Here is a 55,179-nt window from a genome sequence, read left to right on the forward strand (position 1 = left end):
TTCCCCGACGTGTCGATGGTGGTCGAGGGGCAGGCGCGAGGTATCGAAGACCAAGCCGGCACGGTCTCGGTGATCCGCGCGGAAGCCGCGGGTGATGACGCGATCGTCGCCGAGGTCGAGCGCCGTGTCGCGATGCAGCAGCTGGTCGTGACCGTCACGAGCGACAGGGGCCTCCGCGATCGCGCCGAGAGCGCCGGAGCCGCGCACATCCGTTCGGCCGGGTGGTTGCTCGATCTCTTCGCGGCCAACGGCTGACTTTCGCCCCAAGCCCCGCGCGCTGGGGTCCTGCGCGCTGTTCCTAGCGCGCCGTGGTCCTAGCGCTGGGGTCCTGGGCGCTGTGGTCCTGACGTCGTGATTCAGACGAACATCACGCGTCGGGGCGGCGGGTCGGCATAGTCGCGGCCCAGCGGACTGTGCCACGTGATGCTGCCGTCCTTCTCCTGCTGAGCGGTCCAGCGATACGGATCGGGAATGTCCGGATGCTTGAGCGTGTGGTGGCCCCGGCAGAAGTGGCCGAGGTTGTCGAGCCTGGTCTTCCCTCCCTTCGCATGATCGTGGTTGTGGTCGATTTCGCTGCGGTGCGCCGGCATGCGGCACCCCGGGAAGCGGCAGTGTCGGTCACGCGCGCGCAGGAACCGTCGCATCCCCTCGGTCGGCGTATAGGTGTCTGTCTCGACCACCATGCCTGTCGGGTCGAGGAACAGACGGGTCCAGCCGGTGTTGCGCCCCGCCAGCTCCCGGACGATGTCGGGCCTCAGGGGGCCGAGTCCGTCGAGCTCGGCAGGGCGGTCGTCGACGCCGGCGAGCGTGGTCGCCGCGACGGTCACCTGAATGCGGGCCTGGATGCCGTCGAGGGCGTCGCCGTGTGCGGTGCTCGGATCTGCGGTCAGGAGCAGATCCGAGAACAGGTCCGTCTCGGTCTGCTTCCACGTTCGGGTGTCGGCCGGGAAGTGCGTCAGTTCGGGATCTGTCGCGAACGTGTCACCATCAGCACCGTGGATCACGCCACCATCGACGAAGTCGACCGATGGGTCGTCGAGGGGAGGCTCATCGGGGTGGTCTACCTCCTCGTCGAACCACCAGGGCTGGGGCAGGATCTCGCGGGTGTCTCGAGCCCGTACGACTTCGCGCGTCATCCGGTTGAGTCGGTCGGAGATCGCGGTGGCGATCCACTCGGGGAGCACCGCGGTGAGAAGTGCCAGGCCGTCGTCGAGTGCTCTCACCGTCACACATCGTTCTTCTGCAGCGCGGCGGTGCCTCTCCACGAGCGTCTCGCCGACGAGGGCAGCCGCGACCTGGCGTGCATGGGCGCGTGTGCGTGCGGCCGTGTCGCGTTCGGCGACGACGAGCGCCGCGGCTTCGAAGAGTTCCATGACCGCGGGATCGGCCTTCCTGTTGCGGATCGCTTCGGCGACGACCGCGCAGGCCCTGGAGATCTCTCGCACATGTCCGACGCTGATCATGCCGTCGGCGAATGCGGCACGGACGGCCGGGAGATGGGTGTGAAGGGCGTGGGCATCGGCGAAGGCGAACTCCATCGAGCCTTTCGACACGTGTCCGGCAGCGGAGAACTCCGCGATCATCGAGCGATGGATCGCCTCTCGATGAAAAGGGCTCGCGGAGACATCGGCGTCGTGGATGGCGATCTGCTCCGTCAGCAGGTCTGCGGCCTCGGCTTCGAGTGCGGCGATCCGACGTCTCGTGTCGACCCACGCGTCCAAGACGCGCCGTCGTTCCTCGAGATCGAGGTCGAGATCAGTCGAGAGGGCCATGCCTCAAGATTAGAACAAAGATTCGAGTATCGTAAGGTGTGGTGGTGGTGCATGCCGAGATATCAGTGAAAGCTCTCGTCGTTCCGCCCCCGCAGCTTGTCGATGTCGCGGCGTTCTCGCTTGGTGGGGCGTCCGGCCCCGCGGTCGCGGAGTCCCAGCGCTGCCTGGGGCTCGCGCTCGGGAGTGCGATCCTCGTAGGCGAGCGCGGCCACCGGAGCCCCCACGCGCTTGACCAGCAGCTGACGGACGATGAGGATCCGATCGAATCCCGCAATGCGTATGCGCAGCTCATCTCCGATGCGAACCTGCTGCGCGGCCTTCACCTTGTCTCCGTTCACCCGTACATGCCCCGCTCGGCATGCGGTCGTCGCGGCCGACCGCGTCTTGTAGACGCGGATGGCCCAGAGCCAGCTGTCGACACGGGCGGCATCCATCAAGTGCTCCTCTTCCGCAGCGTCACGAGGGCGCCGGCAACGATCAGGCCTTGGCCGATCGTATAGGTGAGCATGACTGCAGGGCTGCTCCAGGACGGCAGCGAATCGGGGAGGAACAGGCGGAAGGCGAGGATGGTGTCGCTGGCGAGGAAGAAGGCCCCGCCGACCGCGATGAGGGGGTGACAGCGCGCTGAGAATGCCGCGGTTCCGCCGAGCACGAGCCCGTAGGCGGCGACGGCGATGAGCAGATCGCCCGTGTGTGAACCCAGGATCGTGATCATGCCCACCCACCAGGCGGCGTACACCAGCGCCCACCAGGGCATGCGCCGGACGGACAGGTGGCGCGCGAACAGCACGATGTATGCCACGTGGGCGATGCCGAAGAAGGTCAGCATCAGAGGCAGCTCCGGGCCCTGGGGGAAGAAGGTGCCGGCACCGTCGCCGAGCCAGGAGAACGACAATGCCGCGACGAGGAGGACGAGCGTGATCCGCGGGGAGAGGCGTCGCGCGGAGACCAGCACCGGAACGGCCAGCAACGGCATCAGCAGCAGCTTCGTGGGCGCAGCGAGCGGGTTGTCGATGGTCAGGAGGATGACGTGCAGGAGGGACATCACCGCGAACGGGAGAAAGGCCCACATGAGAGCGTGGCGCGGGGAGCGACGTTGCATCCCGCCATCGTAGGGTTCGCCCTGACCGGGGGCGACGGGCATCGCCGTCCCCCGCGTCGGCCCCGGCGTCATCCCGCTGTTCACGATTCGACGGCGACCTGCGTGACGCTGTCGTCGACACTGAGGTGCACGGCCGGCCAGTAGCCTTCGGGGAAGTGCTCTCCGCAGTTGTCGGTGAGGTGCAGTATGACGGTGCCGTCGGAGGCCGCCTCGATCGCCTCGATCGTGAGGTCGGAGGCGGCTTCGTCGAGCTCGCGGGGTTCAGGGGCACCCGTGCTGAAATTCGCGACGACCGCGTCGGTGGCGATCCGGTGCACGATGTCCAGTCGCTTCACCGCGTCGCGCATGCGGGGAAGGAGCGGTGCGACCTCGTCGGAGCTCGTGCCCTCCAGCATGAGCTCGACCTCGGTGCCCTCGACGGAGGTGGTGCCGACGAACCAATCGTGCGTCAGTACCGTGCCGTCGGTGAGTTCCGAACGGGCACGGGCGAACCTGCCGAGCTCGGGATCGTCGATGGTCGCGTTCTCGTCGGTCATGCCTTTCACGCTAGTGGCTTCTGGGCGATCGTCATCATGGGGTCAGATCGAGGGTGACCAGCGCGCGACCAGGTTTGAGCTCGGTCTTCTCCGTGAAGCCGGCGGAGAGGAACGTGCCCAGGGTGCCGTGGAACAGGTCGTTGGTGCGCTTCCTCTCGCCCCCGGTGTCCACGGGATACCCCTCGATCAGGCGGGCCCCGGAGCCGCGGGCATAATCCACCGCCGCGCGCAGGAGTTCGAGGTTGAGCCCGGCACCGCGGTGTTCTCGGCGCACCACGAAGCACGTCACGGCCCACACTGATTCGTCGTCGAACGGCTCGGTGCTGGCCGCCGCGATGATGCGGGTGCGGGGAACACGCGCCTGGCGGGTGCGGGGACCGATGCGGATCCAACCTGCGGCCTCGCCGTCGACGTAGGCGATGATTCCCGGCGGCGGGCCGTCGTCGATCTCGGCGCGGAACATCTCGATGCGTTGCGGAGTCGTTGTCGTGTTCCAGTCCTTGTTGCTGAGCACCGGCCAGATGCACTGACAGCTTGCTCCATCCCCGCCTCCGGTGAGCGCGTGCTGCACGTCATCCCAACGAGCGGTCGTCGCCACCTCGGTCGTGATCGTCACCATGCCGTGACGCTACGCCGGGCATCCGACACTCGCAACGCCTCGGTTCGCGGAGGGGGTGGAGATACGGCTAAGATAGGGGAGTTGCCTGCGCGAGAGCGCAGAACAACGGGCTGTGGCGCAGCTTGGTAGCGCACTTGACTGGGGGTCAAGGGGTCGCAGGTTCAAATCCTGTCAGCCCGACCGAGAAAGGCCCGGAAACTCGCAAGAGTCTCCGGGCCTTCTGCATGTCCGGGAAACGCCAAGGGCACCAAAAGGGCACGAGTTGTCCACAGGCTCTCAGGTTTGCACCGGCCCGGTGCCATTCTCTAGGTATGAGACTCGCGTCGAAGCTTGCCGTTCCCATTGCGTTGATCCTCGCGCTGTCTGCCTGCGCACCAGAGGCCACGCCGACCACGTTCGAAACGCCGCGACCGTCCGTCTCCGCGACGCCGACGCCTCTGCCGACGCCGGACATTGCGGTTCCGATCTGTCCAAGTTCGCCTGTCGAGGTCAAGATCGACTACGAGCTGACTGTCGATCCAGGCGGCGGTGTCGTGATCGACGCGACGACTAATCTCCCGGACGGGGCAGAGATGAACGCAAGCTTTTTCGTCGAGGGTGGGTACTTCGGTCAAGATGAGGGAACCGTGCAGGATGGGAAAATCTCCTTTGGGCCGTTCTCGGACAAGGGAACACCGCTCAAGGGTTCGTATGACATGTCGATCACGCTTCCGATCGCGCGAAATCAGCCCGCGGGCGTTCAAGACTGCCTCGGTGCGGCGGGCGAGATGATGAGAGGGCCGCTCGTGTCCATCGACGACATCACGGGCGACGCGTTCGCGAGCCTTGATGAGGTAGTGACGTTCGGATGAAACCCCTCCGGTTGTCCACGGGCTCTGCCAGGATGTGGGCATGCACTGGTTCATCGTCGACGAGACCAATCGCGACTACTCGGCGAATCACTTCTTCATCGTCGGCGGGCTCGTGTTCAAGCCCGATCAGATTGAGCCAGTGGACGCTGCTGTGCGGGCGATCCGTGAGAAGTACGGATACTTGCCAGGGGACAGCCTGAAGTTCGACACGCGAGCGCGCCCGGAGCAAGTCAGCATTGAGCAGTCGACAGCGGCAAAGGGGGAGCTGATCACAGCTCTCCGCGACCTAGGCGTGCGGATGATCGTTTATGTCATCCTGCACGACCTGTGCATGAACCAGACGTACGACGTTCGAATGAACTATGCCTTGAACACTCTTGCCTACGCGTACAGCGATCTCCTGCGACAGGAGGATGGGACTGGTGTGATGCTCATGGACCGAGACAACGATCGGTACGCACACCTTGAACATCTCTTCCAGAACGGGCTGCAGTTCTCTGGCGGACGGACGGTTCGGCTCGACCATCAGATCAAACTGTTTGGAATGACTAACGACAACGCTTCGCATCTCAGCAGCGCGGCCGACGTTGCGCTCGGAGCGTTTCGCTACTGCGTCAACACTGCTGGAGGCTGGGGCAGAGATGCGGTGGCGCGGGAGATGTTCCCGGTAGTGTCGAGCATCATGTGGGGAGTCGAACAGGGGGCCGTTCGACGAATCGGCGGGTACGGATTCCATTCCCGCCCCCAGCGTGTCGGCAAGCCCGATTTCCAGGTGCTATACGCGGACCTCAAGAAGGCGCTCATGACGTACGCCAACGCTTCCGACTAGCCGCCGATCTGACGCATCGGCGCGGGCGCACTCGCAGCTGAGATGTGCGCAGAGAACGCGGCGCGGTGAGCGCTGAAGTCGCGAGGCCGGACGTGAGCGTAGACCTTGTCGGTGATGGCGTAGCACGCGCGGCCCATCGCCCGGGATAGCTCGTGCATGTCCAGCGCTCGGGACTCCAGCGCCAGCGTGGCGAAGGTGTGGCGTAGCTCGTGGAAGTGCAGACCGTCGAGCCCAGCCCGCGTCGCGGCAGGCTTGAACGTGTACCGGTAGAAGCCCTTGGGGTCGAAGGTGCGGTCGTAGCTGAGCTTGTTGTGTCCGGGTACCTTGCCCGGCCATAGCCCCGCCTCCAAGTTGTCGCAGTGCGGGTGCTGGCGCAGGTAGACGCCGAGGTCGCGGAACGGCCCGTCGTTCAGAATCGGCACGTCGCGAACCGCCCGCGCCGTCTTCGGGGTGCCGAGGACATAGCCCTTGCTGGTGTGCGTCATGTTCCGACGCACCTGCACCTCGCCACGGCGCAGATCGACATTGCGGATACGCAGCGCAGCTATCTCGCCAATGCGCAGCCCGGTCAGAGCGCCGAACCGTACCAACAGATCGTACGGTGGCTGGGTCGTCAACTCAGCAGCCAGCCGGTTCACCTCCTCCACGGACAGGAAGCGCGCCGCGGCTGTGTCGGCCTTGGGCTTCGTGACCGCGATGCAGGGGTTGAACGGGATGAGTCGGTGCGCGTAGGCATAGGAGAACACCTTCCGCACCACCTTGTATGTCCCGAGGACGCTCGTCTCTGTGCGCTGCTCACCGTTCGCCTTCGGCTTGGCGCGAACCGCCGCGAGCCAATCGTCGATGCCCGCGGCCCGAAGAGTCGAGATGCGCCGGTTCCCGAACGCAGGGTGGGCGTGCACGCGTAGTGCGATCTCGTACCCGTCGAGAGTCTTCTGCTTGAGGTGAGCGCTCGCAGCGATCATCGCTTCCGCCGCCTGCCGGAATGTCTTCGACGTACCAGATAGGTGCTCAGTCGAGTTGCCGTCTGCAAGCTCGTGCTCGATCTTGGCGAGGTGGCGCTCAGCCTCACGCTTCACGTAGAAGGCCTTCTCCTTGGAGCTTCCAGATTGCGGACGCCACCTGACAACGTGGGCTATGCCTTTAGAAGTCTCCTTGGTGATGATGTGTGCCATGTCGTGCTCCTTGGTGAGGGCGAGATCAGTGGGTGGGGTTATCGGATCGGGCGGATGAGCGGTACTCGCCGGGGAGGGCGCGGGCGAGTCGCTGCGTGTAGGCGAAGGTGCCGACCTTCCAGTGCAGCTCGCGCTCGGTCTGCCAGATGAACTTGCCCCAGATGCGGATACGGCCGTGCTTGCGGCTGATCGAGCCGATGACGACAGGGCACTCATCGTCGACCACAATCACGTCGCCAGGTTGGAGTCGCTGCGCCTCGACGGGAGCCGTTGCGGGGCGCAGGTTGTAGCGCGTGCCGAGCGTCTTCCGAGAGGGGAACGGGCGGTGCACGGTGATCACCCCTCTGGAGCCTCGGGCACGGCGCGGGTAAAGGTCTTGTCAGCGCGGATGGGGCCGATGACCCACGGCGAGCGCACCTGGTACGGCGACTGCACCACGAACCGCACTAGGTCGGGTGCCTTGGGGAACGTGGAGGCCTTCTCGACGCGCACGGGAGCGGAAGGCTCATTCGTGAGGTGGTGGCGGCGGGCGAAGATCATGTCGCCCTCTGCGATGTTGCCTGTGGTGACGGTGTCGCCAGGTGTGTAGGTCTGCTTGGACATGTGGTGCTTCTCTCTGTTCATGCGGCGCGGGTGCGCTCGCGGTTGTCCTTGGTGGGGTCGATAATCTGGTGCGCCGGGACGGGTGGGCGCGACAGGATGCGGCTGACGACGGGGCTGGTCCATCGACCGCCGCGCTTGGTCGGGAAGCCCTATGCGGCGAGGACGCCCGCGATGGTGGACATGGTGTCTCCGGGGCGCGCAGCTCGTTCATCCGGGCAAGGGCGTCTTGCTCCTCGGGCACGGGGTACAGGCCACCGTCACGGGCGATGTAGCCGTAGGGTGCAGGTTCCACGGAGCGACCGCCAGCAGCAGCCTTGGCTTTCCGGCCGTCGCGCATCCTTTTCACCACCATGCTTCGGTCGAGCTGGGCGAACACGCCCGCCATCTGGCGCATGGCGGTGCGCATCGGGTCGTCGGGGTCGTCCTGCACGACCTCGCCCACATCGGCCGAGTGCACCGCGCGGTTGTGCTTCCACACCTGAGCGAGGACAGCCTCTTGCACGGTGAGGGTGCGAGCGATCCGGTCGAGCCGGGCGACGAGCAGCGCGTCGACGTCGCCATCCTGGAGCCGGGCAAGGGCGGACATCAGGCCGTCGCGCTGGGCGGCATCGAGCGTGCCAGACACGCCCTCATCGCGGAACGTGGCAGCGATGCGGATGCCCCGTGCCTTCGCGTATGCCCGGCAGGCCTGCTCCCGAACATCGAGACCGAAGCCCTCGAGTTGTCCCAAGCTGGACACGCGAAGGTACAGGACCGCGCTCACCATGCACCGCCGTCCCACAGCGCCTTGCTCGCGTACCCGCTGGAGCCGCCCGAGGTGACTTGCGGGCACAACCTGCCGTGCGCGCTGTGCGGGAACCCGATCGACTGCGACCTGCCGCACACCGACGCGTCGTCATTCGCGTACGACCACGTCAAGTCGATCAAGACGCACCCCGAGCTCGCCGACGACCCGGCGAACGGGCAACCGTCCCACAAGCGATGCAACGAGAACAAGGGCGCGAACGACGCCCGGCCCGCCCTCGGCGATCCGTCCGAGGTCTGGTGACCGATGAGAGGAGACACCATGTCGAACCGTCAGAGAAGCAAGCAGACCGCGACCGCCGCCCGTCCCACGCCGGCCGAGCAGACGGTCGAGAAGCCGGAGCAGGCCGAGGCTTCGGATGCCGAGCACACCGTTGCCAAGGGGGAGACCCTCGACGACATCGCGGAGAAGACCGGAGTCTCCGTCGCTCGCCTTAAGCGCCTCAACGCGATCAAGCGCCCCGAGCTCATCTGGTCGGGGATGAAGCTGCGTACCGCTTAGACGCCAACCCTCTACGGGGCGAAGGAGTCAATCCAGGTCTCTTGGGCTCTGAATCTCGACGGCGTGGTCAGTGCCGCCTGGCCCGCGCGACACCCTCCACGCCGTGGACTCGCCGTCCCGCGGTTCGAAGATCAGGAACCACGGGTGGTTTCCCTTTCCCTCGGTTCGAAGCGCACCACGTAGCATGCCGACTGTCCACTTCCCGGCACGCCCGTCCCGTCTCCAAGCTGACACGAGGGCGGCTATCACTGCGAGGGGCACTTGCGCCGGTTCGAATACTCGACGCTTGCGGCCAGTGCGGCTCGTCGCATACACGGCAGGCGATCGCTGCTCAGGGGTGTCCTCTGCCCACTCGTCGATGTCTCCGTCCTGCGTATCTGCCTCGTCGGGTAGCGAGTTGTTGGCCTTCTTCAGATCAGAGACCGTGGAATGCACCTCGCTCAAGGTGGTGCGTATCTGCTCGAGCAGCGCCCCTTGTCTCACTGATGCATCCTCCGAGGCCCGTGTCTGCCGCCGGAAGATGAGCACAGCGATGACGACTCCGGCGAGGGATACAAGTGCGCCGATCCAGCCGATTGCGCGAAGGGTGGAGTCGAAGAACCAGTCGCCGCCTCCGAGCGTCCACGCTACGACGGTCCCCACTATCGCGATAGCGATGATGAGAAGGGCGACTACCCAGTCTTCGAGTACAGCACCGGAATGCCTGTCCGAGGCTCCATCACTTACCGAGTCTGCGCCGGGCTGGTTCAAGGTCACCAGCCGAGCCTAACTGTCTGTACCTCGCACACTCACCTTGTCGTCGCTCGTTCGCAGCCCGAGGGGGAGGGGGTCCAAATCCCTAGCCGTGGGGGCTCCGCACCGCACCGGGGGGGGATCTGTCCCCCTCCGCCCCGGCTGTCACATGTCACACCCCCGCCCGAGGTGGTTCTCGTGGCTCTCACACCCGAGGAGAAGCGCCAGTGCGACCGCGAGCGCCAGGCCCGATATCGCGCGGAACGACGGGCGAAGCCGAAGCTCGCGGCGCTTCCGCAGACAGGCCCGGCATCCGGTGGCGCCGATGTGACACCGGGTGTGACAGGTGTCACACCCGGATCGACCTTCGTCGCGCTGTCCGAGCTCCTCGCCGAGCTCACGATCCCGACGACACAGAAGCCCCGAGTCGCCCTGCTGCTCACCCTCGCTCAGGATCTCGACGCACCCGGCGCGCTGCCGCAGCGGGCGTCGATCTCTCGACGAAGTACGACGAGCGGATCGACAAGATGCTCGCCGCCACGAAGCCGAAGGAGCGCGACGAGCTCGATGAGATGCGCCGCAAGTTCTACCAGGGGGAGACCGGTTGCATCGACGACGACCCGGAAGCGCGTGGCCGCCCCTCGCGGCGCAAGAAGGCGTAGCGCGCCGCGGCGGGTGTACGGGCACCAGTGCCCGCGTGTTTTCACCCCGCCGCGGCGCCCGCTCACCCCGCAGGCCTCCGCCGGCTATGCCGCGATCCATTTCGCCGAGTGGCTGCACCGTGAACTCGACGGCACCCGGTACTCCGAGCTTGCTCCGAAGCTGAACCCGTGGCAGCGTTGGTTCCTGATCCACGCGCTCGAGCTCAACCCCGATGGCTCGTACCGATTCAAGACGGTACTGCTGCGGGTTGCGCGTCAGAACGGCAAGACGTTCATCGCGGGGCTGCTGATTCTATTCCGCATGTTCGTCGACGGCGACGCGCAGGTGATCGGCGTTGCTCAGAAGCTCGCGACCGCGAAGAAGGCGTGGGAGCACGCGCAGAACATCATCGATGCAATCCCGAAGCTGAAGAACGAGCACGGCGGGTTCTCGAACACGAACGGTGAACTCTGGTTCGAGCTCACTGGCGGGCAGCGCTACTGGGTCGACTCCGCCGACAACGGCGGCCGTGGACTCACGTTCGACCTCGTCTTCGTCGATGAGATCCCCAAGCACAAGATGGTCAAGGCGTGGTCGGCGCTGTCGAAGACGACGGCCGCGTGCCGCCGTTCGCAGCTGATCGCCGCGTCGAACGCGGGTGACGTCGAGGCGGTCGTGCAACGGTTCCTGCACATGCAGGCGATGGACGCCATCGAGGCGAACGACGACACGACGACGATCGGCCTGTTCTGGTGGACGCCGCTCGACACGCCCGACGCGTGGGCGTACTCGAACTCGTCGATGAACTACAACCTCCCGGAGGAGAACCGCGCCGCGTACTGGGTCGCCGACCCGCGCCCTGTGTTCGAGTCCGAGGTCGCGAATACATGTCGTCTCCACGATCGGCGGCCCGTTCCAACAAGGCATGTGGCAGAAAGGTCTCGACCGGATCTCGAAGCGCGCCGACGGCGGTGACGTCTGCATCTGCATCGAGGTATCGCACGATCGCCAGCTTGCGCACATCGGCTTCGCCGCGAAGCGCGAGGACGGGCTGATCCAAGTCGGCATCACGCAGAGCTTGCCCGGCACGGACTGGGTCGTCCCCTGGCTCACCGATCCCGAGCGCAGGTTCACCCCATCCGGTATCACCTTCCAGACGAACGGCGCCCCGGTGTCGTCGCTGCTGGGCTCGAGGTGACGCCGTGGGGCGGCCCGGACCTGGGTCGCGCGACAGGTATGCTCCTCGACGGCGTGAACCTGCAGAAGATCGGGCATCGGCATCAGCCGCTGTTCGAGGTCGCCGCGCAGAACGCCGTGCTCAAGAAGCTCGCCGACGCGTACGTCATCGACCGCAACGCGCCCGCTCATGACGCATCCCCGCTCTCGGCTGTCGCCGGTGCGCTGTCGCTGCTGAAGAACCCGCCGACCACACCCGAGCCGCAGATCCGCATGCTCAAGAGGAGGAAGCGTGGCTAACTTCACCGACCGAGTCCGTGACGCGTGGCGCTCGCTCGTCACCCGTGCGCAGTCGCGGCTCCCGCCGCAGCGGGGGAGCCGCACTGCGGCCGGCGCCTACGCCACACCGGGGCAGTCACTGCAGGTAATGGCCGTGCTCACGTCGGTGCGGCTGGTCGCTGAGGCGGTCTCGAGCCTGCCGATCTCGGTCGCCGTCCGCCGCGGCCACGACCGGGTGCCGCCCGCACCGAAGTACCGACACCTTTTCTACCTGCTCACGGTGCAGCCGAACCCGGTGATAGATGCCTCGGAGTTCTGGTGCACCGTCGTTACGTAGATGCACGTTCTTGATCTCCACCGGCCGTTGCTCCCTCACAACGCGGCGCGACAGCCATGTGCCCGAAGTGGCGTCCCCCCAACATATGCAGGCACGGCGGGCGAGATCGCGAGAAGGGCTGACCTTGGCCGGCTGCTTCTGTCGGGTCAGTGACCGAGGTCTTCCCAAGACTCGGTGGCCACGCTGACCCCGCCCTTTTTCGTCAGAGCGACTCCGACGCGGTAGCGCGCGGTCTGGGATTCCAGGTCGACCCAGCGCGCACCCTTCGGGTGAACGCCGCCTCCGACGACAGTCAGGTCGTCAGCGGACATGTCAAAGGAAGACATCACCAACCACTGGGTGGCGTGGCGGATCGCCTGGTCCTCCGTGAGCGGGGCGCTCCGAATCCGTTCCATGACGCGCCGCGTCGCCGCCCCCAAGCCTTCTTTGGCGAGCGCGCCGATGCTGGCGGCTACGTAGGGGTTATTCATCACCTCAATGAGGATGTCGATGCCTGCGGTCTGCGCGCCCCAGCTCATCGAGAACTCGCGGCGTTCAATGACGTGGTAGGGCAGATACTCGGCGTCGTCCTCCGCCAGAAGAGCCCACAGCAGGTGCTCCATGCGGAAGTCGCCGTTCAGTTGGAACTGACCGATGACGGGACCCAGCGGCTCGCTCTGCGCCTCGCGGGCGTTGACGGTAATCCGGAGTGGCCCATCTGCTTCTACTTCCTGCATGGCACCATCGTGCCAGATGCGGCGACGGCCAGACTCGCACCTCGGAAGCTTCGCGGTCGGCGGGGAGCTGAGGGTGCGGTTGCAGGGAAGCCGTCGACCGGTGGCAGGCAACGGTTGAGTTCCATCGTGACTGTGACCGCGCCAGTAGTAGTTGTGCCAACAGCCCGACCGAGAAAGGCCCGGAAACTCGCAAGAGTCTCCGGGCCTTCTGCATGTCTGGCGCCGCCGCGCACGCCGACTGTCCCCGGTCCACCGGTCCGCTTCGCTGTGCGACGAGCTGATGCTCTTGCCGAGCACGAGAGGTCACGGGCCGGTGCGCAGAAGACTGCGCAGAAGAGCGTGCAGAAGAACGTGCAGAAGAACGTGGTCTCGCCCTCTCTGGGCGAGCAGATGCCTCGTCGACGAGGGTTCCCTCACCGTTCCCGACGATGCTCGTCGAGCAGGTCAGCGCGCGGACGTCGCTGCCCCGTCTCCGTCGTTCGTGACCGCGGCGCGCAGCTCCGTCAGGAGTTCGAGCTGCATCCGGTTGATCGACATGAGGTCCTCGATCTCCTTCTTCGCGGCGAGGTTCGTGTCGTAGTCGTGCTGTGCGAGGGCGGCGGCGATGGCATCCTGCCTCTTCGCGGCGATCAGAAGGATCGCTCCCTGGAGCCCGGCGAGCATGCTCAGAAAGAGGTTGAGCAGGATGAACGGGTAGGGATCCCACATGAGGGCCGTGCTGTTGACGATCGCCCAGGCGATCATGAAGAGCACGAACACCCCGATGAACGGCCATGATCCCATCCCGTTCCGAAGCCGATCAGCCGCGCGCTGACCTGCCGTGAGATGTTCGGCCTGAGCAGTGTGCCAGTTGGTGAGAGGTCGCGTCATCGGCCAATGGTACGTCGCCGCACGATCGGCCCTTCGGATGCACGAGCGCTCACCGGAAATCGAGCACGTCGTCGCCCCATGCCGCGCGTAGAGGAGCATCGAGGTCGGCGACGAGAGTGTCCTGCCGCTCGATCACGAGGGTCTGACGGCGGCCGGCCGCATCCGATGCAGAATACGGCGCCCAGGTCGGCGCATCCTTCGCGGTCGCCGCATCCGGTGTGCGTCCGTGCGCGAACGCCGCCCAGCGTTCCTGCATCCGCACCGAGATCTCCTGCGCGGCTCGGCGGCCGCCGAGCCGGAACGTCGGGTCCTTGGGGCCGCTCGACAGGTTGCCCCACAGGTACGGCAGCTCGGTCGCGTGCGTCGCACCGAGACCGATCAGACGGAGAAAGGGCGCCGCATGGTCGAAGCGATACAGCCACACATCCGCCACGGTGCTGTGACCCTCCGCTATCCATAGCGTCGGCAGACGGAATCCGATGTCGCGGGCGATCCCGAGCCCCACGGCGCCATGCCGCACGTTCTCGTAGGCGGTCCGGACCTGAGCGGCGGAGGGAAGGGAGATCGTCGGATTGTCTTCGGCCATGTCGGTGAACATCTGTCGGATGCGGTCGTCGGTGATCGGGATGAGAGGCGACTTCATGAACTTGAAGAGCGACGCCTCGTCCTTGTTCGTCCCGATCAGGAGTGGAACCCGGAGCCCGCGTCCTTCGCGCAGCGCGGTCACCGGCGCCTCCGGAAGAACATCGCCGTCGATGACGGGCGCGAACGCGAGGGTCCCCGGTGCGTCGTCCGGCACGGCCGCGTACACCTCCATGCTCGCCGCCACGATGTCATCGACGGATGCCGCGCGCAGAGCCCCCGCGACCGCCGCAGCATCCGTCGAATCGATGCCCAGCTCATGCACGAACCGCGCGGCGACGTCACGCGCCCGTTCGGTCCCGTACATGCTCGAGGCGGGGGAGGACTGCGCGATCGCGCGGGCGAACAGACCTTCGGCCGAAGGCGTCGCCAGCAGAGTCGTCACCAGCCCTCCTCCCGCGGACTCCCCGAACACCGTGACCCTGCCCGCGTCGCCCCCGAACGCCGAGATGTTCTCTTGCACCCAGCGCAACGCGAGCAGCGCGTCCTTCAGGGCCAGGTTGCGATCGAAACCCTCATCGGGCAGGAGTCCGGCGAGATCCAGAAAACCGAATGCGCCGAGTCGGTAGTTGACCGTCACGACCACGACCTCGCCGCGCGTGACGAGCGATGTCGCATCGAACAGCGGTTGGCTCGATGAGCCGAACGTGTAGGCGCCACCGTGCAGCCATACCATGACGGGGAAGGCGCTCCCGGGTCGCTCCGACGGTGCCCACACGTTCAGCACGAGGCAGTCCTCGTCCATCACCGCGTCGTCGCCCAGCGGTACGGCGGGGTTGATCTGCTGCGGGCACACGTTGCCGTAGACGGTGGCGTCGATCTCCTCCTCGACGCTCGGCGCCGCGACGGGATCACGCCAACGCAGCAGACCGACCGGCGCCTGGGCATAGCGGATTCCGCGCCATGAGTGCGCACCGTCGGCGTCCGTGCCGCGGAACGTCCCGGCCGGTGCCGTGACGGTGACGACGCGCGTCTCGTCGTCGGGGAGAGAGTTGTCTGACATGCGTGCGGCTCCTGACATGGTCGTGTTTCAGGACAGGTGACGGATGATCTGGGCGGCCTCGTTCGCGGCGAGAACCGCGAACAGCACCGTCATGATCATCGCGTTGTGCGCGATCATCTCGGACTTGACCCGTTCGAGTGCTTGCGTGACGACCGCCGATCTGCTCGTGGCGACGGCGGCCGTGACGAGCAGCGGCAGAGTGCCGGCGACGACCAGCCCGATGCAGAGCCCTCCCGCTGCGAGCAGAGGGAGATGCGCCTCGCCGATCAGTGCACCGCCCTTCAGCGCGAGCGGGATGTTCTTCGTGTTGGTGACCGCCATGATCGAGCCGAGCGCGGCCGCCTTCGCCGGGGTGACGGCATCGAGGGCCGCGAGCCAGGCCGGCGTCTGGGGTGGCTGGCCATGGCGGGGGCGAGACGACCAACTCGCGACGGCGAGCGCGGCGAAGCCGAGTGCGAGCACGATGGCGAGGAAGAACGAGACTGTCTTCGCGGTGGCGGAGGGAGACCCCGAGGCGGAACCGGCGGAGGTGAGCGCGCCGACCATGACGAACGCGAGGGAGATCGCGATGAACACTGCGGCGTAGACGGGCGCCGCCGTCCGGCCGCGGGGAGCGAGGATGATCGCGATGATCGCCACGAGGGGCAGCGGCGAGATGAGCATGCCCACAGCCAGCGGGAGGAGGTCATGCAGTTGGTTCACGTCTCGTCCGATCGTCTTCGTGTGCCCTTCGGTGGGGCGCAGACGACGCTACGGCGGGGTCGGGTGCTCTCCGTCGCGATGTTCGGTTGACACGACAGCCGCGCGCAGCGGAAGCGCGAACGCGGCTTCCAGGGCGACACCGCCGGGGATGCGGACAAGATGGGCGCCGAGCTCCTGCATCCGTGAGGATGCGCGCAGACGTGTGCCGCGTGCGGCGATCCCGGGCGACGAGACACGGACGTGAAGCCGAGGTCCGGCGCCGGTCGTCACTCGACGGATCGACACCTCCGCTCGTCGCTCACTCGCATGTTTCGCGGCGTTCAGGAGCCCCTCGGCGACGATGTCGTAGCAGTCTCGCACCACCCAGGGGATCGAGGACAGAACATCGCGTGCCTCGTCGTCGACGTCGACACGGAGCTCGATGACGTGCGCCCACGTCTCGAAGAGTGCGGTGAGGGAAGTGTGGGCACGGGGATCGTCGGCCGTGGCGAAAGCCTCGGGAAGTCGGCTCACGACAGTCGCGAGTTCTGCCCGCAGCCGCCGGATATCGTCCGGATCGGGTGTGGGGTGTGCGAGCGCGAACAGAATGCAGGCTCCCTGCGCATCCGCGTGCAGGAGGTCGGCGGCGGCTCTGAGGCCGTCGCGAGTGGGGCGGGTGCCGGCACGTGCGAGCTGCTGGGCGTCGGCGACGGCGCTCGAAAGTCGGTGCTGTTCGCTGCGGAGACGGTGCAGCGCGCCGGCGCACGTTCCGGCGGCGAACGCGAACCCGATGTACGCGATGGCGGAGACGGCGGCGAGCAACGGAGCCACCCCCTGCGCGGCCGCGAGTGCTGCGAGCGCGATGCCGACGACGCAGGAGAGGATCATGAAGAGCAAGGACGCGTGGTGGGGCACCCGAGCGATCGCGCGGCGTCGCGGCAGGAAGTCGACGACCGCACCTCCCGCGGCGAGGGCGGCGATCCCGATGAGCAGTTCGAGTGGCATCTGCGTGCGGGTCGCATAGGGGAGGAGGCACACCGCGTAGATGAGGGTGACCAGATCCGGCGGCGGGAGGCGGAACAGGACGTGCCGAGGCGAGGGGGAAGACCTCGGGTCCGCGCGATCACCGAAGCCGTCGCGGGCTCGACGCGGATTCCCGGCCTCCTTCTTCTCGGCGAGCTCGGCGAGACGGTGACTCCACTCGCGGATCCATTCGTCTCCGAGCCTTCGGACGCCGGCGGGTGTCGGTTCCATCTCGATGATCGCCGCATCGAGGGTCGACTGCGCTCGGTCGAGAAGGTTCCGCGCATCGGTCGCCAGCGCGTGCGCATCGTCCTGTGCCCGGGCGAGCTCCTGGGCCACGGACCGCAGCAGGGCGTTCGTCCGTCGCAGTGACCGGAGCGAGGAATCCAGCACGGCGATGATGCTCAGCACGATCATCCAGACGACGATGTTCGTCGCGATCCGGTACGGAAGCTGACCCGAAGGTGGTGCGGGAAGGCCGGCGAGGTGGAGCCAGCCGTCTTGCATCACCGGACGCATCGCCGCGCAGACGACGATCCCGGCGGTCACGACGGCTGCTCGCTCTCGCCGGGATCGGCCGCGACGTTCCCATGCGGCGATGCCCGTGAGCGCCGCGGCGAAGCAGAGCCAGGTCGCGACCATGGCGGGAAGCGCGGTCAGAGTGTCGATGCCGACACCCGTGGGCGCCATGACGGTGAGGGACAGGGGGAGGGAGGCGGCGATCGACCAGACGGTGAGGAATCGGCCGCCGCCGAAGGCGCGGACAGCCGCACGGCGGAGTTTCCTCATCGGGCGGGACCGAACGCGGCGAGGTAGAGTCCCGCCGCAGCGACACGAGCGTTGACGGTCGGGTCGCGTGTCACCTCGAGTCTTCCGAACAACCGGCTGATGGATCGTTCGACTGCGCGCACCGTGCCACCGGTCTCGACGGCGATGCGCTCGTTCGACCATCCGCGTGCGATCATCGCGAGGATCTCCAGTTGATGCCTGGTGAGTGAGCCGAGGCGGTCGCCTGTTTCGGCCGAGGGCGGCAGAGGTGTCGGATGCGTCGACAGAGCACGTTCCAGCGCGGAGAGCAGAGCCGCAGGGGAATCGAGGTCCTGTTTCGCGACGAACACGGCCTGCTCGATCCCCATCGCCGTGGCACCGGCGGCGGCACGGGGGTAGCTGCTGAGGAACACGACCGCGATGTGCGGTGCGAGTTCGACCAGCATCGCGGCGAGCTCCGCCCCGGAGGGGCGGGAGCCCAGATCGATGTCGGTCAGCAGCGCGTCCGGGTCGAATTCGGTGAAGAGGTGTGTCGCCTCGGCGGCATCGGCGGCTGCCGCGGTCTGGAAGCCGTGGCGCTCGAGCAGATCGCACACCAGCATGCGGAGGGCACCCTGATCCTCGACGACGAGCACCCGTCGTCTCCACTCCGCGCCCACGTTGTCACATTAGTGGAGCGCAGCGGTGTCGGAACGTCGGGGCAGGAGGGGAATCGGCCTTCTCGGGTGTCGGGACTGCGCACGGGAATCCGCGGCCACGGATGTCGGCACTGGTGCGAAGGCGAGCCGGGCGAGGATGATGTCGTGCATCGGTCTCGGAGGATGGGCTCGCCCCGCCGCGAGGAATGACGGGATGAAGGAAAGGTGTACCGGAGTGATGACGAACCTCACCATCGGAACGACGCTCGAGGACCCGGGGGCTCCGGTCGACCTCGACGCCCGGCGCTTCAACAGGCATACCTTCTGGGTCGGGCAGAGCGGCAGCGGGAAGACGTATGCGCTCGGTGTCGTGCTGGAACAGCTGCTCTTGCACACCGAGCTGCCGATGATCGTCCTCGATCCGAACAGCGACTTCACGCGCTTGCGGGAGACGCGGGCCTCCGCAGGAGCATCCGAGACCGACCGCATGGCAGAACTCGACATCCGCGTGTTCCGCTCCGGCGCGGGTGAGGGCGAGCGCCTGCACGTGCGTTACGTCGATCTGGTGCCGGCATCGAAGGCAGCCGTTCTGCAGATGGACCCGATCGCGGATGCGGAAGAGTACAACGCTCTGCTCCATGAGGAACGAGATGCGCACGTCTTCGACGGTCGCGATATGCTCCCCGGTCTGCGAGCCTCGGGCGACCCCGCCCGGGTGCGGCTCGCGAACCGCATGGAGAACCTGCAGGTGCTGGAGTGGGCGCTCTGGTCACGCGGCGCCGGATCGGTCATCGACGTGATCGAAGAACGCCCACGAGCCACGGTCCTCGACCTGGGCGGCTTCGAGCACCCCGCCGAGCCGAAGGTCGCGGCCCTCGCCGTGCTCGAACATCTCTGGGCACACCGTGAGGAACGACGACCCGTCCTGATCGTCATCGACGAAGCACACAACCTCTGCTCGCCGAATCCCGAGACCGCCGTCGAACGAGCCCTCACCGAGCAGCTCGTGCAGATCGCGGCCGAGGGGCGCAAATTCGGGCTCTGGCTGCTGCTCTCCACCCAGCGTCCGACGAAGATCCACCCCAACGTGCTCTCGCAGTGCGACAACCTCGCGCTGATGCGGGTCAACGCGCCCCGCGACCTCGCCGAGCTCGCCGACGTCTTCGGCTTCGCCTCCGAGGACGCCATCCGCCGTTCCGCTGATTTCGTCCAGGGGCAGGCGCTGTTCGCCGGCGGCTTCATCTCGGCGCCGACCTTCGTGCAGATGGGGGAGCGGATCACCGAGGAGGCGGGCGGCGATGTGAAGGTCCCCCTGCGCGTCGAGGGATGATGGGAGCTCGATGGTAGCGATGGCACGACGGATCAGGAGCAGCACCGGGTATGGACAGGCGGAGAACGACTGCGGATGACGGGATCCTTCGCGTGCATCAGGCCCTGCGATCGGGATTCGGCACCGAGGCCGCGGTCTACGGCACGATTCTCGTCAGCGGCCTGGTGGCCGTGTCCTCGGCGCACGGGGAGACATCACTGGCGGTGCTGGTGACGGTCGCCGTCACGGTGCTGGTGTTCTGGGGTGCTCATGTGTATGCCGGCACCGTGGCCAGGGTCAGCGATCACGATGAACGCGAGCACGGTGAATCCGTCGGGGTTCGGGCGGCGTTCGCCGCGTCGGTGAAGCACTCCTTCGGCATGCTCAGCTCGGCGACCGTGCCGGCGGTCTTCCTGTTGGCCGGCACGACCCGCGTCATGCCCGACGGGCTCGCGAACGACCTCGCGCTCTGGTCTGGTGTCGTGATCCTCGCGTTCCTCGGCTATGTGGCCTTCCTCCGTCGGGGGAGCCCCCTGCTCACGCGCGTGCTCGGCGCCCTGGGGACGGCGTCGTTCGGTCTCGTCTTCGTGGTTCTCAAGGCTCTCGTGCACTGAGACCGGTGAGCCGCGTCGGGCTTGCGGTTTCGGCATACGGGGCTAGCCTGAACGCCAACGACCACGGCGGAACGAACGAGGGAGAATGCGCATGACTCACCGGATCGGCTACCTCATCGGGAGCCTCGCCCATGACTCGATCAACCGCGTCGTCGCGACCGCCCTCGTGAAGCTGGCACCTCCCAGCCTCGAGATGGTCGAGATCCCGATCCGCGATCTGCCGCTGTACAACCGCGACGACGAGCTCGATCCGGTCGCCGCCGTGACCACGTTCAAGCGGGCGGTGGAACAGGCGGAGGGACTGCTGATCGTCTCACCCGAGTACAACCGTTCGATACCGGGTGCGTTGAAGAACGCGATCGACTGGGGCTCACGCCCCTGGGATCACAACTCGTTCGCGCGCAAGCCCACCGGCATCATCGGCGCCTCCACCGGGGCCATCGGCACCGCCGTCATGCAGTCGTCGATGCGCAGCGTGCTGAGCTTCCTCAACGCCCCACAGCTCAACGCGCCCGAGGCGTACCTGACGTATCGACCGGAGATGTTCGGCCCGGACGGCGAGGTCGAGGACGACGGCACGAAGAAGTTCCTGGAGCACTACATGGAGGAGTACGCCGCCTTCGTGGAGCGTGTGCTCTCTCTCACAGCTCCCGGCCACGTCGGCGACCCGGACTAGTCGGGCGTCGCGTCGGGGAATGCGGCGCGGCTCGCCGCCGTGATCACGGCGGACAGGCTCGCGGAGAGGACGGAGCGCCCGCGGCCTGCCGACCAGGCGACCCCTTCTTCCGTGCGGTGCTCGAGGAGGATGAGCGCCTCACCGTCGGTGCTGGATCCGACGCTGGTCTGGTGCAGGCTCACGACGTCGACACGGATTCCCCGGGTGTCGAGTGCCGCAGTGAGGGCCTCGACCGGACCACCTGCCGCATGGGTGCTCGTGTGCTCGCGCCCCTCGATGTGCAGCGTGATCCGTGTGCGGGACTCGCCGTCGGACTCGGCGGTGTCGTACGAGACGAGCGCGATATCGGTGCGGGCACCGGTGCCGAAGTACACCTCCCCGAAGACCCTCCACAGCTCCGATGCCGTGACCTCGGTGCCGATCGTGTCCGTGTGCCGCTGCACGTGTCGCGCGAAGTCGATCTGCAGGCGGCGGGGCAGTTCGATCCCGTACGCCGTTTCGAGCAGGTAGGCGATCCCGCCTTTCCCCGACTGCGAGTTCACGCGGATCACCGCGTCGTAGTCGCGGCCGATGTCGGCGGGGTCGATCGGCAGGTAGGGGACCCGCCATTCGATCTCCCGTTCGTCGCGGCCCTCGGCCGCAGCCCGAGCGCGATGCTCGGAGAAGCCCTTCTTGATCGCGTCCTGGTGGGTCCCGCTGAATGCCGTGTGCACCAGGTCGCCGACATAGGGGTGGCGGGCGTGCACCTCGATCCGGTTGCAGTACTCGACCGTGCGGCGGATCTCGTCGATGTCGGAGAAGTCGATCATCGGGTCCACGCCCTGCGCGTGCAGATTCAGGGCGAGCGTCGCGATGTCGACGTTGCCCGTGCGCTCGCCGTTGCCGAAGATGCAGCCTTCGACCCGCTGCGCGCCGGCGAGCACCGCGAGCTCGGCGCAGGCGATGCCGGTCCCGCGGTCGTTGTGGGGGTGCACCGACAGGATCACGGCATCGCGACGGGCGAGGTTCTTGTGCATGTATTCGATCTGGTCGGCGTACACGTTCGGGGTGGCGACCTCGACCGTGGCCGGGAGGTTGAGGATCACCGGGCGCTCGGGGGTCGCCTGCCACAGGTCGGTCATCGCATCGCAGATGTCGATCACGTAGTCGGGTTCGGTCAGATTGAACACCTCGGGAGAGAACTCGAACCGCACGTTCGGCAGGTCTCCGGCGAACTCCCACACGTCACGGCCGCCGGAGAGGATGAGCTGCGTCAGCGCTTCGCGTTCGTGCCCGAGCACCAGGCTGCGCCAGGTCGGGGCGGTCGCGGTGTACATGTGGATCACGACTGGATTGGCGATGCCCCGGATGGAGGCGACCGTGCGTTCGATGAGGTCGCGACGCGCGGGCGTGAACACCACGATCGTCACGTCATCCGGGGCGATGTCGCTCTCGGCGATGAGCCGCACGAAGTCGTAGTCGGTCTGCGACGCCGACGGGTATCCGACCTCGATCTCCTTGTAGCCCATCCTCACCATCAGCTCGAAGAAGCGGCGCTTGCGCGCGGGGTCCATCGGCTCGGCGAGCGCCTGGTTGCCGTCCCGCAGATCGACGGGCACCCAGAGCGGGGCCGCGGTGAGACGCCGTGTCGGCCAGTCCCGCTCGGTGAGGGGCACGTCGACGCGGGAGTAGACGTCGCGGTAGCGGTGCGACGGCATCGGGGAACGTCGCTGCCTGTTCCAGGTCGGCGTCCGGTCGGAGCCGGTGTCGGTATCGAGGTCGGCGGCCGGGGAGGGGTGGGGGAACGATGTCGTGGTCATGGCGGGTGCGGTGTCCTTCTTCGAGGGTCTGCGACCGGCACACGTTCGACTCCACGACGGGGAGCCGGTCCGGCTACGTCCCGCCGTGGCGACGAAGAAGAAGGTGCTCTGACGAGAACATGGCTAGACTGTAACACAACTCCTCAGACAAGTAGACGAGAGGCTGGCATTGCGCATGGCACAGGTGAGGCGAGAACCCCTGGCGGATCAGGCCGCGGCACTCCTGCTGGAACGGATCCGCGCCGGAGAATGGGCACTGGGGGAGAAGCTCCCCGGGGAGACGACGCTCGCGCCGCAGCTCGGAGTGGGACGCTCCACCGTGCGCGAGGCGATCCGCCAGCTCGCCGGGCGCGGGGTGCTGGCCTCGCGACAGGGCGCCGGCGTCTTCGTCATCGCGCTCGATGCGCCCGAGGACTGGGATGCGGTGCTGCGAAAGGCCGGCATCGTCGCAGTGATCGAAGCGCGCATCGCGATCGAGACCGAAGCCGCCGCGCTCGCCGCCGCGCGACGCACGCCCTCAGACCTGCGCAGCATCCGTCGCGCCTTGGCCGATCGCGATGCGCATAGGTCTGACATCGACAGTCACGTCGATGCCGACACCGCGTTCCACCGCGCGGTCGTCGCCGCGTCGCACAACGCCGTCCTCCTCGACCTGTTCGACAGCTTCACCCCCCGGCTGCGTGAAGCCATGATCGAGATGCTCCGCATCCGACGGGAGTTCGGCGACGACGCCGACCACGACGCCCACGCCGCCCAGGTCGACGCGATCGTCGACCGCGACGAGGGCGCTGCCGCCGCGCGGAGCCGTGCACACCTCCTCACACTGCGGGACGCGCTGGTATGACCGAGGAGAAGCCTCGTGAGAACCGTGCGTCCGACGTGCTGGTGCTGAGGGGCGTCGACGTCGTCCGCGGCTCGCGCCAGATCCTGACCGGCGTCGACCTCACCGTCCGTGCAGGGGAGCACTGGGCCCTCATCGGCCCCAACGGTGCGGGTAAGAGCACGATCCTGAGCATGTGCGGTGCGGAGGCGCACCCGACCCGAGGGTCCGTGCATGTGCTCGGTCAGCAGCTGGGACGGGTCGAGATCCGCCGGCTGCGCGAATCGATCGGACATGTGAACCCTCGTCATCCGTTGCGCTCGCCGCTGACGGTGCAGCAGGTCGTCCTGACCGGTGCGACGGGGACGACGGAGATGATGAACCGCTGGGAGCCGTCGCCGTCGCTCATCGCGAGGGCGGACCACCTCATCGGGTTGCTGGGCCTCGGCGGGCGGCGGGACGCCACCTGGCCGACCATGTCGCAGGGGGAGCGCGGCCGGGCACTGATCGCGCGAGCCCTTCTGCCCGACCCCGCGTTGCTGCTGCTCGACGAGCCCTCCACCGGTCTCGATGTCGCCGCCAGGGAGCAGTTCCTCGAGACCCTCGACCTGCTGCACGACGCGCAACCCGATCTCGCGACGGTGCTCGTGACGCACCACCTCGAGGAGCTGCCGGGGTCGACCACTCACGCAGCCCTGGTCTCGAAGGGGGAGGTCGTGTCGCAGGGGGCGGCGAGCGATGTTCTCACGACCGCCCTCGTGACCGCGGCGTTCGAGTACCCCATCCGGATCGAGCATCGCGATGAGCGATGGCAGGCCCGTGCCGGTCGGGTGCTCGTGGGCTGAACGTGAGAGGCCCGGGCATGCTCACCGGAGCACGATCAGCTCCCGTGTCGACCGGGTCATCGCCACGTACCGGTCCACGGCGCCGGTGACATCGTCACCGAACTGCTCCGGGAGCACCAGGACGACCAGATCGAACTCCAGGCCCTTCGCCCCCTCGGGAGTCAGCGATCGCACGCGCGCTGTCGGGGCGAGGTCCGGGGCGCCGATGACGCACGCGATCCCGTCCGGGTGCTCATCGAGCCAGGCATCCAGCAGGCGGGGGAGCGAGGCGACGACGTCGTATCGCACGGGCGTTCCGCTCTCGCGCACCGACGTCGGCACATTGGCGTCCGGAATCGCCGCGAGGATCGCCGGTCCTGCCGCCGCCATCACCTCGGCCGGAGTCCGGTAGTTCACGCCCAGGTGGGCGATCCGGACATCGCGGAGGCCGATGCGGGTGAGCCGCGCTTCCCAGCTCTCGGTGAAGCCGTGCCGCGCCTGTGCGCGGTCTCCGACGATCGTGAAGCTGCGTGAGGGGCAGCGGGCGAGGAGCATCCGCCATTCCGCATCGCTGAGCTCCTGCGCTTCATCGACGACGATGTGCCCGAACGGCCCCGCCAGCTCGTCCGGCGGGAGCGCGGGCGGAGCGTCGACGCCGAGCAGCACGTTCCTCGCATCCTGTCCGCGAAGGATGGACATCACTTTCATCTCGCTGTCATCGTCTTCGATCAGGTGGTCGACAACGTGGGAGATCTGCTCCTGCGCCGAGGCGACGACGGCTTGGCGGCGGTGCTCGTCGCGGACGGCGTCGGGATCGCCGATCCGCCGGCGCGCGGCGTCCAGGAACGGGAGATCGGCGACGGTCCACTTCTCGGGGTCCTCGCGCTGCAGAGCCGCGACCTCTCCGGGCGAGAGGCTCGCAGCGCAGCGCTGCAAGAAGTCGGGGGAGCTCCACAGCCGAGCGACCATCGAGGTCGGGGACAGCATCGGCCAGGCGCGCACGAACGTCCCGGTGAGCTCCTCGTCCTGTCGCAGCCACCGTCGCACGATGTGGGGAGGCACGTCATCGTCGTGCACCTGGTCTGTCAGCAACTCGAGGATCTCCTCCCACACCTCGTCACGCGCCACGTTGTGCGAGACCGCCGGGTCGGCGCCGGAGAACAGTGCCGTCCATTCCTCGCGGCTGATCCAGAGGTCGGCCCACGGCGACTCGATGCGCATCGCGTGCGAGGGAGGGCGCTCGAACCACGTCGCCGCCGCATCGAGTATCGCGACGGGATCGAGGGCGGCCTTGAGCAGTGCCACCCGCGCATCCTGCTCGTCCACGGCCGCTGCTCCTTCCGGGACCAGATCGCGCAGGGTCGAGAGCCGTACGGCGTCCTCGCCGAGACTGGGCAGCACATCTTCGACGTACGCGAGATAGTGCGGGTGAGGCCCCACGAGCAACATGCCGCCCGCGCTCTGCGTGAGTCGCGGCTCGGCGTACAGCAGGTGCGCGGCGCGGTGCAGCGCCACGACGGTCTTTCCCGTGCCGGGTCCACCGTCGACGACCAGTGCGCCGGGCGAAGACGCGCGGATGATCGCGTCCTGGTCGGCTTGGATCGTCGCCAGCACGTCCCGCATGCGCGACGTGCGTTGGGCGCCGAGGCTGGCGATGAAGGCGGATTGGTCGTCGAGCGAGGCCGAACCGTCGAATGCGGCGTCGGTCAATGCCTCATCCCAGTAGTCGCTGATCCGTCCGTCGACCCACCGGTATCGACGTCGGGACAGGAGCCCGCGCGGATCCTCCATGGTCGCCGCGAAGTACGGTTCTGCCGCCGGGGTCCGCCAATCGATCAGCAGCCGAGTGCCGTCGGCGGCGGCCAGGCCTGTGCGGCCGATGTACACGGGGTCGCCGTGTTCCGGGGTCATCCGACCGAGGCAGATGTCGGTGCCGTAGCGCTCGAGCACGCGCAGTCGTCCGCTCAGGCGACGTATCTCGAGGTCGCGTTCCACGGCCGCGTCTCCGAACCGGGCGGAACGCTGACGCACCTCGGCCAGACGTGACGTCACGTCGGCCCGATGCGCCTCGAGGGCGTCGTCGATCCTGCGGAGGTGATCGCGGTCGGCGTCGATGAGCTCTGCCGTCGACTTCGCGCGCAGATCGTCGGGGAGATGGAAGGGGTCGAAAGGCATGGATCTCCTTCACGCCCGCGCGCAGTTCGCACGAGCGAGGGTCGATTCTGCCCCGAGGTGGGGGCCTTGCGGCAAGCCCCCACCTCGGCGATATCCTGGAAATGCAGACGGAGAGCTACGCCTCGTGCACCGTGCGGCCGGCGATCACGGTCCGCACCACGCGGGTCGTCAGCAGGGCAGCGGGATCCCCCTCGAACGGGTCGACATCGAGAACGACGAAGTCGGCCGCATATCCGACAGCGATACGGCCGCGCCAGTCCCCGTCGCCGATCGAGGCCGCGGCATCCCGAGTGGCATGCGCGATCGCACGCTCCAGGGGGAGCGCCTGCTCGGGATGGATCGCCGGCACGCCCGGAGCCAGAGCTGAAGCACGGGTAGCCGCGACGTACATGTTCGCCATGGCCTCATGCGGCGCCGTCGGAGCATCGGTGGAGAAGGCGAGGAGCGCACCAGCCTCGTCGTACTCCGACCAGGCGAACGCGCGGTCGGCCCGTTCGTCTCCGACCTGTGCCGCCCAGTTGGAGAAGATCGCGGGATCGGCGTGCACGGGCTGCATGGACGCCGTCACTCCGAGCCGTGCCATCCGCTCCGCGGTCCCCGGCGCCGCGTACTCGAGGTGCTCGATGCGGTGCCGTCGTTGGCGGTCGCCGTTCACCGCGACGGCATGCTCGATCGCATCGAGGGCGAGGGTGCTCGCCGCATCGCCGATCGCGTGCATCGCGATCTGCAGTCCCGCGGCATCCGCCGCGGCGACGACCGGCAGTAGGCGTTCGGCGGGCCAGATCGGCGCGGCGTTCGTCCCGTCGGCGTAGGGTGCCCGCATGGCGGCCGTGCACGCGTCGATCGTCCCGTCGAGCACGAGCTTGATCCCGAGCACCCGCACCCCCGCCGTCGTCGAGGACGCATGGGCGGCGGCCTGCGCGACCTGTGCGAGGTTCGCGGCATCGTCGCCGGTATTGACGATGAACCAGTGCGCGGCGATGCGCAGTGGCAGGCTGCCGTGAGCGGCCGCACGACCGAGGGCGGCGAGCCCGAGCTCGTCGAAAGCCATGTCGACGGCTCCGGTCACGCCGGCGGCGAGGTACGCGGAGACGACCCGCTCGACCGCCGCATCGCGCTGCGCATCGGTGGTCGTGGCGTCGCGATGAGCCCAGGCGTGCAGCTGCGCGGCGGTCTCATAGAGCATCCCGGTCGCATCGCCCGCCGCATCGCGGGCGATGCGGCCGCCGATGGGGTCGGGGGTGTCGCGGGTGATCCCGAGCTCGGCGAGCGCGGCCGTGTTCACCCAGCACGAGTGATAGTCGTTCGCGTCGAGGTAGACCGGAACGTCGGAGACGACCGCATCGATCATGGCCGCTGTCGGTTCACCGCCGGGGATCGCATCGAACAGCCATCCGCGTCCGCGGAGCACACCGGGCGCGGCCTCGCGCGCGGTGCGGAGCCGGCGCTGGATCTCCTCGAGAGAGGAGGCGTCCGTGAGTCCTACCTGTCCGAGCGCTTCGCCCATCATGAGCAGGTGGGTGTGCGCGTCGGTGAATCCGGGGAGCACGACGCGGCCGTGGAGATCGACGACCGTGTCCGCGTGCGGTGCCGACTCCTCGGTGCCGACATGCGCGAACGCGTCGTCGTCGACCACGAGCGCTGAGCTCCACCGGGATTCGTCCCCGGTGAAGATGCGGCCGTTGCGGTAGAGGGTGCGGGTCATGCGTCGATCTCCTGTGCGGTCATGCGTTCCAGACGGGTCGAGATGAGGGCGATCGCCCCGGTGGGGACGGCCAGGATGAAGCTCGCGATGCCGAGCGCCACCGCGAATCCCTGATATCCCAGGGCGCCGACGAGGGCCGCGCCGATGACCGGGGTGAGCGCCGACCCGACCAGGTAGACGGCGAGCAGCGGTCCCGACCAGCGCCCGTCGGCATCCAGTGCCGCGGACGTCGACACGAAGTACATGAACGCGATGGCGTAGATCGAGTTCCAGGCGATGAACACCACGATGAAGGCGGTGGGATTGGTGACGAACCCCTCCACGATCTTGAGTGCGCCCCCGGCGACCAGCAGGACGACCAGGGGAACCGCGCGCCCGAATCGGGCTCCGACGATCATGAGCAGCAGCGAGCCGAGGAGTCCGCCGGCTGTTGCGCCACTGAGGGCGACGCCGAGCCCTTCGGGAGTCAGGCCGGCCTGTTCCGCGCCCATGATGCCCGCCATCGCCCAGAGGGAGTCTTCGCTCGCCGCCCACAGGGCGAACACGATGAGGAGTCCGAGGCCGGCGATCGTCACGGTCCGGGAGCGGGCGGGGGAGGTGCGCACGGTGCCTGTCGGAGGGATCTCGATCGGCATCGCCTCGGCGACGGCCGCCCCCGCCTGCGGGGCGAGGACCGGAGCGGCGGGAAGCCATGCCGAGGCGATCAGCCCGATCAGGCTGAACAGCGCCAGCGCACCGAAGACGTCGAGAGGGGCGAGGCCGATCAGCGGGATCACGGCGAGGACCACCGTGATGACTCCGCGGTTCGCGAGCCCGTTGAAGCCGGCGACCCTGTCGGGGTTGCGGAAAGCGGCGAGCGCCGCGCCCGATGCGGCGACCGCGCCACCTGCTCCGGCGCCGCCGAGGAGCAGCCCGGGAAGCATGGCCGCCGGCGCGAGGGCCGCGGTCGCGAAGCCCACGACGGCGAGGCCGAGCCCGGCGCGCGCGACAGTGCGGCGATGCACCCCGGCGCACAGCGGGGCGATGGCCAAGCCGGTCACCGCGGTGAGCAGGAGGGTCGCGGTGACGAGCCAGCTGGCGGTGAGGACGTCGAGGCCGAGGCCTGTCTGCGCGGCGGTGATCATGTAGGGCGACAGATTGACGCCCAGGTACCCCGCGATCCCGATGGCGAACGTCGCCGTCGCCGTCGGGAAGCGGAGGGGGATTCGGGTGCGGAGATCGAGAGTGGTCATGGGGCTCCAGGGAGTCGGCACGGCATTGTGCGGAGAGAGGGAAGACAGCGGACGTGCGTCGGGTGGGGCACGAGGCGTAAACGAATGGTGTTCGTAAACGAATGGTGTTCATTATTATGCACAGATGAGGGTTCTCGCGGAACCCCCAGATCTCATACCCGGTCCGCCGGAGAAAGCGAGTCCCCGATGCCGAGGCCTTCCTCCCCGCTCCTGTCCCCGGAGATCATCGGCTCGGCGGGTCTCGCGCTCGCGAGAGCCGGCGAACCGTTCGGAGTGAACGCCATCGCCCGCGAGCTCGGCGTGCGCCCGTCATCGCTCTACAACCACGTCGACGGCATGGACGGCATCCTCGAGCTCATGCGCGGAGAACTCGTGGAGGGATACCGCGTCGAGTGGCACGGCGAGCCCTGGGACGAGTTCGTGCTCGCTGTGCTGCGCACGCAACGCCGGATGTACGCAGACCACCCGCAGCTCGTTCCGCTGCTCGTGGGGAAGACGATCACGCACCCGGCGGTGATCGCCGCATACGACGATCTCGCATCCGTGCTCGTCGACGGAGGCTTCCCCGACGATGAGGTGCTCTCGGTGATCGCCGTCATCGACGCCTTCGCGATCGGCTTCGGTCTCGATCTCGCCTCTCCCGACGAGGTCTGGCAGCCCGAAGGCGGCACGCGCACTCTGGGGCGTCTCATCGACGGTGCGGAGCGCGGGAGTGCGCGGTCGGATCGTACATTCGAGCTCGGGGTCGGCCTGCTCCTCGACTCGCTGCGCGCGCGCCTCGTCGGCAGTCCGCCCGTGACCGGTCAGGCGTCTTCCCGGTTCTGACGTAGCATGCACTCTGCCGCATCCGTCGATACCGAGGAGGACCCATGACGACCTGGAACCCTGACGAGCTCAGCCGCATCGCCGAGCCGGAGATGTTCGATCTCTCCGCGCAGCTCGAGGACGGCACCATGCCGAAGACCGTGGGGATCTGGGCGGTCGCGGTCGACGGTCGTCTGTTCGTCCGCTCCTACACGGGACTTGCGGGCAAGTGGTACGCCCCGGCCCTGGCCAGCCTGCGCGGACGTGTCTCCGCGGGTGGCGTCACGAAGGATGTCCGCTTCGAGAGGGTCGGCGATGAGGCGATCAACGCCGCGATCGATGCCGAGTACCTCCGCAAGTACACGCCGAGCCCATACGCTCCCGAGATGGGTCAGGAGCCGGTGCGTTCGAACACGCTCGAGGTCATCCCGCTCGACTGACCGTGTCGCGATGCGTCGCGTCGACCGGGGAGATTGGCCCTCTCGATGACCCGCCCCAGACGGTGTCGTCGAGAGGGCTCACCGCCCTTCCCGGACGGTAGGGGAGGCGGCGAAGATATCGCTGCGCTCACGGCTGATTCCCCAGTCCTCAGCCTCGTAGCCCCCGCTACGAAGAGCAGAATATCGCTTAATCCGCTTGTCCGCCATTTGGGGGACAAAGAAATTTACGAATGTTGCTCGTGAGGGACTCCCTGTTGTCTTCCTGACGGCCTTCTCTAGGGTGGACTCATGGACAGACTGCTCGTGCTCACCGCTCAGGTCGCCATCGCCCACGGCCATCGCATCGAGGTGACGGAGCAGACCGATCCGCTCACCGACGAACCGGTCGTCCTCGCCATCGTCGACCTCGACACGGGCATCCGCTATCGACGCGCAGAAGACCCGAGTGGCGACTTCTCCCGCTGGATCGGGCGCGTCCTGCGCTGCACCGTGACGATGGGTGGCGCCGGCGCGCACACCTCGCTGCTCGTCGACCCCATCGGGCCCGGTCCGACCGGCGCCAAGGTCGCTCTCCGTGAAGCCGACGCAGCCGCCGACGCCGCGAAGGCCGAGGCGGACCGCTGGGGTGGAGCCGACCGTCCTCCCGTGGAGGAGCCCGAGCGATTCTGGTGAGTCGGGGCGGCCGTCCTCAGCGGAAGTCCCTGGACCGATGCGTGAGACCGGTGCGAAGATCCTCGAACCCATCGGCGAGCACGTTGACCACGCCCTCCGCAGATCGCTCCAGGATGCCGCGGATGATGAGTGCCGGTGAATCGCGGGCGACCCGGCGGTAGCGGTTCCAGACCCCGGCTGAGCAGACGACGTTCACCAGGCCGCTTTCGTCCTCGAGGTTCACGAAGGTGATCCCGGCGGCCGTCGCGGGTCGCTGACGGTGGGTGACCAGACCGGCGACCTCGATGCGTCGACCGACCTCGTGTCCCTGCAGGTCGATCGCCGTCAGAACCCCGCGCGCGCGCAACTCGTCGCGGAAGTGCGCCATCGGATGATCGTCGGTCGACACGCCGGTCGCCCACAGGTCGGCGGAGAGACGCTCGTAGCTGGTCTGATCGGCGAACAGGGGCGGTTGCACCGCGACCGTCGTCCCCGGGAGGAACCGGGAACGGTCGTCCGCCGCGGCGCCGGCCATCCAGATGGCCTCTCGGCGTTCCAGGCCCAGACAGTCGAAGGCGCCGGCGGTGGCGAGGGCCTCCAGCTGCGCGGCGGTGGCATCCGTTCGTCGCACCAGGTCGTTCAAGTCACGGTACCGGCCGTTCGCGTCGCGTTCGGCGACGATCCTCTCCGCCATCGGCACACCGATCCCACGGATGCCGCCGAGCCCCAGTCGCACCGCGAACTCCCCGTCCCTGCGGTGCGCGGCCGACTCATCCGGTGCCGCGCGGTCGAAGCGGAGGACAGGTGGTTGAGGGTCGGTGAGGCACTCGTCCCGGCCGGTGGGCCCGTTCCCCGAGGCGCCGGCGAGTGGTTCCAGGGTCTCTGTCGCACCGGAGACATGCAGATCGGGGCGGTGGACCTCGACCCCGTGCCGTCGCGCATCGGCAGTGAGGGTCGCTGCGGAGTAGAAGCCCATGGGCTGCGAGCGCAGGAGGCCGGCGAGGAACGCGGCGGGGTAGTGCAGCTTCAGCCAGGAGCTGGCGTAGACGAGAAGGGCGAATGACAGGGAGTGCGACTCGGCGAAGCCGAAGTTGGAGAACGCCTGGATCTGCGCGTAGATGCGATCGGCCGCCTCATCGACGAGTCCGCGCCGCGCCATCCCCGCGTACAGCTTGTCCCTGACCTTCTCGATCTTCTCCAGGCCGCGCTTGGAGCCCATGGCCCGGCGCAGCAGGTCCGCCTCATCGGCCGTGCAGTCGCCGATCGCCGTCGCCATCTGGATGAGCTGTTCCTGGAAGATCGGGATGCCCAGCGTGCGTTTCAGGATGTCCTCCAGATCGCTGTGCGGATACGGGATCACGAACTCCACCGGCTCTTCGCCGCGCAGGGCGCGCTCCCGGTTCTCCTCATCGATGCGGTCCTTCGCCATCTTGCGCCGCACGAAAGGATGCACAGCGCCACCCTGGATGGGTCCGGGGCGGATGAGCGCGATCTGGATGGCGAGATCGTAGAAGCTCCGCGGCTGCAGACGGGGGAGCAGCCCGATCTGCGCGCGGGATTCCACCTGGAAGACTCCGATCGAATCCGCACGGCAGAGCATGTCGTAGACCCCCGCCTCCTCCTTGGGGATGCTCTCGAGCGTCCACTCTTCGCCTGTGGTCTCCCGGATCAGGTCGAAGCAGTGCTGGAGGGCGGCGAGCATCCCGAGACCCAGCAGATCGAACTTCACCAGTCCCATGAAGGCGGAGTCGTCCTTGTCCCACTGGATGACCGTGCGGTTCTCCATGCGGGCGTGCTCCACGGGAACGACCTCGCCGACCGGGCGTGCAGTGAGCACCATGCCACCGGAATGGATGCCGAGATGCCGAGGAGCCTTCAGCAGCTCTCCCGCGTAGGCGAGCACGTTCTCGGGGATGTCGTGTCCTTCGACGGGCTCCAGACCCACGCCCCAGCCGTCGACCTGGCGGGACCATGCGTCCTGTTGGCCGGGGGAATGGCCGAGCGCTCTGGCCATATCCCGCACCGCGTTCTTCGGGCGGTACTGGATGACGTTCGCCACCTGGGCCGCCCGCTCCCTGCCGTACTCCCGATACACCCACTGGATGATCTCCTCGCGGCGGTCGGAGTCGAAGTCCACATCGATGTCGGGCTCTTCCGTGCGGGTCGTCGCGAGGAACCTCTCGAAGGGGAGACGGTAGAGGATCGGATCGACGGCGGTGATCCCCAGCAGGTAGCAGACCGCGCTCGCCGCGGCCGACCCCCGACCCTGGCAGAGGATGCCGAGCCGTCGTGCCTCCGTGACGATCCCGTGCACGATCAGGAAGTACCCGGGGAAGTCCTTCTCCTCGATCACGTCGAGCTCGCGCGCGATCCGGTGCCGGCCGTCGTCGTCCAGTCGCGGGTACTTCGTAGGCACCGCCTCCCAGACCAGATGGCGCAGCCAGCTCATGGGCGTGTGCCCCTCCGGCACCTTCTGCTGCGGCAGCGCCGGTCGTGCGAGGCGCAGGGGGAAGGCGGATGCCGCGGCCAGCTCGAGCCCGTACGAGATCGCTCCGGGGTGGCGCCGGAAGCGCGCCGACATCTCGGCCCCGCTGCGCAGGTGTGCACCGTCGTGAGAGGGCAGCCACCCGTCGAGCTCGTCCATGCTGCGCACCGCGCGCACCGCGGCCACGGCCTCGGCGAGGGGCGCCTGCGCCGGCGTGGCGTAGTGCACGTTGTTGGTCGCGACCACCGGCAGCCGCATCCGACGGGCCAGTTCGGCGAGGGCGTCGTTGCGACGGGTGTCGAGGGGGTCTCCGTGGTCGAAGAGCTCGACGGCGACGTGCTCGCTCCCGAACAGGTCGACGAGCGACCGCAGCGGATGGGCGGCGTCTCCGGCCTCGAGACCGCGGCGCACGGCGCCTTTGCGGCATCCGGTCAAGATCGTCCAGTGCCCGCCCGCACGTGCGGCGAGATCGTCGAGGTCGTAGACCGGGCGCCCCTTCTCACCGCCGCGCAGCTGCGCCGCGGTGATCGCCCCCGAGAGCCGGTGATAGCCCTCCGTGCCCCGGGCGAGGACCAGCAGATGCTCGCCGGCGGGATCGGCGTGACCCCGTTGTGGTGCGGGCAGGTCCAAGGAGAGCTCCGCTCCGAACACCGTCTGCAGGGGGCTCTCCATGAGGCCGGCCACCTCGGCGAAGCGTGCGGCGCCGTAGAAGCCGTCGTGGTCGGTGAGGGCCAGAGCGGTCAGCCCGAGGCGGTCGGCCTCGGCGAGGAGTTCTTCCGGGGAGGAGGCGCCGTCGAGGAACGAGTACGACGAATGGGCGTGCAGTTCGGCATAGGGGATCGGGTCTTCGGGTCGGGGCGCGGCGACGGGGGGCGTGCGCGTGCGGCGACGGCTCACCGGTCCGGGGTCCGTCCGCTGCCCTCGAGGCTCGGAGCCGGGAGGAGGCGGGGGTGACTCTTCGCCGCTGAGGGTGCGCTCCAGCTCGTTCCAGGACAAGGGGGGATTGTGCCACCCCATCAGCGATACCTCCCCTCGACCCACCAGCGCTCGCCGGCGTGGAAGACCAGCCACGCGCGGTCGTGGTCGTCGACGATCTGGAGCCGGTGCCCTCGCTTCCCTCCGCCCGAGGTCCAGCGTCGTTCGTGCACCGGCCAGGGGCCGGCCCATGCCTGCACGGTCGCTCCCTCGATGCGGGCGGGGTCGTTCGAGAGCGCCCCGCGTTCGTCGACGCCGATGGTGCTCTCATCCGCGGCGAGCACCGCGATGGGGCGCGGGGGGAGGAAGACCTCGGCGGGCAGCGGATCGGGAAGGCTTCCCGGCCAGGGGGAGCCGGGGTCGCGCGGAGGGACCGTGCGCTCTCCCCAGGGCGTGAGCACCTGCCGGTCGGCGAGCCAGCGCCCGCCCGCGACGGCGGCGGTGACCACGCCCTGATGGCCCAGCATGGTCTGCACGCGCGAGACCGCGTGGTGCAGGCGCTCATCGGTGCCGGAGCCGAAGAGACCGGGCTGGTGATGCGCGGCGTCATCGACGGCGGCGGGGATGATGCGCACCGCCATGATGCCGCCGAAAGCCCGCGCCTCGTCGACCGGTTCCTTGGCGGACTGCGCGGCCAGAGCCTCCAGCTGCCACCGCACCCGGTCGACCAGGTCGGAGGCGTCGAAGCAGGTCGGATGCAGCCAGGAGCGGGAGTAGACGGCCCCGTTGTCGTCGGTCAGCTCGATTCGCACCTCGGTGCAGACGAGTGAGACGTCGCCGAGAGCGAGCATCACCGCATCAGCCGTCTGGCGCACCGCGAAGGCCACCTGATCCGTTCCGCCCAGCGGGGAGTCGAACTCGATCCGCCGCGCCAGCTCCGGGTCGGGTGGGCGCGGCGTCAGCGGCCGGGAGTCGGCACCGGCCGCGAGCGCGTGCAGGCGCGCGCCGTGCTCGCCGAAGCGATCGCGCACGTCGAGAGGGGCGAGGGCGGTGAACTCGCCGAGGGTGCGCACTCCGAGGCGGACGAGCAGACCGGTGATCTGTTCGTCGCGCAGCACCTGCACGGGGTAGGGCGCCAAGAACTCCCGGGAGCCCCCCGGTGGCACCACCGTGCACGCGGCGGAACCGCGCGCGGCGATCTCCGCCGTGAAGGGACCATCGGCGACCCCCGCACGTACCTCGGGGAAGCCGGCCTCCGTCAGGACGGCGGTGAGTGCCTCTGCGGCCTCCGCCTCTCCTCCGTGGTAGCGGGAGATGCCCCGGGCGCGGAGGATCGCGAGCCCCGGTCGCAGCAGCGTGACCCCAGGGGCGTGTCTCTCGATCAGATGCAGCACAGGCAGGAAGGCGCGCTCGTCCCTCTCGGGGTCATGGGGGAGCACCCGCAGTGACGAGAGATGCCCCTGCGCGACCCGGCGACGCTGGCCGGTGCGCACGCCGTGTTCCCGGGCGGAGGCGGTGCACGCGACGATCGTGTTCGCCTGCACCAGGGCTGCGGGGGGATGCGGGGGCGCGCTGCTGAGGACGGCCCGCATCGGCCAATCGGGGAACCACAGCACGAGGACGCGAAGCGGGCTGTTCATCCGGCCTCCGCCCAGTGCAGGAGCTCCAGCGATACGGGCTCGACGGGCACGGGAGACTCGTGGGAAGGGGCGGAGAGCGGGGCGAGGTCGACGGCAGCGGGCGCGATGGCGATGGGCTCGACGGCGGTGGGCTCGACGGCACCGTGTCCGCCCGGCAGCTGCACGCGCACGCTCGACGGGCGAGGGCTGTGCCGTGTCCGAGCCGTCACCGTGACCGTGCAGTCGGAGAGCAGTCCCCAGCCGGCACCGAGGCCGTGCCAGTGCGGGTCGTGCAGGCGAATCGTCCCCTCGGTCTGCGGCCAGCGCTCGACGCCGGGAGATTCGGTGACCAGGAGTGTGCATCCGCGATCGCGCAGGCGCGCGCTCAGCCGGGAGACGTCGGCGTCGCGAGCCCGTGAGCCGGGAGTCACGACGATCAGGGGAACGACTTCGGCCAGGGCGGAGGTCGCCGCCAGCCAACGATCGCCGGGTGCGGGCACCAGGATCAGCCGGGTGAGGTCGATGCCGAATGCGGCGGCCGCTTCGACGCCGAGGGTCGGCATGCCGACCACGGCGCACCAGAGTCCCTTCTGCGACGCCGCGCTGAGGAGCGCGAGCACGAGGCTCGGTGACGGGGAGACGGTGTAGGAGGTGCCGGTCTGCAACCCTTCCTCCGGAAGGAGGGCGGCGAGGGCGGGGTCGAGGGGGAGCAGCGCGTGCTCGCTGCGTCGCCGCTGCATCCGGCTGATCTCGCGGCGCAGTCGCAGCACTTCTCCCGCGCGGGAATCGCCCGCCGGGGAGAGCGGGGCGATGGCATCGAGCCCGATCACCTGCATCCTTTCTCGAAGATATATTCTAATATACCAAGGGGTCCGACTGACGATAGTTCGTACATCGGACATTGGCCAGGGGTTGTCCACAGGGGGTCGGGGCAGCGGTCGGCGATCTCCTACTCTGCGGGGATGGATATCCGATTCGCCCTCGTCGTCCTCGTGCACGTTCTCCTGCTGGGCGTCGGGACCTGGCTCATCGCGATCGACGTCCGCACGCACCGGCTCCCGAACCGCATCGTGCTGCCGACGCTCGCCTCCCTGATCGGACTCGGCGCGATCGATGCCCTGTGCACGGGGGAGAGCGGGCCGTTCCTCCGTGCCCTCCTCGGCATGCTGCTGCTCGGCGGCTTCTACGCGGTGCTGCGGGTCATCAGCCGTGCGGGGATGGGTGGGGGAGACGTGAAGCTCGCCGCCGTCATCGGCCTGGTGTTGGGATGGCACGGCTGGCAGGCGCTGGCGGTCGGCGCGGCAGCGGCCTTCGTGCTGGGGGCGCTCTACGCGCTCATGCTCATCCTGCTGCGAAGAGCGGACGGTTCCACGCGCATCGCCTTCGGGCCGTGGATGATCGCCGGCGCCCTTCTCGGCGTCGTCCTCGGATGACGCCGCCCTCGGAGGAATCCGCATGCCTCGCCCGGATACCGCACCGACGGCGCTACCCTGAGCACATGGCACTCGCACGGCTTCACGGCGGCCCGCTCGACGGGCAGATCATCCCTCTCGGCGACGCGGACGACAAGCTGATCGTCCCCTACAGCGAGACGCAGGTGGTGTACAACCGCCGAGGCGGACCGCAGAACACCGGCCCCAACGATGGGCCCACCGAGATCGACTACTGGTTCGAAGAGTCTCTCGAGGACCTCACGCTCGACGATGACTGAACCGTCCCGTACGGTCGAGGTCGAGCGCAAGTACGACGTCGATCTCGAGACGCCGCTGCCGCACTGGGACGCGATCCCCGGAGTCGACACCGTCACCTCCGGCGAGGAGCGCATCCTGGATGCCCGGTACTTCGACACCGCCGACGGTGCTCTCTCGCAGAGCGGCGTGGCGCTGCGTCGTCGTACCGGCGGGCCCGATGAGGGCTGGCATGTGAAGGGTCCGCGGCAGGGTGACGGGCGACTCGAGATCGGCTGGCCGCTGGGCGAGGGCGATGAGCTTCCTCCCGCCGTCGCAGAGACCGTCTCGGAGTGGACGAGCGCACCCCTCACCCCGCTCGCACGCATCGAGAACGACCGCACCGCCTATCTGCTCACGGGCCCCGGCGGGGTCGTCGCCGAGTTCGTCGACGACCGGGTGCGCGCCACCGACCTGCGTCAGAACGTGCTGCGCGAATGGCGGGAATGGGAGATGGAGCTCGGGCCCGCGGCGCCGTCCGATGACGCGGGGCGTGCCCTGTTCTTCGACGCCGTTGAGCAGGCCGTCCGCGCAGCCGGAGGCCGCGAATCGGCATCCGGTTCCAAGCTTGCGCGGGCGCTCGGCTTCTAGGGCAGGCCGCGGTCGCGCGCAACCCCTTCCCCCGAGACGGTGCGCAGTGCTTGAGTGACACCATGAGCCGACCGCCTGTGCTTCGATCGCTGCAGACGATCGTCCCCGACACCGTTCTCGTCCAGGAGCAGGTGCGTGATGTCTTCGCGCAGCAGCCCGACCTCGGGAGGCTGGCGCAGCGCATCGTCACGACGTCCTTCAACGTCTCAGGGATCGACGCCAGGCACACGGTGATCGATGAGCTGTCGCTCGCATCCGACACGACCGATCCCGTCTTCTTCGACCGGCGAACCGGGAGGCTGCTTGCCCCCGGCACCAAAGTACGCAACGACCTCTACACGCGTGAGGCCACGCGGCTGTTCGTCGAGGCTGCGAGGCGAGCGATCGGTTCCGACCCCGATCTCGGGCCCGCCGATGTGACGCATGTCATCACGGTCTCCTGCACCGGATTCCATGCCCCCGGCCCGGAGTACGAGATCGTCCGCGCCCTCGGGCTGTCCGATGCGGTGCAGCGTTTCCACCTCGGCTTCATGGGCTGCTATGCGTCCATGCCGGCGCTCCGCGCAGCGAGTCAGTTCTGCGCGGCGGACGAGAACGCGGTCGTCCTGGTCGTGAGCGTGGAGCTGTGCACGCTGCATCTGCGCTCCTCGGAGGACCCCGACACGATCGTCGCCTCGTCCCTGTTCGCCGATGGTGCGGCTGCCGGAATCGTCACGGCCCGCGACCTTCCCTCTCCTTCGACCGGGCTGCGCCTTGACCGCTTCCACACCGCGATAGCGCCGGAGGGCGAGAAGGACATGGCCTGGACGATCGGCGACACCGGATTCGAGATGATCCTCTCCACCGCGGTTCCGCAGATCATCGGCGAGACGATCATCGGCGCCCTCCGTCCGCTCTATGCCGCGGAAGAGAGTCTCGGCGAGGCCTTCGAGGCCGGCAGCGTGGGGGAGGTGGTCGAGCACTGGGCGATCCACCCCGGTGGGCGCAGCATCCTCGACAAGGTGCAGGAGCGGTTGCACCTCAGTGACGCGCAGCTGCACCCGGCCAGGGAGGTGCTGCGGCAGAACGGAAACATGTCCAGCGCGACCGTGCTGTTCGTCCTCAAACACATCCTGGAGGAGGAGGGGGCGAGGGCAGGGGACCGGGTCTCTGCGATGGCGTTCGGCCCGGGGCTCACCGCCGAGAGCGCGCTGATGACCGTCGTCGCCTCGACCGAGTCATGAGGCGGTCCCTCGCCACGCGGGACGTCGGCGCCCGCGAGCTGATGGACGATCCGCACGCCGATGCGCGCAAGCTGGCCCGGACCTACGGGCGGTTCGGGTTCGTGAACGCTCTGGTCTCCCGCCCGGGAACCTTCTACCGTCGTGACATCCGGCCTCGGGCTCTGCGCCGGTCGTTGCGGATCCTCGACGTGGGGGCGGGCGGGGGCGACCTCTGCCGTCTGCTCGCCCGGCGATTGCGTCATGAGGGGCTCGACGCCGAGATCACCGCTCTCGACGTCGACGAGCGGGCGATCCGCTGGGCATCGGCGCACGATCGCGGCGCCGGCATCCGGTATCGCCGCGCCCTCACGACCGAGCTGGTGGCGGCGGGCGAGACCTACGACGTGGTGCTGTCGAACCACGTGCTGCACCATCTCGACGACGCCGAACTCCGGACCGTGCTCAGCGACTCCGTGCAGCTCGCGGCTCCGGACGGCTTGGTATCCCATCACGACATCGCCCGCAGCCGCACGGCTCATGCGCTGTTCGCCGCGGCGACGTGGCCGGTCTCCGGAACTCTGCTCGCGGACTCGTTCATCCGCGAGGACGGCCTCATCAGCATCCGCCGTTCGTACACGGTCTCCGAGCTCGCAGCGATCGCCCCGAGTGGCTGGATCGTCAGCGGGGGTGTGCCCGCTCGTCTGGAACTGCGGTGGGAGGGAGACCGTGCCCGACCATGACGTCCTGATCGTGGGAGCGGGGCCCGTCGGGCTGCTGCTGGCGTGTCTGCTGGTGCAGGAGGGGAGGCATGTCGCTGTGTGCGAGCGCCGTACGGATGCGGATGAGCGGACCAGGGCGATCGGGATCCACCGTCCGGGGCTGGAGGCTCTGGATACCGCGGGCATCGGTGACGCGGTGCGGGCGGAGGCGCTGCGCCTCGACGGCGGCGAGGTGCGCAGTCGCCGCCGGACTCTGGCGACTCTGACGTTCGGGCAGGATCACCCGATCCTCATCCTCCCGCAGCCGCGGACCGGCGCACTGTTGCGCGCACGCCTGCAGTCGCTCTCCCCCGAGTCGCTGCTTCTCGGACACGACGTGCGGGGCGTACGGCAGAACGCGGATGCCGTGCAGATCGCATGCGTTTCCCCCGACGGACCGCACGAGCTGTCGGCTTCCGTGGTGGTCGTCGCGGACGGCGTGCGCAGCCGACTCCGTGACCGGATCGACGCCGGGTGGCGCCGCCGCCTCGGACGGGCCTCCTATGCGATGGTCGACCTCGCCGATGCGACACCCGACGCGCGCGCCGTGCTGCACTGCGAACCGGAGGGACTCGTCGAGTCGTTCCCACTTCCCGGTGGACAGCGCCGGTGGGTGGTGCGGGAAGCGGAGGGTGGAGGTCTGCGCAGTATCGAGGAATTCTGCGCGACCATCGAGACGCGCACGGGAATCGCCGTCGCCCCCGCGGCGGACGCGATGCCGACGTCATTCGTCGCCGCGCAGCACGCGGCGAAGCGACTGCAGCGCGGGCGGCTGGTGCTCCTCGGCGATGCCGCGCACGAGATCAGTCCGATCGGCGGGCAGGGGATGAACCTCGGGTGGATGGATGCCGTTCGTCTCGCCACCGCCCTCGTCAGGACGCTGCCGAGTCGGACGCCCGACCTGTCGGGGTACGAGCGGCACGCGCGCAGATCGGCCTCCCGGGCGCAGCGCCGCTCGGCGTTCTACATGTCGATGGGCGCTCCCGCTCCCCGGACGGTCGTGCGTGGACGGGAGGTGCTGATGCAGGGGCTCGGATCGGCACCACTGCGCGGATGGACGACCGGCCTCCTCACGATGCGCGGCCTCTGACGGCTCCGGAGACGCACGAAGGCCCGATCCGCTGTCGGCGGACCGGGCCTTCGTGAGGAGTCTCGATCAGAAGTTGATCATGTGACCGGCGAGGCCGTGGAAGCCCTCCTGCAGCGCCTCCGACAGCGTCGGGTGGGTGTGCACGTTGCGGGCCAGCTCGAGAGCCGTCAGGTCCCACTTCTGGGCCAGCGTCAGCTCGGGGAGGAGCTCGGAGACGTCGGGGCCGATCATGTGGGCGCCGATGAGCTCGAGGTGCTCGGCATCGGCGATCAGCTTGACGAAGCCGACCGGCTCGCCCAGGCCGTGTGCCTTGCCGTTCGCCATGAACGGGAAGGTCGCGACCTTGATCTCGCGCCCCTCATCCTTGGCCTGCTGCTCCGTGAGACCGAACGACGCGACCTGCGGGGAGCAGAACGTCGCGCGCGGCATCATGCGGTAGTCGCCGAGCGTCTGGGTCTCGGCTCCGCCGATGGTCTCGGCGGCGACGACGCCCTGCGCCTCCGCCACGTGGGCGAGCTGCAGCTTGGCCGTCACATCGCCGATCGCGTAGATGCCGTCGACGTTGGTGCGCATGTGGTCATCGATGTCGATCGCGCCGCGCTCGGTCAGCTTCACGCCGGTGTTCTCGAGCCCGAAGCCCTCGACGTTCGGGGCGAAGCCGACCGACATGAGGACCTTGCCGGCTTCGATCGAGCTCTGCTGGCCGTCCTTGCCGGTGTAGGTGACGGTGACCGAGGAGCCGTTGTCGACGACCGACTCGACCTTGGTCGAGGTGAGGATGTCGACGCCGTAGTTCTTGTACTGCTTCGTGATCTCCTTCGACACGTCGGCGTCCTCGTTGGGGAGCGCACGGTCGAGGAACTCGATGATCGTGACCTTGACGCCGTAGTTCGTCAGGACGTACGCGAACTCCATGCCGATGGCGCCGGCGCCGACGATGACGATCGACTCGGGCAGCTCACGGGTCATGATCTGCTCTTCGTAGGTCACCACGTTCTCGCTGAGCGTGACGCCCGGGAGCAGGCGGACCTTGGAGCCGGTGGCGATGATGACGTTGTCGAAGGTGACCTCTTCGGTCGTGCCGTCGGCCTTGGCGACCGAGATCGCCTTGGGGCCGGTGAAGGTGCCGCGACCGTTGTACTCGGTCACCTTGTTCTTCTTCATGAGGAAGTGGATGCCCTTGACGCGGCCTTCGGCCACCTCGCGGCTGCGATCGAAGGCCTTGCCGAAGTCGATCGTGAACTCACCGGAGATTCCGAAGAAATCAGCCTTGTGATTCAGGGTGTGGGCGAGTTCCGCGTTCTTCAGGAGTGCCTTGGAGGGGATGCAGCCGACGTTGAGGCAGACACCGCCCCAGTACTTCTCCTCGATGATCGCGGTGGAGAGACCGAGCTGCGCGCTGCGAACCGCAGCGACGTATCCGCCAGGACCTGCACCAAGGATGACGACGTCGTAGTGTGGCATGCCTTAAGCCTATCGCTCGGAGGAGGGGTCGGAATCGGTCCGGGGGCCTCCGCCGCGGCGGCTCATGACGATCCAGACGACCACGCCGGCGACGACGAGCACGGCGACGATCACGACCACCCAGATCCAGGCGGACCCGTCGGCAGAATCGCCGGATTCCGTCACGGTCGTGGCCGTGGGGGCGGGGGCTGCCGTCTGCTCGGCCGTCGGCGGCGTCGTGGTCGGCGCGGCGCTGGGTTCGGTCGTCGCGGCGCTTTCGTCGCCGACGGTGACGGTGAAGGAGTACTCGCCCGACGTGGGGTGCCCGTCGCTGGAGACGACCTTCCAGATCACGTGGTAGGCGCCGGCCGGCCCCGAGCCCGTCAAGGGCTGCGTGACGATCGCGCCGTCGACGGTCGCCGGACCATCGGTGATGGAGGCGCCGGACGGATCGGTCACGACGACCTCGGTGGCGCCTTCGCCGCCGATCAGCTTCGCGTTGAAGGTGAGCGTCAACGCGGCGGGAACGACCTCGACCGACTCGTCTGCCGCCGGCGACGACGACACGAGTGCGTCGTGCGCAGAGGCGGAGAGAGGGGAGAGGAGCACGAGAAAGGCGGCGAGCAGGGTCGCGGCGAGGGCGATCGGGGCGGCCGAGCGGCTCAGAGCTTTGGTCTTCACGAGTACAGCCTATGAATCCTCGGTATGGGGCGGCTGAGTGTGGAAGCGGCCTCCCGCGACCGGCCCGGCATCCGTTAGTCTGGACAACCAGGAGGGCACAGTGACTGACAGCGACAGCCGACCGGCCGGAGAAGCCGCGATCCACCGTTCCGGTGAGCAGAGACACGACGTTACGCAGACGTTCGGGCACGATTCCGATCTGTCGTTCGTGCCGTTCGGAGTGGAACTCACCGACGTCGAGCAGTCGGCGATCGCCGCGCTGCCTGCGGGATCGGCGCTTCTGCTGGTCCGCTCCGGCGCTCTCGCCGGAGCCCGGTACCTCCTCGACACCGACGTGACGACCGTCGGCCGTCACCCCGAGGCCGACATCTTCTTCGACGACGTGACGGTCTCGCGCCGGCATGCGGAGATCACGCGCACGGGGTCCACGTTCGAGATCATCGACCAGCGTTCGCTCAACGGGACCTACGTCAATGGCGAGCGTGTCGATCGCAGCACCCTGGTGGACGGTTCCGAACTCCGCGTCGGCAAGTTCCGTCTGAACTTCTTCGCTTCTCCGCACGACCGCCCGGCGGCGAACGCCTGATGGCGGCCTCTCCTGCCCGCGAACGCTCTGCGTCCGCGGGTCTGTTGAGTATCGGTCAGGTGCTCGCAAGGCTCACCCCGGAGTTCCCCGACCTGACCTCCAGCAAGCTGCGCTTCCTCGAGGTGCAGGGCATCGTCACCCCCTCTCGCACCGACTCCGGCTATCGCAAGTTCTCGGCGTCCGACATCGAGCGCCTCCGGCTCGGACTCACGCTGCAGCGTGATCACTACCTTCCTCTGAGCGTCATCCGCGAACAGCTCGACGACGTCGACGCCGGGGGAGACGCGACTGCTCTCGTGCCCCCGCCGTCGATCACCCCGGCGCCCCGCCGGTACCGCCGCGACGAGCTCCTCGCCGCGGCCGGAGCAGGCCCGCAGCTCCTCAACGACGCCATCAGCACCGGCGTCATCACCGCTCAGGAGAGCTACCCCGAGGCGACGGTGACGCTGCTTCGCGGTCTCGTCGGCCTGGACCGCCACGGCATCGAGCCGCGGCACCTTCGTTCGCTGCGTCAGGGCGCCGAGCGCGAGGTCGCCCTCATCGAATCCGCCATGTCCGCGCTGCTCCGCCGGACCGATGCGGCCTCCCGAGCGAAAGCCAGCGAGCTCGCTCCCGAGCTCGCCACGCGCATCGACGAAGTGCGCTCGCTCTTCGTCAAGGATGCGCTCTCGCGCGTGCTTTCGTAACGAACTGATTGCGACACACCTTCGCCGCGGCACGGATGTGATTGCCGGTGCCCAGGCACTGCTCTACCGTGGAAGATAACCGTTCCAGGGAGGATTTCAGATGAATGCGGATGAGCTCACAGGCGACCCGCGGTTCGTACCCGAACTCCTCTTCACCGACGGCCTTCCGGCCATGGATGACGAGGTCGGCTACCGTGGTGCGGTCGCTGCTCGTGCCGCCGGCATCACCTATCGTCAGTTGGACTACTGGGCTCGCACCGAGCTGGTGGAGCCCACCGTCCGAGGCGCGAGCGGCTCGGGTTCGCAGCGTCTCTACGGCTTCCGCGACATCCTCGTCCTCAAGCTCGTGAAGAGTCTTCTCGACACCGGCATCTCGCTGCAGCAGATCCGCACCGCCGTCGAGGAACTCCGTCGCGCCGGCATCCGCGATCTCGCAGGCACCACGCTCATGAGCGACGGCGCCTCGGTCTACCTCTGCACATCGAACGACGAGGTCATCGACCTCGTCAGCCGCGGTCAGGGTGTCTTCGGAATCGCCGTCGGCAAGGTGCTCCGCGAGGTGGAGTCGACGCTCGTCGCCTTCGATGCCACCGCTCCGGACCCTGTCGACGAGCTGTCCGCGCGTCGCACCAAGCGTTCCGCCTGACGTCTCACGTCATACAGAAAACGGCCGTCCTCGAAGAGGGCGGCCGTTTCGCTGTGCGCGTCGGGAGGGTCAGCTCTGCTGACCGCTCTCGGGGACGGGGATGCGACCGGTGCGGATGATGCGGTCGAGCAACTGGTCGAAGTCGGCGGCGAGCTCCTGGGCGGAGTCTCCGGGCCAGATGTGCAGCGGCTTGGCGGCACCCTGAGCCTGCTGCAGAGACGTGCGCTCGGGCAGCTGAGGGGAGAGCACGAGCGGCCCGAACATGTCGCGCAGCTCCTTGATGCGGAACTGGTGCTCGATGGACTGGGGGCGCACGCGGTTCACCACGATGCCGAGCGGCTGGAGTCGGGGCGAGAGTCCGCGCCGGATCTCCTCGATCGCGCGGAGGGCGCGGTCGGCTGCGGCGACGGAGAAGAGGCCGGGTTCGGTGACGACCATGACACGGTCGCTCGCAGCCCACGCCGTGCGGGTCAGCGCGTTCAGGGACGGCGCGCAGTCGACGAGCACGAGGTCGTAGTCGGCTTCGACGGAGGCGAGGGCCTCTTCGAGCTTCCACACGTCGCGCACACTCGGGTGCGGGCCGTCGAAGTTGATCGCGGAGGGGCTGCCGATGAGCACGTCGATCGTGCCCGGGTGCACCTTCGCCCAGCCGCTGGAGGTGATCGCCTGGCGGACGACCTTCTCCTTCGGGTTCGCCAGGACGTCGGCGATGTTGAGTCGTCCGGCCACCTGGATGTCCATCCCGGTGGAGACGTCGGACTGCGGGTCGAGGTCGACGACGAGAGTCCGGACGCCTCGGGCGAAAGCCGCTGAGGCCAGCCCGAGTGTCACGGTCGTCTTGCCGACGCCTCCCTTGAGAGAGCTGACGCTGAGTACGTGCACGGAGACCACGTTACCTTCCCCTAGGCTGGGGGAACACTCAGCCCCGCCCCATGCGCATCGAAAACGCTGCGCATCGAGCTCCCAGAGGTGTGCATGTTCCAGAAGATCCTTGTGGCGAACCGCGGCGAGATCGCGATCCGTGCCTTCCGTGCGGCTGTCGAAGTGGGAGCGCGCACCGTCGCGGTGTTCCCGCATGAGGACCGCGGCTCCGTCCATCGGCTCAAGGCCGATGAAGCCTACGAGATCGGTGAGCGCGGGCATCCGGTGCGCGCGTACCTGAATGTCGACGAGATCATCCGCGTCGCACTCGAGTCGGGGGCGGACGCGATCTACCCCGGATACGGCTTCCTCTCCGAGAACCCGGAGCTCGCCGAGAAGGCGGCGGCGAACGGCATCGTGTTCATCGGCCCGCCATCGAACGTGCTCGAGATGGCCGGCAACAAGGTCGAGGCGAAACGCCATGCGATCGAAGCCGGTGTCCCGGTCCTCCGCTCCACCGAGGCATCCGATGACGTCGAGGCGCTGGTCGCCCAGGCGGAGGAGATCGGATTCCCGTTGTTCGCCAAGGCCGTGGCCGGTGGCGGAGGCCGCGGGATGCGTCGTGTCGAGACGGCCGGGGACCTCGCTCCCGCTCTGGCCGAAGCGATGCGAGAGGCCGAGAGCGCCTTCGGTGACGCCAGGATGTTCCTCGAGCAGGCGGTCGTGCGCCCGCGCCACATCGAGGTGCAGATCCTCGCCGACAAGACCGGCGAGACCGTGCACCTGTTCGAACGTGACTGCTCGGTGCAGCGGCGCCATCAGAAGGTCGTCGAGATCGCACCGGCGCCGAACCTCGACGACAGCGTGCGCACCGCTCTGCACGGGTACGCCGTCGCCTTCGCCCGCTCCATCGGGTACGAGAACGCCGGGACGGTCGAGTTCCTGCTCGAGACCGCGGGGGAGCGCACCGGCGAGGTCGTCTTCATCGAGATGAATCCGCGCATCCAGGTCGAGCACACGGTCACCGAAGAGGTGACCGACGTCGACCTCGTGCAGAGCCAGATGCGCATCGCCTCGGGCCAGACCCTCGCCGAACTGGGACTGCAGCAGGAGAACCTGCATCTGCGCGGTGCCGCACTGCAGTGCCGGATCACGACGGAGGACCCGACGCAGGGCTTCCGCCCCGATACCGGCAAGATCACGACCTACCGCTCTCCCGGGGGCGCCGGGATCCGTCTCGACGGCGGCACGGTCCATCAGGGCGCACAGATCAGCCCCCACTTCGATTCCATGCTGGCGAAGCTCACGTGCCGCGGGCGTGATTTCCCGGCAGCCGTCGCCCGCGCCCGTCGTGCCCTCGCCGAGTTCCGCATCCGCGGTGTCTCGACCAACATCCCCTTCCTCCAGGCGCTCCTGGAGGACGACGCGTTCATCGCCGGCGACGTCAGCACGTCGTTCATCGACGAGCGGCCCGAGCTGCTTCGCGGTCGCGTCTCCAAGGACCGCGGCACGAAGCTCCTCAACTGGCTGGTCGACGTCACGGTGAACAAGCCCCACGGCGTGCACCCCGGTGTGGTCGACGCCGTCACCAAGCTTCCGTCGATCGATCTGACCTCGGAGCCGGTGCCGGGTTCGCGTCAGAAGCTCCTCGAGCTGGGGCCGGAGGGCTTCGCCCGCAGCCTTCGTGCGCAGACGGCGCTGGCGATCACCGATACGACGTTCCGCGACGCGCACCAGTCGCTTCTGGCGACGCGTGTGCGCACGAAGGATCTCGTCGCTGCCGCACCGTATCTCGCGCGGCTCACTCCTGGACTCCTCTCGGTCGAGGCATGGGGCGGTGCGACCTACGACGTCGCGCTGCGCTTCCTGGGCGAAGACCCGTGGGAGCGCCTCGACAAGCTCCGTGCCGCTCTGCCCAACGTGGCGATCCAGATGCTCCTTCGTGGGAGGAACACCGTCGGCTACACGCCGTACCCGACGGCGGTGACCGAGGCATTCGTCGCGGAGGCCGCCGCCAGCGGCGTCGACATCTTCCGCATCTTCGACGCACTCAACGACGTGGAGCAGATGCGTCCGGCGATCGAGGCCGTCCGCAACACCGGGACCGCGATCGCCGAGGTCGCGCTCTGCTACACCGGCGACCTGCTCGACCCCGCGGAGGACCTCTACACCCTCGACTACTACCTGGGCCTTGCGGACCAGATCGTCGAGGCCGGCGCGCACATCATCGCGATCAAGGACATGGCGGGTCTGCTGCGTCCCGCCGCCGCTGCCGCACTCGTCACGGCGCTGCGCGAGCGCTTCGATCTGCCGGTCCATCTGCACACGCATGACACCCCCGGCGGTCAGCTCGCGACGCTTCTCGCCGCCAGCGCCGCCGGCGTGGATGCGGTGGACGCCGCATCGGCGCCGCTGTCCGGAACCACGAGTCAGCCGTCCTTGTCGTCGCTGGTCGCGGCCCTCGCCCATACCGAACGCGACAGCGGCATCTCGCTCGACGCCGTCTCCGACCTCGAGCCGTACTGGGAGGCGGTGCGTCGCCAATATGCGCCCTTCGAGTCCGGGCTTCCCGGTCCCACAGGCCGTGTGTACCACCACGAGATCCCGGGCGGACAGCTGTCGAACCTCCGGCAGCAGGCCAAGGCGCTCGGCCTCGCCGACGACTTCGAGCTCATCGAGGACATGTACGCCGCGGCCGACCGTATCCTCGGCCGTGTGCCCAAGGTGACGCCGTCGTCGAAGGTCGTCGGCGATCTCGCCCTCCACCTCGCGGCGGTGAAGGCGGACCCTGCCGACTTCGAAGCCCATCCCGAGAAGTACGACGTCCCCGATTCGGTCGTGGGCTTCATGGCCGGCGAGCTCGGCGATCTTCCCGGAGGATGGCCGGAGCCGTTCCGCACCAAGGTCCTCGCCGGGCGCTCCGTGCGTACGGGTCTCACCGCGATCACCGCAGACGACGAGGCGGCTCTCGGCGGGACCAGCGCCGAACGGCGGACGCGACTCAACACGCTGCTGTTCCCTGCGCCCAGTGCGGAGTTCGCGGAGCGTCGCGAGCTGTTCGGCGACCTGTCGGTGCTCGACACGAGCGACTACCTGTACGGCCTCGTCGCCGGCCAGGAGCACCAGATCGAGATCGATCGCGGGGTGCGGCTGTACGTCGGGCTCGAAGCCATCGGCGACGCGGACGACAAGGGCATGCGCACCGTGATGACGACGCTGAACGGACAGCTCCGCCCGGTGTTCGTCCGGGACCGCTCCATCAAGGTCGATGCGATCGAGGTCGAGAAGGCCGATACCTCCGTCCCCGGTCAGGTGGCGGCTCCGTTCTCCGGCGTCGTCACTCTGAAGGCAGAGGTCGGAGCCGTCGTCCGGGCCGGCGAACCCGTCGCCTCCATCGAGGCGATGAAGATGGAGGCGGCCATCACCGCCCCCGTCGACGGCGTGGTCGAGCGCCACGCGATCGCTGAGACGCAGCAGGTGGATGCCGGAGATCTTTTGGTCGTGATCCGTCCGGCGCACTAATCTTGTGCGGGCGAGGGCCGCGCATGCGTGCGCACCCGAGGCTCGCGCAGGCTTGGAGCGACATCGTGACACCGAAGAACACCACCGACCCCGAGGAGAACTCGCTGGGGGTGCTCGACGAAGCCGCGTCTCTCGACACGGCCGGCATCGGCATCCTCGGCGGGACCGCTCAGGTCAGCGTGACCCTTCCCCGAAACGAGGAGGATGACCTCGCCGACGACGGCGTCGTCGACGGCGAGGTCATCGGCGACCTCGTGATCGATCAGGTGCCTGCCGTGGAGCAGGTCCCGAAGCCCGGGACGAAGGGGAAGACGAAGACGCTGCCGAAATCGCAGACCCGTCCTGTGACCCCATCGGCGAACGCCGCCGCATCCGCGCCGGTCTCCGGATCGGCCCCCGTCGTCGAACCGGCGGAGGAGCCGGCGGCCTCCTCGAACGTCGAGCCCACAGTCGGGTCGACCGTGGAACCTCCCGTCGTCACGGGCGTGATCGACGAGACGCCCGTCATCGACGAGGCGCCCGTCATCGATGAGGCACCCGTCATCGATGAGGCACCCGGCACGGAACGGATCGTGATCGAGGTGACCGCACTCGATCCGGTGATCCCCGTCGACGATGTCGTCGTCGATGCGGTCGTCGTCGATGCGGTCGTCATCGATGAGCCGGACTCTGAGCCGGTCACCGACGATCTGGATTCCGCCGAGGGGCGGGCTGCAGAGGAAGCCGCGGCCGCCCGGTTCCTCTCCCAGGCTCGATCCGAGATCGAGACGACTCCTCCTGCACCGGCATCCGCCGTGCGGGCGTCCGCCGAGAAGGAGACCACCACCGTGTCCACCCCAGAAGAGAGGCCCGTCGTGGCGAAACCGGCTCGCCCGGCGGCCCGCACGGACGTGACGCTCACCTCGAAGCGCCTGGACGATCTGGGCGAGTCCTCGCGCGAGTCCGCCGATCTGCTCACCGCCGACCGGTTGCTCGACCCGCACCGGATCGCGAAGCCGGAGCCCGAGGGGGCATGGAGCCACTTCCTCTACGCCGTCTCCGGTCGTCGCATCAACATCGGCGACGGCCGTCGTGCGCGGGAGCGCAAGGCCCTCTCCGCGCGGATCGCCGCACCGCTCGCGGGGGGAGCGCGCTTCGTGCCCGTACTCTCCCGCAAGGGCGGGGTGGGCAAGACCACGATCACGGCGCTGCTGGGCATGGCGTTGGCCGACGCTCGGGAAGATCGCGTGATCGCCGTCGACGCCAACCCGGATCGCGGAACACTCGCCGAGCGCATCGTGCGTCCGCATCACCGCAAGTCCGTGCGCGACCTCGTCCGCATCCACGATGACGTCAAGGGATACCACGACATCTCCGCCATCGTGGCGCGCGACGCGACACGCCTCGACGTCCTCGCCTCCGATGCCGACCCGCGCATCGCCGAGGCCTTCAGCGACAGCGACTACCGTGACGTGGCCGGCGTGGCGGCGCACTACTACTCGCTCGTCCTCACCGATACGGGAACAGGGATCGTCCACTCGGTGATGTCGGCAACTCTCGATCTCGCCGACCAGGTCGTCATCGTCTCGGGGCTGAGCGTCGACGAGGCGCGCCTCGCATCCGAGACCCTCACGTGGCTCGAGACCAACGGGTATGCCGAGCAGGCGCGCGAGGCGATCGTGGTCCTCAACCAGTCCACGCCCGGGACGCCCCTCGTGCGGCTGAACGAGTTGCAGGCGCACTTCGCCACACGTGCACGGAGTGTCGTGCGGGTCCCCTACGACCCGCAGATCGCCGGGGGTGGCACGATCGTGTTCGCCAACCTTCTGCCCGAGACCCGCATCGCCGCCCGAGAACTCGCGGCATTGCTGGTCGAGGGCCTGCGGGCCAGGGCCGCCTGATGGCCGTCCGTGAGATCCGCATCTTCGGCGACCCCGTCCTGCGTACGGTCTGCGCCCCGATCGAGGTGATCGACGACGGGGTCCGGGCACTCGTGGCCGACCTCGTCGACACCGTCGAGCTGCCGGGGCGCGCGGGAGTCGCGGCGCCGCAGATCGGCGTCGCTCTGCGCGCCTTCAGCTACAACATCGACGGCGACATCGGCTATGTGCTCAACCCGGTGCTCACCGAGGTGCGCGGTGAGCCGGAGCCGACGGGGGAGGGCTGTCTCTCAGTCCCGGGACTCTGGCACGACGCGCAGCGCCATCCCTGGGCGCGCGTCGAGGGGATCGATCTCGACGGCGACCCCGTAGTGCTCGAGGGGGACGGCCTGCTCGCTCAGGCGCTGCAGCACGAGACCGACCACCTCGACGGCAAGCTCTTCCTGACCCGGCTCGACCCGGAGACCCGCAAGGTCGCCATGCGCGAAGTGCGGGAGAGCTCCTGGTTCTGACGCCGGACTGATGAAGAAGGGCCCCGCGCGTGCGGGGCCCTTCTTCATCGGGGGGATCGGGTCAGCCGCCGATCGGGACATTCGTGGTCGCGACGGGCTCGTCGTAGATCGCGGCGATCTCGTCGGCGAAGTCGTTCATGATGATGTTCCGCTTGATCGAGAGCTTCGGGGTCAGGTGCCCCGAGGCCTCCGTCCACTCGGAGTCGAGGATCGTGAACTTCCGGATCGACTCGGCTCGCGAGACGCGTGCATTGGCGGCATCGACCGCGCGCTGCACTTCGGCCCGGACGGCCGCGTTCTTGGACGCGTCCACGAGCGACATGGTGGCCTCGAGGCCGTTGTTGGCGAGCCAGGTCGGAAGCATCTCGGGATCGAGCGTGACGAGCGCCGAGATGAACGGACGCTGGTCACCGACGACCACGACCTGACCGATGATCGGATTCGCGCGGATCGGGTCCTCGAGTGCGGCCGGAGCGACGTTCTTGCCGCCGGCCGTGACGATGATCTCCTTCTTGCGCCCGGTGATCGTCAGGAAGCCCTCGGAGTCGAAGCTGCCGATGTCGCCGGTGTGGAACCAGCCGCCCTCGCTGAAGGCCTCGGCCGTCGCCTCGGGGTTGTTCCAGTACTCCTTGAACACGTTGATGCCGCGCACCTCGATCTCGCCGTCGTCGGCGAGGCGGACGCCGACGCCGGGGAGGGCGGGGCCGACCGTCCCGATCTTCGACTTGTCCGCCAGATTCACCGTGGCGGGCGCGGTCGTCTCCGTCAGGCCGTAGCCCTCGAGGATCACCACACCGAGGCTGTGGAAGAAATGGCCGAGCCGCGAGCCGAGGGGCGCGGAGCCCGAGACGGCGTAGACGACATTGCCGCCCATGGCCTCGCGGAGCTTGCTGTAGACGAGCTTGTTGAACAGGGCGAACTTGAGCTTCATCCCGAACGGGATCGGCTTGCCCGCTTCGAGCAGCTTGGAGTGCTCGATGGCGACGTCGGCGGCGGCACGGAAGATCTTGCCCTTGCCACCGGCTTCGGCCTTCTGCTCCGCCGAGTTGTACACCTTCTCGAACACGCGGGGGACAGCGAGGAGGAACGTCGGTTTGAACGAGCCGAGCGCCGGAAGAAGCTGGCGCGTATCGGGCTGGTGACCCGTGCGCACTCCCGCATGGACGTCGAGGATCGAGATGAACCGTGCGAACACATGGGCAGTCGTGATGAAGAGGAGGGTGGAGGCTCCCGGTGTCTGGACGACCTCGTCCAGAGCCTTGGCGGAGTTCCGGGAGAGCTCGACGAAATTGCTGTGCGTGAGCACGCACCCCTTCGGGCGCCCCGTGGAGCCGGAGGTGTAGATGAGCGTGGCGATGTCGGATCCGACCGCAAGGGAGCGCCGGCGTTCGATCTCGGCATCGGCCACGGAGGCGCCCTGGGCGGTCAGGGTGTCGATGGCGCCCAGGTGCAGCTGCCACACCTCGCGGATCAGCGGGAGGTCGCCACGGACCTCGTCGACGCGGGCGAAGTGCTCAGGCGACTCCACGATGAGCGCGATGGCACCGGAGTCCTCGAGGATCCACTGGATCTGAGAGGGCGAGCTGGTCTCGTAGATCGGCACCATCACGGCGCCGGCGTAGAACAGCGCGAAGTCGACGAGTGTCCATTCGTAGGTCGTGCGCGCCAGGAATCCGACCTTCTCGCCGGGCTGGATGCCGGCGGCGACGAAGCCCTTCGCGAGGGCGGTCACGGCCGTCTGGAAGTCGGCGGCCGAGATGTCTCGCCACCCCTCTCCCTCCGGAACCGAGAACAGCGCACGATCCGGAGTGGCTTCGACGCGCTTCACCAGCAGGTCGGCGACGTTCGCGTCGGGATCGGCGGGGACGATCGCGGGGACTTCAAACTGGACCACGGCAGCTCCTTCGGTACCGGTCGGGCACGGACTTGCCTCCGAGTCTAGGGCATGGAACCCAGTCGCGCCTCAGGTGGAACTGGGTCGCGTGGATGGTCGGAGCAACGAGTCGACTCCACGGACGCCGGGCGCGGCGCTAGACTTCACCACGATGTTCTACTGGCTGATGAAGTACGTGGTGATCGGCCCCGTGGTCAAGGCGGTGTTCCGCCCCTGGATCGTCGGGCGCAACAACGTGCCCGCGAACGGTGCGGCGATCCTCGCGAGCAATCACCTCTCCTTCGCCGACTCCATCTTCCTTCCTCTGGTGATCGACCGGTCGATGTCCTTCCTCGCGAAGAGCGACTACTTCACGGGCCGCGGCCTCAAAGGCTGGGCCACGAAGTTCTTCATGAAGGCGACGGGACAGATCCCCATCGATCGATCGGGTGGCAAGGCTTCCGAGGCCTCGCTGAACACCGGACTCCAGGTGCTCGGCGGAGGCGACCTGCTCGGCATCTACCCCGAGGGCACCAGAAGCCCCGACGGAAAGCTGTATCGGGGTCGGACCGGCATCGCCAGGATGGCGCTCGAGGCGAAGGTCCCGGTGGTGCCGGTGATCATGGTCGACACCGATACGGCGATGCCGATCGGCAGGAGGCTGCCCCGCATCGTGCGCGTCGGAATCGTGATCGGGGAGCCCCTCGACTTCTCGCGCTACGCGGGCATGGAGAACGATCGCTACATCCTGCGTTCGGTCACCGACGAGATCAT

The 55,179-nt window shown here is 68.2% G+C and carries 57 protein-coding genes and 1 tRNA gene (2 of these 58 cut by a window edge); 31 read left to right on the plus strand and 27 right to left on the minus strand.

What is annotated here, in order from left to right; genetic code table 11:
- A protein-coding gene (locus MST3598_RS06420; RefSeq protein WP_029258968.1) for an NUDIX hydrolase crosses the window boundary here: on the plus strand, positions 1-255 show its final stretch. 651 nt of this gene lie to the left of the window's left edge; only the last 255 of its 906 coding nucleotides appear in the window; its start codon lies off the left edge, out of view; its stop codon occupies positions 253-255.
- A gap of 101 nt (positions 256-356) precedes the next feature.
- Here the strand turns inward: MST3598_RS06420 and MST3598_RS06425 are convergent, their stop codons facing one another.
- From MST3598_RS06425 to MST3598_RS06445, 5 genes are all read right to left on the minus strand, one after another.
- Positions 357-1,772 (minus strand): HNH endonuclease signature motif containing protein, encoded by a 1,416-nt coding sequence (locus MST3598_RS06425; protein ID WP_029258967.1) that lies wholly within the window; start codon positions 1,770-1,772, stop codon positions 357-359.
- A gap of 62 nt (positions 1,773-1,834) precedes the next feature.
- The gene (locus tag MST3598_RS06430; protein WP_021199283.1) at positions 1,835-2,206 is read right to left on the minus strand and encodes an RNA-binding S4 domain-containing protein; all 372 of its coding nucleotides are present in this window, start codon (positions 2,204-2,206) and stop codon (positions 1,835-1,837) included.
- Positions 2,206-2,874 carry a lysoplasmalogenase gene (locus MST3598_RS06435; RefSeq protein WP_029258965.1) on the minus strand — a complete coding sequence of 223 codons (669 nt, stop codon included), beginning with the start codon at positions 2,872-2,874 and terminating at the stop codon, positions 2,206-2,208. The genes MST3598_RS06430 and MST3598_RS06435 overlap by 1 nt, the downstream gene beginning before the upstream one ends.
- An 80-nt stretch (positions 2,875-2,954) precedes the next feature.
- Entirely contained in the window at positions 2,955-3,410 is a 456-nt protein-coding gene (locus tag MST3598_RS06440) for a hypothetical protein (RefSeq protein ID WP_021199285.1), read from the minus strand.
- A gap of 34 nt (positions 3,411-3,444) precedes the next feature.
- Positions 3,445-4,029 (minus strand): GNAT family N-acetyltransferase, encoded by a 585-nt coding sequence (locus tag MST3598_RS06445; RefSeq protein ID WP_029258964.1) that lies wholly within the window; start codon positions 4,027-4,029, stop codon positions 3,445-3,447.
- Positions 4,030-4,135: 106 nt separating this feature from the next.
- Here MST3598_RS06445 and MST3598_RS06450 point away from each other — a divergent pair.
- From MST3598_RS06450 to MST3598_RS06460, 3 genes are all read left to right on the plus strand, one after another.
- Positions 4,136-4,209: transfer RNA gene (locus tag MST3598_RS06450), tRNA-Pro, on the plus strand.
- Positions 4,210-4,340: 131 nt separating this feature from the next.
- Entirely contained in the window at positions 4,341-4,880 is a 540-nt protein-coding gene (locus MST3598_RS06455; RefSeq protein ID WP_029258963.1) for a hypothetical protein, read from the plus strand.
- A 40-nt stretch (positions 4,881-4,920) separates the two neighbouring features.
- On the plus strand, positions 4,921-5,709 hold the full coding sequence (locus MST3598_RS06460) for a hypothetical protein (protein ID WP_029258962.1): 789 nt from the start codon (positions 4,921-4,923) through the stop codon (positions 5,707-5,709).
- On the opposite strand, the gene MST3598_RS06465 is transcribed toward MST3598_RS06460, so the two are convergent.
- Genes MST3598_RS06465 through MST3598_RS18855 form a run of 4 tightly spaced genes read right to left on the minus strand, consistent with a single transcriptional unit; the run spans position 5,706 to position 8,253 of the window.
- Positions 5,706-6,884, minus strand: coding sequence for a tyrosine-type recombinase/integrase (locus MST3598_RS06465; RefSeq protein WP_029258961.1), 1,179 nt, complete (start codon positions 6,882-6,884; stop codon positions 5,706-5,708). The genes MST3598_RS06460 and MST3598_RS06465 overlap by 4 nt on opposite strands.
- A 25-nt stretch (positions 6,885-6,909) precedes the next feature.
- Positions 6,910-7,224: a hypothetical protein gene (locus MST3598_RS18370; protein ID WP_029258960.1), complete on the minus strand. Its 315-nt coding sequence runs from the start codon at positions 7,222-7,224 to the stop codon at positions 6,910-6,912.
- The gene (locus MST3598_RS06470; RefSeq protein WP_136053480.1) at positions 7,221-7,487 is read right to left on the minus strand and encodes a hypothetical protein; all 267 of its coding nucleotides are present in this window, start codon (positions 7,485-7,487) and stop codon (positions 7,221-7,223) included. The genes MST3598_RS18370 and MST3598_RS06470 overlap by 4 nt, the downstream gene beginning before the upstream one ends.
- Positions 7,390-8,253: a recombinase family protein gene (locus MST3598_RS18855; RefSeq protein ID WP_442922142.1), complete on the minus strand. Its 864-nt coding sequence runs from the start codon at positions 8,251-8,253 to the stop codon at positions 7,390-7,392. Before MST3598_RS18855 ends, MST3598_RS06470 begins: the two co-directional genes overlap by 98 nt.
- A 51-nt stretch (positions 8,254-8,304) precedes the next feature.
- Between MST3598_RS18855 and MST3598_RS18860 the strand changes: the two genes are divergently transcribed.
- Together MST3598_RS18860 and MST3598_RS06485 are read left to right on the plus strand one after the other, a co-directional pair.
- Positions 8,305-8,535 carry an HNH endonuclease gene (locus MST3598_RS18860; RefSeq protein ID WP_168436333.1) on the plus strand — a complete coding sequence of 77 codons (231 nt, stop codon included), beginning with the start codon at positions 8,305-8,307 and terminating at the stop codon, positions 8,533-8,535.
- Between the two features lie 18 nt (positions 8,536-8,553).
- Positions 8,554-8,793, plus strand: a complete 240-nt coding sequence (locus tag MST3598_RS06485) for a LysM peptidoglycan-binding domain-containing protein (protein WP_029258957.1) — start codon at positions 8,554-8,556, stop codon at positions 8,791-8,793.
- A 27-nt stretch (positions 8,794-8,820) separates the two neighbouring features.
- Here the strand turns inward: MST3598_RS06485 and MST3598_RS06490 are convergent, their stop codons facing one another.
- Positions 8,821-9,549 carry a hypothetical protein gene (locus MST3598_RS06490; protein WP_029258956.1) on the minus strand — a complete coding sequence of 243 codons (729 nt, stop codon included), beginning with the start codon at positions 9,547-9,549 and terminating at the stop codon, positions 8,821-8,823.
- Between the two features lie 174 nt (positions 9,550-9,723).
- Here MST3598_RS06490 and MST3598_RS06495 point away from each other — a divergent pair, with 174 nt between their 5' ends.
- From MST3598_RS06495 to MST3598_RS06510, 4 genes are read left to right on the plus strand one after another with little or no spacing between them, the layout of a single operon-like run.
- Positions 9,724-11,142, plus strand: coding sequence for a hypothetical protein (locus MST3598_RS06495; protein WP_157749858.1), 1,419 nt, complete (start codon positions 9,724-9,726; stop codon positions 11,140-11,142).
- On the plus strand, positions 11,093-11,365 hold the full coding sequence (locus MST3598_RS06500; protein ID WP_029258954.1) for a hypothetical protein: 273 nt from the start codon (positions 11,093-11,095) through the stop codon (positions 11,363-11,365). The genes MST3598_RS06495 and MST3598_RS06500 overlap by 50 nt, the downstream gene beginning before the upstream one ends.
- A 53-nt stretch (positions 11,366-11,418) precedes the next feature.
- The gene (locus MST3598_RS06505) at positions 11,419-11,643 is read left to right on the plus strand and encodes a hypothetical protein (protein WP_136053481.1); all 225 of its coding nucleotides are present in this window, start codon (positions 11,419-11,421) and stop codon (positions 11,641-11,643) included.
- Positions 11,636-11,959 (plus strand): hypothetical protein, encoded by a 324-nt coding sequence (locus MST3598_RS06510; protein ID WP_029258952.1) that lies wholly within the window; start codon positions 11,636-11,638, stop codon positions 11,957-11,959. The genes MST3598_RS06505 and MST3598_RS06510 overlap by 8 nt, the downstream gene beginning before the upstream one ends.
- A 146-nt stretch (positions 11,960-12,105) precedes the next feature.
- Here the strand turns inward: MST3598_RS06510 and MST3598_RS06515 are convergent, their stop codons facing one another.
- From MST3598_RS06515 to MST3598_RS06540, 6 genes are all read right to left on the minus strand, one after another.
- On the minus strand, positions 12,106-12,675 hold the full coding sequence (locus tag MST3598_RS06515; RefSeq protein WP_029258951.1) for a hypothetical protein: 570 nt from the start codon (positions 12,673-12,675) through the stop codon (positions 12,106-12,108).
- Positions 12,676-13,119: 444 nt separating this feature from the next.
- On the minus strand, positions 13,120-13,545 hold the full coding sequence (locus MST3598_RS06520; protein ID WP_029258950.1) for a DUF1003 domain-containing protein: 426 nt from the start codon (positions 13,543-13,545) through the stop codon (positions 13,120-13,122).
- A 49-nt stretch (positions 13,546-13,594) separates the two neighbouring features.
- A complete protein-coding gene (locus MST3598_RS06525; protein ID WP_029258949.1) occupies positions 13,595-15,190 on the minus strand; it encodes a carboxylesterase/lipase family protein in 1,596 nt (531 codons plus the stop codon).
- A gap of 27 nt (positions 15,191-15,217) precedes the next feature.
- A complete protein-coding gene (locus tag MST3598_RS06530) occupies positions 15,218-15,892 on the minus strand; it encodes a GAP family protein (RefSeq protein ID WP_029258948.1) in 675 nt (224 codons plus the stop codon).
- Between the two features lie 48 nt (positions 15,893-15,940).
- Positions 15,941-17,683: a hypothetical protein gene (locus MST3598_RS06535; RefSeq protein ID WP_029258947.1), complete on the minus strand. Its 1,743-nt coding sequence runs from the start codon at positions 17,681-17,683 to the stop codon at positions 15,941-15,943.
- Complete coding sequence (locus MST3598_RS06540) at positions 17,680-18,321, minus strand: response regulator (protein ID WP_029258946.1); 642 nt, start codon at positions 18,319-18,321, stop codon at positions 17,680-17,682. The genes MST3598_RS06535 and MST3598_RS06540 overlap by 4 nt, the downstream gene beginning before the upstream one ends.
- 217 nt (positions 18,322-18,538) lie before the next feature.
- On the opposite strand from MST3598_RS06540, the gene MST3598_RS06545 reads away from it, so the two are divergent.
- The 3 genes from MST3598_RS06545 (at position 18,539) to MST3598_RS06555 (ending at position 20,899) form a co-directional block, all read left to right on the plus strand.
- A complete protein-coding gene (locus MST3598_RS06545; protein WP_021199292.1) occupies positions 18,539-19,630 on the plus strand; it encodes an ATP-binding protein in 1,092 nt (363 codons plus the stop codon).
- 50 nt (positions 19,631-19,680) lie between these two features.
- A complete protein-coding gene (locus MST3598_RS06550) occupies positions 19,681-20,223 on the plus strand; it encodes a hypothetical protein (RefSeq protein WP_021199293.1) in 543 nt (180 codons plus the stop codon).
- A 91-nt stretch (positions 20,224-20,314) separates the two neighbouring features.
- Complete coding sequence (locus MST3598_RS06555) at positions 20,315-20,899, plus strand: NADPH-dependent FMN reductase (RefSeq protein ID WP_096359689.1); 585 nt, start codon at positions 20,315-20,317, stop codon at positions 20,897-20,899.
- Here MST3598_RS06555 and MST3598_RS06560 read toward each other — a convergent pair.
- Positions 20,896-22,698, minus strand: coding sequence for a 2-isopropylmalate synthase (locus MST3598_RS06560; RefSeq protein ID WP_021199295.1), 1,803 nt, complete (start codon positions 22,696-22,698; stop codon positions 20,896-20,898). The genes MST3598_RS06555 and MST3598_RS06560 overlap by 4 nt on opposite strands.
- A 175-nt stretch (positions 22,699-22,873) precedes the next feature.
- Between MST3598_RS06560 and MST3598_RS06565 the strand changes: the two genes are divergently transcribed.
- The gene (locus tag MST3598_RS06565; protein ID WP_029258943.1) at positions 22,874-23,542 is read left to right on the plus strand and encodes a FadR/GntR family transcriptional regulator; all 669 of its coding nucleotides are present in this window, start codon (positions 22,874-22,876) and stop codon (positions 23,540-23,542) included.
- Positions 23,539-24,363, plus strand: coding sequence for an ABC transporter ATP-binding protein (locus MST3598_RS06570; RefSeq protein ID WP_051670990.1), 825 nt, complete (start codon positions 23,539-23,541; stop codon positions 24,361-24,363). Before MST3598_RS06565 ends, MST3598_RS06570 begins: the two co-directional genes overlap by 4 nt.
- A gap of 21 nt (positions 24,364-24,384) precedes the next feature.
- Here MST3598_RS06570 and helR read toward each other — a convergent pair whose 3' ends face one another.
- The 3 genes from helR to MST3598_RS06585 form a co-directional block, all read right to left on the minus strand.
- Positions 24,385-26,517 carry an RNA polymerase recycling motor ATPase HelR gene (helR, locus tag MST3598_RS06575; RefSeq protein ID WP_029258941.1) on the minus strand — a complete coding sequence of 711 codons (2,133 nt, stop codon included), beginning with the start codon at positions 26,515-26,517 and terminating at the stop codon, positions 24,385-24,387.
- Between the two features lie 115 nt (positions 26,518-26,632).
- Complete coding sequence (locus MST3598_RS06580; protein ID WP_029258940.1) at positions 26,633-28,222, minus strand: amidohydrolase; 1,590 nt, start codon at positions 28,220-28,222, stop codon at positions 26,633-26,635.
- On the minus strand, positions 28,219-29,454 hold the full coding sequence (locus MST3598_RS06585; RefSeq protein ID WP_157749859.1) for an MFS transporter: 1,236 nt from the start codon (positions 29,452-29,454) through the stop codon (positions 28,219-28,221). The genes MST3598_RS06580 and MST3598_RS06585 overlap by 4 nt, the downstream gene beginning before the upstream one ends.
- 186 nt (positions 29,455-29,640) lie before the next feature.
- Here MST3598_RS06585 and MST3598_RS18375 point away from each other — a divergent pair, with 186 nt between their 5' ends.
- From MST3598_RS18375 to MST3598_RS06600, 3 genes are all read left to right on the plus strand, one after another.
- On the plus strand, positions 29,641-30,279 hold the full coding sequence (locus MST3598_RS18375) for a TetR/AcrR family transcriptional regulator C-terminal domain-containing protein (RefSeq protein ID WP_051670925.1): 639 nt from the start codon (positions 29,641-29,643) through the stop codon (positions 30,277-30,279).
- A gap of 44 nt (positions 30,280-30,323) precedes the next feature.
- Positions 30,324-30,698 (plus strand): DUF2255 family protein, encoded by a 375-nt coding sequence (locus tag MST3598_RS06595; RefSeq protein WP_021199303.1) that lies wholly within the window; start codon positions 30,324-30,326, stop codon positions 30,696-30,698.
- 288 nt (positions 30,699-30,986) lie between these two features.
- Entirely contained in the window at positions 30,987-31,370 is a 384-nt protein-coding gene (locus MST3598_RS06600) for a hypothetical protein (protein ID WP_029258379.1), read from the plus strand.
- A 16-nt stretch (positions 31,371-31,386) separates the two neighbouring features.
- Here the strand turns inward: MST3598_RS06600 and MST3598_RS06605 are convergent, their stop codons facing one another.
- From MST3598_RS06605 to MST3598_RS06615, 3 genes are read right to left on the minus strand one after another with little or no spacing between them, the layout of a single operon-like run.
- The gene (locus tag MST3598_RS06605) at positions 31,387-34,851 is read right to left on the minus strand and encodes an error-prone DNA polymerase (RefSeq protein WP_029258378.1); all 3,465 of its coding nucleotides are present in this window, start codon (positions 34,849-34,851) and stop codon (positions 31,387-31,389) included.
- A complete protein-coding gene (locus tag MST3598_RS06610) occupies positions 34,851-36,389 on the minus strand; it encodes a DNA polymerase Y family protein (RefSeq protein WP_029258377.1) in 1,539 nt (512 codons plus the stop codon). Before MST3598_RS06610 ends, MST3598_RS06605 begins: the two co-directional genes overlap by 1 nt.
- Entirely contained in the window at positions 36,386-37,204 is an 819-nt protein-coding gene (locus MST3598_RS06615; protein WP_231494418.1) for a hypothetical protein, read from the minus strand. Before MST3598_RS06615 ends, MST3598_RS06610 begins: the two co-directional genes overlap by 4 nt.
- A gap of 126 nt (positions 37,205-37,330) precedes the next feature.
- Between MST3598_RS06615 and MST3598_RS06620 the strand changes: the two genes are divergently transcribed.
- From MST3598_RS06620 to MST3598_RS06645, 6 genes are all read left to right on the plus strand, one after another.
- Complete coding sequence (locus MST3598_RS06620; protein WP_029258375.1) at positions 37,331-37,801, plus strand: prepilin peptidase; 471 nt, start codon at positions 37,331-37,333, stop codon at positions 37,799-37,801.
- A gap of 65 nt (positions 37,802-37,866) precedes the next feature.
- Positions 37,867-38,079, plus strand: coding sequence for a hypothetical protein (locus tag MST3598_RS06625; RefSeq protein WP_029258374.1), 213 nt, complete (start codon positions 37,867-37,869; stop codon positions 38,077-38,079).
- Positions 38,072-38,686 (plus strand): CYTH domain-containing protein, encoded by a 615-nt coding sequence (locus MST3598_RS06630; protein ID WP_029258373.1) that lies wholly within the window; start codon positions 38,072-38,074, stop codon positions 38,684-38,686. Before MST3598_RS06625 ends, MST3598_RS06630 begins: the two co-directional genes overlap by 8 nt.
- 62 nt (positions 38,687-38,748) lie before the next feature.
- Positions 38,749-39,909 carry a type III polyketide synthase gene (locus tag MST3598_RS06635; protein WP_029258372.1) on the plus strand — a complete coding sequence of 387 codons (1,161 nt, stop codon included), beginning with the start codon at positions 38,749-38,751 and terminating at the stop codon, positions 39,907-39,909.
- Positions 39,906-40,628 (plus strand): methyltransferase domain-containing protein, encoded by a 723-nt coding sequence (locus MST3598_RS06640; protein WP_029258371.1) that lies wholly within the window; start codon positions 39,906-39,908, stop codon positions 40,626-40,628. Before MST3598_RS06635 ends, MST3598_RS06640 begins: the two co-directional genes overlap by 4 nt.
- Positions 40,615-41,736: an FAD-dependent oxidoreductase gene (locus tag MST3598_RS06645; protein ID WP_051670924.1), complete on the plus strand. Its 1,122-nt coding sequence runs from the start codon at positions 40,615-40,617 to the stop codon at positions 41,734-41,736. Before MST3598_RS06640 ends, MST3598_RS06645 begins: the two co-directional genes overlap by 14 nt.
- Before the next feature lie 66 nt (positions 41,737-41,802).
- Here the strand turns inward: MST3598_RS06645 and lpdA are convergent, their stop codons facing one another.
- Together lpdA and MST3598_RS06655 are read right to left on the minus strand one after the other, a co-directional pair.
- On the minus strand, positions 41,803-43,200 hold the full coding sequence (lpdA, locus tag MST3598_RS06650; RefSeq protein WP_029258369.1) for a dihydrolipoyl dehydrogenase: 1,398 nt from the start codon (positions 43,198-43,200) through the stop codon (positions 41,803-41,805).
- A 9-nt stretch (positions 43,201-43,209) separates the two neighbouring features.
- On the minus strand, positions 43,210-43,860 hold the full coding sequence (locus MST3598_RS06655; protein ID WP_029258368.1) for a copper resistance CopC family protein: 651 nt from the start codon (positions 43,858-43,860) through the stop codon (positions 43,210-43,212).
- A 100-nt stretch (positions 43,861-43,960) separates the two neighbouring features.
- On the opposite strand from MST3598_RS06655, the gene MST3598_RS06660 reads away from it, so the two are divergent.
- The 3 genes from MST3598_RS06660 to MST3598_RS06670 all read left to right on the plus strand — a co-directional run bounded on the left by MST3598_RS06660 (position 43,961) and on the right by MST3598_RS06670 (position 45,778).
- Positions 43,961-44,446 (plus strand): FHA domain-containing protein, encoded by a 486-nt coding sequence (locus MST3598_RS06660; protein ID WP_029258367.1) that lies wholly within the window; start codon positions 43,961-43,963, stop codon positions 44,444-44,446.
- A complete protein-coding gene (gene ftsR / locus MST3598_RS06665) occupies positions 44,446-45,132 on the plus strand; it encodes a transcriptional regulator FtsR (protein WP_021199317.1) in 687 nt (228 codons plus the stop codon). The genes MST3598_RS06660 and ftsR overlap by 1 nt, the downstream gene beginning before the upstream one ends.
- A 100-nt stretch (positions 45,133-45,232) precedes the next feature.
- A complete protein-coding gene (locus tag MST3598_RS06670; protein WP_021199318.1) occupies positions 45,233-45,778 on the plus strand; it encodes a MerR family transcriptional regulator in 546 nt (181 codons plus the stop codon).
- Positions 45,779-45,847: 69 nt separating this feature from the next.
- Here MST3598_RS06670 and MST3598_RS06675 read toward each other — a convergent pair whose 3' ends face one another.
- Positions 45,848-46,660 carry a ParA family protein gene (locus tag MST3598_RS06675; RefSeq protein WP_029258366.1) on the minus strand — a complete coding sequence of 271 codons (813 nt, stop codon included), beginning with the start codon at positions 46,658-46,660 and terminating at the stop codon, positions 45,848-45,850.
- Positions 46,661-46,753: 93 nt separating this feature from the next.
- Between MST3598_RS06675 and MST3598_RS06680 the strand changes: the two genes are divergently transcribed.
- From MST3598_RS06680 to def, 3 genes are all read left to right on the plus strand, one after another.
- On the plus strand, positions 46,754-50,161 hold the full coding sequence (locus MST3598_RS06680; protein WP_029258365.1) for a pyruvate carboxylase: 3,408 nt from the start codon (positions 46,754-46,756) through the stop codon (positions 50,159-50,161).
- 65 nt (positions 50,162-50,226) lie between these two features.
- Positions 50,227-52,041 (plus strand): MinD/ParA family ATP-binding protein, encoded by a 1,815-nt coding sequence (locus MST3598_RS06685; protein ID WP_029258364.1) that lies wholly within the window; start codon positions 50,227-50,229, stop codon positions 52,039-52,041.
- The gene (gene def, locus MST3598_RS06690; protein ID WP_029258363.1) at positions 52,041-52,532 is read left to right on the plus strand and encodes a peptide deformylase; all 492 of its coding nucleotides are present in this window, start codon (positions 52,041-52,043) and stop codon (positions 52,530-52,532) included. Before MST3598_RS06685 ends, def begins: the two co-directional genes overlap by 1 nt.
- Positions 52,533-52,593: 61 nt before the next feature.
- On the opposite strand, the gene MST3598_RS06695 is transcribed toward def, so the two are convergent.
- Complete coding sequence (locus MST3598_RS06695; RefSeq protein ID WP_021199323.1) at positions 52,594-54,426, minus strand: AMP-dependent synthetase/ligase; 1,833 nt, start codon at positions 54,424-54,426, stop codon at positions 52,594-52,596.
- 151 nt (positions 54,427-54,577) lie between these two features.
- Here MST3598_RS06695 and MST3598_RS06700 point away from each other — a divergent pair, with 151 nt between their 5' ends.
- Positions 54,578-55,179: the 5' portion of a lysophospholipid acyltransferase family protein gene (locus tag MST3598_RS06700; protein ID WP_021199324.1), read on the plus strand. Its footprint extends 88 nt past the window's final position; the window shows 602 of its 690 coding nt (coding positions 1-602); the start codon lies at positions 54,578-54,580; the stop codon falls past the right edge of the window.

It is taken from the genome of Microbacterium sp. TPU 3598, from assembly GCF_002356155.1.
GTDB lineage: Bacteria > Actinomycetota > Actinomycetes > Actinomycetales > Microbacteriaceae > Microbacterium > Microbacterium maritypicum_A.

Bases quoted from the DNA above. Each gene is read 5' to 3' on its own strand.
- MST3598_RS06630 (WP_029258373.1), top strand. From the start codon at position 38,072: ATGACTGAACCGTCCCGTACGGTCGAGGTCGAGCGCAAGTACGACGTC.
- MST3598_RS06610 (WP_029258377.1), bottom strand. From the start codon at position 36,389: ATGAACAGCCCGCTTCGCGTCCTCGTGCTGTGGTTCCCCGATTGGCCG.
- ftsR (WP_021199317.1), top strand. From the start codon at position 44,446: ATGGCGGCCTCTCCTGCCCGCGAACGCTCTGCGTCCGCGGGTCTGTTG.
- def (WP_029258363.1), top strand. From the start codon at position 52,041: ATGGCCGTCCGTGAGATCCGCATCTTCGGCGACCCCGTCCTGCGTACG.
- MST3598_RS06455 (WP_029258963.1), top strand. From the start codon at position 4,341: ATGAGACTCGCGTCGAAGCTTGCCGTTCCCATTGCGTTGATCCTCGCG.
- MST3598_RS06615 (WP_231494418.1), bottom strand. From the start codon at position 37,204: ATGCAGGTGATCGGGCTCGATGCCATCGCCCCGCTCTCCCCGGCGGGC.
- MST3598_RS06545 (WP_021199292.1), top strand. From the start codon at position 18,539: ATGACGAACCTCACCATCGGAACGACGCTCGAGGACCCGGGGGCTCCG.
- MST3598_RS06470 (WP_136053480.1), bottom strand. From the start codon at position 7,487: ATGTCCAAGCAGACCTACACACCTGGCGACACCGTCACCACAGGCAAC.
- MST3598_RS06565 (WP_029258943.1), top strand. From the start codon at position 22,874: ATGGCACAGGTGAGGCGAGAACCCCTGGCGGATCAGGCCGCGGCACTC.
- MST3598_RS06570 (WP_051670990.1), top strand. From the start codon at position 23,539: ATGACCGAGGAGAAGCCTCGTGAGAACCGTGCGTCCGACGTGCTGGTG.
- lpdA (WP_029258369.1), bottom strand. From the start codon at position 43,200: ATGCCACACTACGACGTCGTCATCCTTGGTGCAGGTCCTGGCGGATAC.
- MST3598_RS06525 (WP_029258949.1), bottom strand. From the start codon at position 15,190: ATGTCAGACAACTCTCTCCCCGACGACGAGACGCGCGTCGTCACCGTC.
- MST3598_RS06580 (WP_029258940.1), bottom strand. From the start codon at position 28,222: ATGACCCGCACCCTCTACCGCAACGGCCGCATCTTCACCGGGGACGAA.
- MST3598_RS06440 (WP_021199285.1), bottom strand. From the start codon at position 3,410: ATGACCGACGAGAACGCGACCATCGACGATCCCGAGCTCGGCAGGTTC.
- MST3598_RS18375 (WP_051670925.1), top strand. From the start codon at position 29,641: ATGCCGAGGCCTTCCTCCCCGCTCCTGTCCCCGGAGATCATCGGCTCG.
- MST3598_RS06600 (WP_029258379.1), top strand. From the start codon at position 30,987: ATGGACAGACTGCTCGTGCTCACCGCTCAGGTCGCCATCGCCCACGGC.
- MST3598_RS06425 (WP_029258967.1), bottom strand. From the start codon at position 1,772: ATGGCCCTCTCGACTGATCTCGACCTCGATCTCGAGGAACGACGGCGC.
- MST3598_RS06465 (WP_029258961.1), bottom strand. From the start codon at position 6,884: ATGGCACACATCATCACCAAGGAGACTTCTAAAGGCATAGCCCACGTT.
- MST3598_RS06500 (WP_029258954.1), top strand. From the start codon at position 11,093: ATGTGGCAGAAAGGTCTCGACCGGATCTCGAAGCGCGCCGACGGCGGT.
- MST3598_RS06445 (WP_029258964.1), bottom strand. From the start codon at position 4,029: ATGGTGACGATCACGACCGAGGTGGCGACGACCGCTCGTTGGGATGAC.
- MST3598_RS06550 (WP_021199293.1), top strand. From the start codon at position 19,681: ATGGACAGGCGGAGAACGACTGCGGATGACGGGATCCTTCGCGTGCAT.
- MST3598_RS06520 (WP_029258950.1), bottom strand. From the start codon at position 13,545: ATGACGCGACCTCTCACCAACTGGCACACTGCTCAGGCCGAACATCTC.
- helR (WP_029258941.1), bottom strand. From the start codon at position 26,517: ATGCCTTTCGACCCCTTCCATCTCCCCGACGATCTGCGCGCGAAGTCG.
- MST3598_RS06635 (WP_029258372.1), top strand. From the start codon at position 38,749: ATGAGCCGACCGCCTGTGCTTCGATCGCTGCAGACGATCGTCCCCGAC.
- MST3598_RS06560 (WP_021199295.1), bottom strand. From the start codon at position 22,698: ATGACCACGACATCGTTCCCCCACCCCTCCCCGGCCGCCGACCTCGAT.
- MST3598_RS06620 (WP_029258375.1), top strand. From the start codon at position 37,331: ATGGATATCCGATTCGCCCTCGTCGTCCTCGTGCACGTTCTCCTGCTG.
- MST3598_RS06430 (WP_021199283.1), bottom strand. From the start codon at position 2,206: ATGGATGCCGCCCGTGTCGACAGCTGGCTCTGGGCCATCCGCGTCTAC.
- MST3598_RS06555 (WP_096359689.1), top strand. From the start codon at position 20,315: ATGACTCACCGGATCGGCTACCTCATCGGGAGCCTCGCCCATGACTCG.
- MST3598_RS06670 (WP_021199318.1), top strand. From the start codon at position 45,233: ATGAATGCGGATGAGCTCACAGGCGACCCGCGGTTCGTACCCGAACTC.
- MST3598_RS06595 (WP_021199303.1), top strand. From the start codon at position 30,324: ATGACGACCTGGAACCCTGACGAGCTCAGCCGCATCGCCGAGCCGGAG.
- MST3598_RS06485 (WP_029258957.1), top strand. From the start codon at position 8,554: ATGTCGAACCGTCAGAGAAGCAAGCAGACCGCGACCGCCGCCCGTCCC.
- MST3598_RS06640 (WP_029258371.1), top strand. From the start codon at position 39,906: ATGAGGCGGTCCCTCGCCACGCGGGACGTCGGCGCCCGCGAGCTGATG.
- MST3598_RS06460 (WP_029258962.1), top strand. From the start codon at position 4,921: ATGCACTGGTTCATCGTCGACGAGACCAATCGCGACTACTCGGCGAAT.
- MST3598_RS18855 (WP_442922142.1), bottom strand. From the start codon at position 8,253: ATGGTGAGCGCGGTCCTGTACCTTCGCGTGTCCAGCTTGGGACAACTC.
- MST3598_RS06585 (WP_157749859.1), bottom strand. From the start codon at position 29,454: ATGACCACTCTCGATCTCCGCACCCGAATCCCCCTCCGCTTCCCGACG.
- MST3598_RS06435 (WP_029258965.1), bottom strand. From the start codon at position 2,874: ATGCAACGTCGCTCCCCGCGCCACGCTCTCATGTGGGCCTTTCTCCCG.
- MST3598_RS06535 (WP_029258947.1), bottom strand. From the start codon at position 17,683: ATGAGGAAACTCCGCCGTGCGGCTGTCCGCGCCTTCGGCGGCGGCCGA.
- MST3598_RS06605 (WP_029258378.1), bottom strand. From the start codon at position 34,851: ATGGGGTGGCACAATCCCCCCTTGTCCTGGAACGAGCTGGAGCGCACC.
- MST3598_RS06625 (WP_029258374.1), top strand. From the start codon at position 37,867: ATGGCACTCGCACGGCTTCACGGCGGCCCGCTCGACGGGCAGATCATC.
- MST3598_RS06680 (WP_029258365.1), top strand. From the start codon at position 46,754: ATGTTCCAGAAGATCCTTGTGGCGAACCGCGGCGAGATCGCGATCCGT.
- MST3598_RS06515 (WP_029258951.1), bottom strand. From the start codon at position 12,675: ATGCAGGAAGTAGAAGCAGATGGGCCACTCCGGATTACCGTCAACGCC.